Raw genomic sequence first — 56,504 nt, 5'->3', positions numbered from 1 at the left:
CAGCCCGACGTTGGGCTGTTCCAGGGCATCGAGTACTCCCGGTTGATGGAACTTGCGTTGGGCCACGCCCTGGATGGCCTTCTCGATCGGCCGGGTGACGCCCTTGTATTCGACGTTGGCGCCGACATCCACTGCCCAGTTGTTGTCCTGGTGGTGGCTGGTTTCGCTGTTGCGGGCGGCCTTGTTCACCACCTCGCCGGCGTTGACCTGCAGGGTACCGCCAGCCTTGACCTGGGCCCCTTCGGTGGTCAGGCGGTTGCCGGCGTTGATGGTCAGGTTGCCGCTGGCGCCGATGTTGCTGGTTTGCGCGGTGCTCTTGCTGCTGCTGTCCTGGCTGCTGTTGTGCGCCACTTCCACGCCGTTGCCGGCCCGGTCCAGGCCGCCGGTGTAATAGAAGCCGCCGCCGGTGGTGGTGCTGTCGCTGTGCTTCTCGGTTGTGGTGTCTGCGGCCAGCAACTGCACATGCTTGCCGCTCAGGCTGGCATCGCCGGCCGTGGCCGCAAGGTCGCTGCCTTGCACCTTGAGATCTTCGCCGGCAGTGACCGCCAGGGTGCCGCCGGTGAGGCTGGAGGCCTGTTGCCGGGTGCTGTCGCTGCTGTCGTTGCGCTGCTGATCCTGGTAGCGCACCCCGGCCCGATATTGGCCGGTGCCCGGTGCATTTTCCTTGGCGTAGGCGTCGAAGCCGCGCTTCTGGGTGCTGCTGCTGTCGTGCTGGGTGTCTTCGGCGGCCGCGACCTTGATCGTGCCCTTGGCGCTGGCGTCCAGTGCCCCTGCTGCGGCGACCTGGGAGCCGCTGACGGTCAGGTCCTCGGCGCTCTGCAACTTGAGGTTGCTGTCCGAGCGCAACTGGCTGCCGACCGTGGTGCTGCCCTTGTTCTGCTGGCGGCTCTCGTCCTTGGCAATGCCGAAGAACTTGCTGTCCTTGCTGTGGTTATTGCTGTGGGACGTGTCCCGCACGCCGTCGATGGTCAGCGCGCCCTTGTCACTGATGACGCTGGCCTCGGTGCCGCCGCGGGCCTGGCTGCCGCTGATGCGTACGCTGTCGGCGCGCACGATCAGCTTGCCGTCGGCGTTGACCTTGCTGCCCTGGTTCTGGGTCTTGCCCTGGTCGCCGTCGGCGTTCTTGCCGAAGAAGCCACCGCCCACCAGGTCGCCGGAGTAGCGCTGGTTGCTCTGGCTCTGCTGGCGGCTGGCGCTGGTGATGTCGACGTCCTTGGCGCTCAGCAGGATGTCGCCCTGGCTGTGCAACTCGGCGCCCTGCAGTTGCAGTGTCTGCTGGCTGGTCAGTTCCAGCTGCTTGCCGCTCTTGAGCTGGCTGGTGACGGTGCGCTGCTCGCTGCTGGCGTTGTCCCAGTTTTCCTTCCACAGGTGCTTGCGATGCTGGCCCTGGTCACGCTGGGTGTGGGTCTCGGTGGCAGCGGTCAGGCGCAGGTCGCCGCCGCTTTGGGCGCCCAGGCGATTGCCGGCCTCGACGCTGCTGCCCTGGATCTGGGTGCTGGCGCCGGAATTCAGCTCGGCATCCTGCCGGGCGACGACCTTGTTACCGTGCTGGCGGCTGTCGCTGTCGGTGTGGGTACTGTCGTAGGTTTCCCAGGTGATGCCGATGGTGCTGTTTTCCCATTGCTGGCGTTTTTCCTGGAGCTTGCGGCTTTCGATGCTGCTCAGGGTCAGGTTGCGCCCGGCGTCGAGCTTGACGTTGCGGCCACTGACATCGGTGGCGGCCAGGGTCAGGTCCTTGGCTCCGTGCAGCTCGATGTCGCCCTGGCTGCTGACCCCGGCACGGATCGCGTCGAGGCTGTTGTCCACGGCCTGGCCACGGATGTCCAGGTCACCGGCGGAACTCAGCTTGACCCCGTCGTGGCCGTCCACCTGGACGGCGCCGACACGCACTCCGGCACCTTCGGCGGTGCTGACGATATTGATCCGCCCGGCCTGCATGGCACCGAACAGGCTGGCGTCGATGCGCTGCTCCTGGGTGCGGCTTGCCGGGTCGACGTTACGCACCTGGCCGCTGGGGTAGTCCAGCTGGTTGCGACCGACGGTGACATTCAACTGGTCCCGGGCCTTGAGGGCACCCTGGCTGTCGATGCGCGGGGCGATCAGATTGATCGAACCCTCGGCGTTGCGCAGGCCACCGCCCTGGATAGCCAACTGGCCGTGGGCATCCTGGGTGTTGAGCCCTTGCAGCTTGCCGTCCTGGAGTTCCGGGCGGCCCACCACCAGGCTGGCATTGGGGGTGTTGATGAAGCTGCCGCCATTGACCGAGATGCCATTGGGGTTGGCCAGCACGAAGTCGGCGGCGCGGCCGAAGATCTCCTGGGCACCATTGAGTTGCGAGGCATTGCGGCTGATCACCTCGTTGAGGATCACGCTGGCCGCCTGGCCGTGGAACTGCTGGTTGGCCGCCAGTTGCCCGGCCAGTTGCGACTGCCCGGCCTGCAAGGCGTTGTTCAGTACCACGCCCTGTTGCCCGACGTTGTAGTCCAGGAACTGGTTGTGGGACAGGCCGCCGGCATTGGGCGCGACGATGTTGACGATGGGTACGCCACCCTGGTTTTGCAGTTGGGGGATGCCGCCGGGCCCCTCGGCCACGGTGATCCCGCCGGCCAGGGCCAGGGGCAGATGGGAGACCAGCAGCAGGCCGGCGATGGTCCAGCGCAATGTGCCCTGGGGCGAAAGGTGGAACCTGTGAGTGTTGTCAGGCATGAGAACCTCGTTCTGAGTGGGGTGAGCCGGGCGTTGCTTTCTAAGGGGGCAACGGCGCGTGATGCTCAGGTTCGTCGGTTGATTCAGGCTAATCGGCGGTCGGGTCAAATCTGCAGGCTGAACCTGGCCAGCCAGACTTCCGGCTCCGTTCGGAAACCTTCTGGGGTGTTGAGGCTGCGTTGGTAGTCCAGGTCGACCTGGAGTTTTTTCCAGCTCAGGTTGAGCCCCAAGCTGGCACCGCTCAGCTGCCGGCTCCGGGCGCCGTGCTCGGCCTTGATCCAGCCGTTGTCCAGGCCCAGGCGCGGGGTGATCTTGACCGGCAGGTCGTTGTCGAGCGGCAGGCGCAGGGTGTTGCGCCATACCGCGCCAATGGCGCCGGAAGCACTGTTGATGCGATAGCCGCGCACCGCCGAATCGTCGGTGCCCAGCAGTTGTTCGATGGCCGGCAGCGGGTCCGGGCTGTACTGCGCCGAGAGCTGGCTCTGCCACTGCCAGCGCTGGGTGCCCAGCTGGCCGTTGCGCCACTGGCTGAGGCCGGCGCGGTATTTGCGGAACTGCGCCTGGGGCAGTTTGCGCTGTACCTGCTGCGAGTCGCGGTCGGCGCCGAACCAGGTCAGGCCCTGGGCGTAATTGACATCCAGGTTCCACACTGCGCTGTCGAGCCAGAACAGGTTGAGCCCGGCTTCGGCCACGGTCAGGGTCGGGCTCTGGATCTGCAGGTGGGCCTTCTGCAGGTAGCTGTCCACATCCTTGTAGGCCAGTTGCAGGTTGGCGCTGAGCTGGTGGCTCTGGTCGCGCCACAGCACCCGGTCGGCGCGGCCGCTGACCATGTCGGTACGCCCGCTGTTGTACAAGGTGGTGCGGGGCAGCTTGAGCGGCGCGCGGTATTCGGCATGGCTGGCGAACAGGCTGTAGGTCCAGTAGCCGTAGGGCACCGAGTAGAACAGGCTGCTGCTGCGGCTGTAGCGCGGGCCGTGGTTGAGGGTGTCGCTGTAGTTCAGGTTCAGCGCATCGTTGATCTGCAACGGGCTGTCGAGGTTGAGGTTGATCGACTGCCGGTCACGCCCGGTGCCGGCGCTGCCCAGGTTGTCCACCCCCAGGCCCAGGCCCCAGCGTGCGGCGCTGCTGCGCGAGCGCAGGATGATCCGCGAGGCCCCGGGCTGGCTGCCGGGGGCGATGTCGGCGGTCAGGTCCAGGGAGCGCAGGCGGTTCAGTTGATCCAGGCCCTGCTCCAGGTCCCGCAGGTACAGGGGCTTGCCGAGCATGCCCGGGAAAGCGCCGCGCAGGGACACCGGCAGGCTCTGGTCGGCCAGTTCGATGGCTTCGACGTAGCCTTCCTCTACCAGGATATCCAGGCTGTGCCCGGCCGCCGGAGTGCTGGCCAGGTAAGGGCGGCTGGCGATGTAGCCGGCCTCTACATAGAGGCGAGTGATGGCCGCCAGCAGCTGGTTGATCTGGTTGGCCCCCATGCACGGCGCGACATACGGCTTGATGTAGTCATTGAGCCGGGCCTTGTCGAACAGGCTGACGCCGCCGATGCGGGTGCCGCTCAGGGGCCAGCAGCGCTCGTCGCTGGCAGTCTGCGCAGGTTGGCTGGGGGCCGCCGGGGTGCTGCTGAAACTGCCGCGCTGCATCTGCCGCTGGCGCTGTTCCAGTTGCAGTTGTTGCAGGTCCCGTTGCTGTTGTTGCTGCAGGCGCAGGGCTTCCTGGCCCGGTTGCAGGTTATCGGCCAGGGCCGGCGTCAGGTACGTCAGGCCCAGCAGCAGTCCCAGGCACCAAGTGCTGGTGTGGGGGAGAAGGGAGCGGTCAGTGCGTAATGAATAGGGCACTTGGCATCCTTACTGTAATAAGACGAAGTGACAGGCACTCGGAAAGCCGGGTATGAGGCTCAACTAGTGGCGTCGCTTTTAGTTCTGCCCTGTGAACGCTAAATACCTTCGATATCTATATCTGAGGTTCAGTGCTCAAGTGCTCGGAAGTGACAGTTCCTGAGTAAGTGCCGGATGGGTTAGTGCAAATTCAGGTATGACAAAAGGGTTGAGTGAGTTGCAGTGGAAACGTTACAGCGCAGTGCAAAATTAATTTTTCCGGGGGTGGTCAGCGGGGGGGAATAGCCTGTGAAATCGAGACTATCCGAAACCCAAAAGGCTATTTGTACGTAAATTGTAAATACATAGAAGGCTAATGAAATTTGCTTGTCAGCCCTGATTGGCAAGGGGTGTGGCGCTCGGGTGAATTATTCAAAGGTAGGATGTTTGGTTGAATGGCTAACTGGATGTTTAATTCTGTAATCGTCAGTTCGTATATCAACTTGCGAGCGCCAAGTGTTTTCGGCTACTTGCTCTTTCTGTTTGAGTAGTTGCTCTATTGTTGTTCTTGTTTGATCGGGCTGTTGTTGCTAGGGGATCTCCTTAGATGTCTTGGTGGTAAGAATTCTGCACTGCGCCCATAGTTTCTGGTGGTGTCGCCGGTGAAATTATCGACGTATAGAAAACTATATAGCGATACTCTGGCTAGGGGATTCCCTTAGTTGCAGATTGGATGTCGCAGGTCATATCAAGTGCCTGGCACAGTGGCCGGGCACTTGATGAATGACGGTTATTGCGGGCTGGAGCGCCCGGTCATTTCCCGGGCCATCTCACTGGCATAGCTGTCGGTCATGCCGGCGATGAAATCGATCATGCGCAGGAACGAGGTATGCAACGGCCAGTTCGGGTCCGGCGCGTTATTGCCCAGCAGATCGAGGATCCGCCGGTTCTTGAACGAGGGGGTCTTGCCGCCGTGCTGTTCCAGCGCCGCGCCGCAGAAGGAGTTCAGCAGGATCTCCAGGGTGGTGTAGGCGCCGATCTCGTGCAGGGTCTTGCGCTTGTCCTGGAAGATCTTGCGTCGCGCCACATCCTTGGCATTGAGTACGCAACGCTTGGCCGGACCATGCATGTGCTCCACCAGGTCGCCGTGCAGGGTGCCGGCCAGCAGGGCGTCCTGCTGTTCGACAAAGGCCCGGGCGGCGGCGTTGGTCAGGTGCTCGATGGCCTTGCCCCGCAGGATCGCCAGGCGTCGCCGGCGCGAATCGCTGGGGCCCAGCTGGCGATAGGTTTCCGGCAGGTCGTCGCCCACCAGGCCGAGTAGCAGCGCCTCGACTTCGGCGTACTCCAGCAGGTCCATCTCCAGGCCGTCCTCAAGGTCGATCAGGGCATAGCAGATGTCGTCCGCCGCTTCCATCAGGTACACCAGCGGGTGCCGGGCCCAGCGCTGGTCTTCCAGCTGGGGCAGGCCCAGCTTGTGGGCGATCTGTTCCAGCAGCGCCAGCTCGCTCTGGTAGCAGCCGAACTTGTGCTTCTTGTAGCCCAGGGAGTCGGCATGGCGCGCGGTCCAGGGGTACTTGAGGTAGGTGCCGAGGGTGGCGTAGGTGAGCCGGGTGCCGCCATCGAACTGGTGGTATTCGAGCTGGGTGAGCACCCGGAAGCCCTGGGCGTTGCCTTCGAAGTTGAGGAAGTCCTGGCGTTCGGCCTCGCTCATCGCATCCAGCCAGCCCCGCCCGGCGGCTTGCTGGAACCAGTGGCGGATGGCGTCTTCCCCGGAGTGGCCGAAGGGCGGGTTGCCGATGTCGTGGGCCAGGCAGGCCGATTGCACCACCATCCCCAGGTCGCTGGGCTCACACCAATCGGGCAGGGCGCTGCGCAGGGTCTCGCCGACGCGCATGCCCAGGGAACGACCTACACAGCTGACTTCCAGGGAGTGGGTCAGGCGGGTGTGGATATGGTCGTTGCTGGACACCGGGTGCACCTGGGTCTTGCGCCCCAGGCGGCGGAAGGCACCGGAGAAGATGATGCGGTCGTGGTCTTTGTGGAAAGGGCTACGGCCGAGTTCTTCCGGGCTGTGCACTGGCTTTCCGAGGCGTTCGCGGTTGAGCAGGGTCTGCCAATCCAAGGCGGGTCTCTCCGAAAAAAACTGAAGGGCAGAGCTTCCGGTTTCTCGGGCGTGGCCGCAAGAGGCGCATGGTCTGCGCTTGTGTCGACGCTTTCGCTGGCAAGCCAGCTCCTGCACGGAAATGACCTGGCCTGCGGCCCACCTGTAGGAGCCGGCTTACCGGCGAAAGGGCCCGCAGTTCGTGCATCCATCGTGTCGCTGCGTTCGCCGGCAAACGGGACGGGGTTACAGGCCGGCCGCGTCGATGTCGATCAGTAGCAGGCGCTGGCCGTTGTCGAAAAACTGCCCGGCGGTCAGGCAATACTGGTTGCTGGTGGCGTCGCGGTAGGTGTTGGACAGGGTCAGGCGTCGCTCCTCCCAGCCTTCGGCCAGCAGGTGATAGAAGTACGGGCGCCAGGACCAGTTGTGGCCAACGTAGCTGCTGTCGGCCTGCCAGCTGTTGTGGCGCCATTCCAGGTTCGGGGTCAGTTGGGTGCCATGGCGGTCGCACTGATAGAAACGCAGTAGCCAGGGAAAGGCCTCGACCCGGGGCAGTTGGCTGATGGGCGCCTGGGCCTGGGCCCAGGCCTGCAGCAGGTTCATCAGTTCGGCCAGTTGCAGGCGCATGCGCATCAGCCGGTTGCGTTCGGCCAGCTTGTGCCGCACGTAGCGCTCGCGCAGGCGGGCGAAGGGCTGGACGAAGGCATCGCTGGGGTAAAACTGTTGCTCGGCCTGGGCAAACAGGAAGCCCTGTACATAGCGCGAGCCGCACTCCAGGGCGAAATCCAGTTCGGCTTCGGTTTCCACACCTTCGGCGATGATCCAGCAGCCGGTCTTCTCCGCCATCTGCGCCAGGGCCTTGACCACGTCGCTGCTGGGGCCACCCCGGGCCGCGGCCTGGAACAGGCGCATGTCGAGCTTGAGGATGTCCGGTTGCAGGGCCAGCACCCGGTCCAGTTGCGAGTAGCCGGCGCCGAAGTCGTCGATGGCGATCCGTGCCCCGGCCTGGCGGTAGCGCGCCACCACTTCGCTGAGGCGTTGGCTGTTGCCCCCCAGTTCAGTGATCTCGAACACGATGCGCCGCGGGTCTACGCGGTTCTGCTGCAATTGCTTGAGGCTGGGCAAGGGCTGCCCGGGGCGCAGGCGGCTGATCCATCGGGGGGAAATGTTCAGGCTCAGGAACCAGTCCGCGGGTGCCTCGTGCAGGCGCCGCAGGGCGTCGTCGCGGATCAGCCGGTCAAGGCGGCGCAGGGCGCTGGAGGGGGTTCGAGGATCGGCGAACAGCGGCCCCACGGACGCCAGTTGGCCATTGTCCTGGCGCAGGCGGCCCAGGGCTTCGACCCCGGCGATACGCCCGGTGGCGGTGTCGATGAAGGGCTGGAAGCAGGCGAGCGGTTGCCCGTCGATCACAGGGCCTCCTTACAAGAGTCTGGGTGGAGTAGGGCCGTGGCTGACGGGTAGGCGGCCACGAACCGGCCCCTGGGTAAAGGGGCCGATCCGGGTTGCTTAGCAAGAATGCAGCCAGATAGCGCCGCTCAGGATTTGCGCGAGGAGCCTTGCATCACCAGCTTGATCAGCGGCACCAGCGTGGTGCCCAGGCGAACCAGGCGTGTGAGGCCGCCGGCGCCGCCGCTCTTGGCACCCTTGCCGGTGATGAAGCCCAGGAGCGTCACCACTGCCACGCCCCAGAGCGGGGCGTGCTTGATGCCCAAGCCTTCCTGCCAGCTCTGCCCCAGGCCGCGGACCCGTTGCAGGGGTTGCAGCAGTTGCTGGGACTCGTGACGGATTTCCTGGCGGTGCATTTCCATGCGCAGGCGGATCAGTACCTTGCGCATTTCCCGGCGTGAAGTGTTCTGCGGGACTTCAGGCAGTTTCATGGCAGGAGGCGCTCCCGATCATTGGCCAACTCTTCGAGGGTGGCGTGGAAAGGTGAGGATTCATCGAAGATCGCTGCCTTGAGGCGCAATCCGCAGAAGATCGCCGCCAGGGTGTAGAACACGCACAGGCCGATGATTCCAGCCAGGCGATAGCTGTCCCACAACAGGATCAGCACCAGTGCCGACAGCCCCACCAGCAACAGCAGGGCGAACACCAGGGCCAGCCCGGCGAACAGCAGCAGGCTCACGGTGCGTGCTTTCTGCTCCTGCAACTCGATGCCGAACAGCTCGACATGGCTGTGCAGCAGCCCCAGGACTGCCGCCCCCAGGCGCCGCGAAGACGCGCTCGGGCCGCTGCCGGACGAAGTGGATTCGCCGATAGCCATATCAGCGCCGCGTCGCCAGGAGGCCGATCAGGAAGCCCACGCCGGCGGCGATGCCCACCGATTGCCAAGGGTTGCTCTGCACATAGTCCTCGGCGGCGGTGACCGCTGCCTGGCCCCGCTGGCGCAGGGAGTCTTCGGTCAGTTGCAGGGTCTCCCGGGCCTTGAGCAGGCTGTCGTGGATCTGCTCGCGCAACTCGTCGGCCTGGTCGCCGGCCAGGGTCGCGGTGTGTTCCAGCAGACGCTCCGTGTCACTGACCAGTGCCTGAAAATCCGCCATCAGTACTTCTTGAGCCGTCTTTGCCGTTTTGCTGGCCATGGTTCCATCTCCGTTAGTTGCTTGTGTGAGCTATGAGTGTGAGCCCTGGGCGAAGGTTCACTGCAATTGTCTGGTACAGCTTTTGCTTTGTCCTGGTGCGCCAGGCCCCGGGCCTGCGCCGAAAACGAGCGAGGGTCGCGCTGTAGCCCGCGTAAACCCTGGCCAAGAAAACCATAACCTCAGGTCAGTCCTCACCCCGTGGTTTGTCGTGCCGCCCCCGGCGCGCCAAAACGGTTCACCGAATGCGTGCAATGGCGCGCCCGGGAGCCAACTTGGTGCAAGGAGCGGGGCGCCCTGCCAGGGAACGGCTGGCCGATTTCGGATCTGCCTACTCCATGGAAAATCTGCAAAGCGCTGTGGACACCCTGGTCCACGGTTCCAACACCCTGTTCATCCTGATCGGGGCGGTCATGGTCCTGGCCATGCACGCCGGCTTTGCCTTCCTCGAAGTCGGCACCGTCCGGCAGAAGAACCAGGTCAATGCGCTGTCGAAGATCCTCAGCGACTTCGCCGTCTCGACCCTGGCCTATTTCTTTATAGGCTATTGGATCTCCTACGGCGTGAGCTTCCTGCAACCGGCGGCGGTGATCAGTGCCGATCACGGCTACGGCCTGGTGAAGTTCTTCTTCCTGCTGACCTTCGCCGCGGCGATCCCGGCGATTATCTCCGGTGGCATCGCCGAGCGCGCGCGTTTTGTGCCGCAATTGTGCGCCACGGTGCTGATCGTGGCCTTTGTCTACCCGTTTTTCGAAGGGCTGGTGTGGAACGGCAACTTCGGGGTGCAGGCCTGGTTGCAGCAGCGCTTTGGTGCCGGCTTCCATGACTTTGCCGGTTCGGTGGTGGTGCACGCCATGGGAGGCTGGCTGGCCCTGGCCGCGGTGCTGTTGCTGGGGCCGCGCAATGGCCGCTATCGCGACGGCAAGCTGGTGGCGTTCGCGCCGTCGAGCATTCCGTTCCTGGCCCTGGGCTCGTGGATCCTGATTGTCGGCTGGTTCGGCTTCAACGTCATGAGCGCCCAGACCTTGCAGGGCGTCAGCGGGCTGGTGGCGGTGAACTCGCTGATGGCCATGGTGGGCGGCACGGTGGCGGCTCTGATCGTCGGCCGCAACGACCCCGGCTTCCTGCATAACGGCCCGCTGGCCGGGCTGGTGGCGATCTGCGCCGGCTCGGACCTGATGCACCCGGTGGGCGCCTTGATCACCGGTGCCATTGCCGGAGCGCTGTTCGTCTGGTGCTTCATCGCCGCGCAGAGCCAATGGAAGATCGACGACGTGCTCGGGGTCTGGCCGTTGCATGGCCTGTGCGGTGTATGGGGCGGCATTGCCTGCGGGATCTTTGGCCAGAGTGCCCTGGGCGGCCTGGGTGAGGTCAGTCTGGTCAGCCAGTTGATCGGCACCGGCCTCGGGGTGGCGGTGGCGCTGCTGGGCGGCCTGGCCGTGTATGGGGTGATCAAGGCGGTCTGCGGGCTGCGCCTGACCCAGGAACAGGAGTACTACGGCGCCGACCTGTCGCTGCACAAGATCGGCGCGGTGAGCCAGGACTGAGACGACGCCCCTGGTATTGATGACCCTGGGCGCTCGCCGCCCGGGGTTTGGTCTGGGTGGCTTCAACCGGCTTGCAGGCGTGCTTCGCAAGCCTCGATGGCCGCCTGCGGGCCGGACACCAGCACCCGGTCGCCGGCTTGCAGGCGCGGGCTGGGGTTCAGCGGCAGGTCGTTGCCATCGCGTTGCACCCCGCGTATATCCACGCCCAGTGCCTCCAGGCCCAACTCCTGCAATGGCCGGTTGCAGGCGTAGGCATCGGCGTCGAGGCTGACCGCGTGCATCTGCACCGCCGGCGGTTCGCGGTTGTCCTGGGCGCTGTTCTGGGTGCCGTGATAGAAGCCGTGCAACAGTTGGTAGCGGCTGTGGCGCACTTCATCCACGGTGCGCTGCACTCGCTGCTCCGGCAGGCCGAGCATGATCAGGGCATGGGAGGCGAGCATCAGGCTCGACTCCAGCAGTTCGGGCACCACTTCGTTGGCGCCGGCGGCCTTGAGTTCCGCCAACTGGCTGTCATCGCGGGTGCGCACCAGGATCGGCACCGTGCGGTCCAGGCGGCGCGCCGCCTTGAGCACCGTCAGCGCGATATCGCTCTTGTCCACTGCGATCACCAGCAGCCGCGCCCGTTCCAGGCCGACTGCGGCCAGGAGGTCGCCGCGCCGGCAGTCGCCGTAGTGCACGCAGCTTTCTCCCGCAGACGCTTCCTGGACCCGCACCGGATCATCGTCCAGGGCGATGTAGCGCAGTTGCTCGTGGCGCAGGAAGCGGCCAATGGATTGGCCGACCCGGCCATACCCGCAAATCAGTACATGGCCTTGCAGCTCGGCGTTCTGCGCGCTGATTTCCTCCAGTTGCGCGGCCTGGTTGGGCTTGCGGTGCAGGCGGGCGGTGATGACCGGCGCCGCTCGCAGCAACAGCGGGGTTACCAGCATCGAGCAGAAGGTGGCGGCCAGCAGCAGGCTGCTGATGTCGGGCGGGATCATCTGGCTGAGCTGCATCTGCGCCATCAGGGCGAAGCAGAATTCACCGCCCTGGGCCAGGGCCAGGCCGCTGCGCCAGGCGGTTTCGCCATCGCTGCCGCGCAGTTTGAGCAGGGTCGCCACCACCGAACCCTTGATCAGCAGCAGGGCCAGGGTCAGGCCGGTGATCAGCAGGGCATGGTCGATGAACAGTTGCAGGTCGATGAGCATGCCGATGCTGACGAAGAACAGCCCCAGCAGAATGTCGCGGAACGGGCGGATGTCGGCCTCGATCTGATGCCGGTAATGGCTTTCCCCCAGCAGCATGCCGGCGAGGAAGGCCCCCAGGGCCGGTGACAGGCCCAGCAGGTGGGTGAGCCAGGCGGTGAGCAGGACGATCACCAGGGCCAGCAGCACAAAGAGTTCGGCGGAGTGCGAAGCGGCCACTTCATGGAACAGCCGCGGCAACAGCCAGCGGCTGGCCAGCAGCAGGCCGACGAACAGCACCACGGTCTTGCCCAGGGTCGCCGGCAGGGCCCAGTACCAGGCGTGCTCGCTGCTGCCGGCGAAGACCGGCACCAGGGTCAGCAACAGCACCGCCACCACGTCCTGGAACAGCAGCACGCCAATGGCGTTCTGCCCGTGGCTGCTGAAGATCTCGCCAAGGCTGGTCAGTTCCTTGCTGACGATGGCGGTGGAGGACAGGGCCAGCCCGGTACCGAGCATCAGCGCTGCGGTCAGGGGCATGCCGAACAGGGCCAGGAGGACCCCGAGGATCAAGCCGGTGCACAGCACTTGCAGGCTGCCCAGGCCAAACACCACGTGGCGCAGGGCAAGCATCTTCGACAAGGAGAACTCCAGGCCCAGGGAGAACAGCAGGAATACCACCCCCAGTTCCGCCAGGTCGGGCAGGTCCTCACTGTCGTTGACCCAGTCCAGCGCAGTGGGGCCGACCATCAGGCCCACCGACAGATAGCCCAGCACCGGGGGCAGGCTCAGGCGCCGGAACAACGCAATCACCACCAGCGAGGAGGCAAGAATGATCAGCAGATTGGCAAACAACGGGCATCTCCGGACAGGGGGCGGGCAAGGCAAAGCCTAGAGGCAAAAAAAGGCGCGAGGATCACCCGGGCCGCAGAGAGTGACGCTGATTCAGGTCATTGTTTGTCGAGAATGTCTCATATTCATGAGCCTTCGCTATGCTCAGAAATTGTCGATAAAGGCGGTGCCCGGGTGACGGGGTTATCCACAGGACCCTGCCAGTGAGGTGTCGGAGAGGTGTATGGAGCGTCTGTATTCACTGCAAGGGTTGCGGGGCGCCGCGGTGTTGGGCGTGGTGCTGTTCCACATGATGTCGGTGGAAATCAAGTATTCGGGCGGTGACATCCTGCTGCCGGTCATGCTGAATTTCTTCCAGCTCGGGGTCGACCTGTTCTTTGTCATCAGCGGCTTCGTGATGGTCATCGTCAGTCGTGGGCGCTTTCAGAAAACCGTCGAGACCCAGCGCTTCCTGTTCAACCGCCTGTCCCGGATTTACCCCACCTACTGGCTGTATTTCTTCATCACCCTGGGGGTGTATCTGTGGCAGCCGGCGCTGGTGAACAGCTCCCACGGCGGCTCCAACCTGTGGATGTCCTTCCTGCTGCTGCCCAATGACCGGGTGCTGCTGGTGATGGTGGCCTGGTCGCTGCTGTTCGAGCTGTGGTTCTACCTGATGTTCACCCTGTTCCTGTTCTTCAAGGAAAAGCGCCTGCCGCTGATCCTGCTGCTGTGGGCGGTGGCGCTGGTGGTGTTCAACCTGCTGCAGAACTGGCAGGACTATTCCCCGGCGCTGAAGATCATCCTCCATCCCTACGCCCTGGAGTTCATTGCCGGCAGTGCCCTGGCGCTGTTCTTCTACGGACCCCATAGCGCCAGGGTGCCGACGGCGCTGGTCTGGGTCGCGCTGGCGGCGGCTCTGCTGGTGGGGTTTCCGCTGATCTACGCCTACCAGCTGTTCTTCACCGAGGGCTTGCCGAGGATGCTCGCGGTGGGCCTGACCTTCGGTACCCTGACCCTGTCCCTGGCCTTGCTGGAGCGGCGGCAACTGATCCGTATGCCAGGGTTTCTTACAGCCACCGGTGATATGTCCTACACCATCTATCTATCCCACTTACTGGTGCTGGGGGTCGTCGGCCGGGCCTGGCAGGTGATCGGCGCCTGGCCCGAGAGCTATGTGGATAACCTGGCCTTCATCGTGCTGATGATGACGGCGGTGGTCTGCTATGGCTGGGTTGGCTATCACTTTTATGAAAAGCCGATCCTCGATCGTGCCACGGCCTACTGCAAGCGCCGGTTCAGTACCGCCCCCCGGCGCAAACACTACGATCCGGTGTAGTCGTCCGGTCCTTCCTGCTTACTCGGGTAGCCATCGATGCCGAAAGTGCTCAACGCAAACCTCGACGCGCTGAAAGTCCTGCTGGCGGTGATGGTGGTGGCGCTGCACTGCAAGCTGCTGGGGGGCAATTACACCTGGGTCGGCTACTTGCTGTGCAACGGCCTGTTCCGGGTGGCGGTGCCGACGTTCTTCATCATCAACGGCTACTACCTCTTCCAGACCCTGGAGAGCGGCCACTCCTTCGCCCAGTGGTTCAAGCGCGGCCTTCTGCTCTACCTGTTCTGGATGCTGGTCTACAGCCCGCAGTACATCGACCCGAGCACGATCGCCAGCCTGGGCGGGGTGCTGGGGGTCGTGAAGAAGCTGCTGATCGGCTATTTCCACCTCTGGTACCTGGTGGGCATGCTCGGCGGCGCAGCGATGCTGCTGGTGCTGCGTCGCTGGCGTTCAAGTGCGCTGATCGGCCTGGCCCTGACGGCGTTCCTCATCGGTCTGGGCCTGCAGTACGCGCGGGTCTACTACGAACTGCCCAACGGCTTTCTCCAGCACTTCAATCAGAACGACTACACCGCGCGCAATTTCCTGTTCATGGGCTTCCCGTTCATGGCCATCGGCTTTCTTTGTGCCCGGCATCGCTTGGCAGAGCGGCTCAGCCGGCGCGGGGTGTGCTGCTGGCTAGTGCTGGGGTTGGGGCTGATCCTGGCCGAGGCGGCGCTGAACTTCGCCCTGCGCGCCGATGTAGAGCAGAATTTCGACTTCCTCGCCTCGTTGCTGGTTATTGCCCCGGCCCTGTTCCTGTTGCCCCAGGTGTACTTCCGGGCCTCCCGGAGCAACTTCGCGGCCAAGCTGTCTTCGGCGGTGTATTACGTGCATCCCTGGTTCATCTTCGGCGCCTTGTCCCTGGGCATGGCCTATGGCAACGGCATGGCCGGGCTGGTCCTGCTGCTGGCCTTTGGCGTTGCGCCGCTGTTGATCATGGCCAGTCGCCGGGTCCGTTTCATTCTCTGAGGGCGCCTGGTCGACGGCTTTTTCTCTCGGGCCTAGAATAGGCACCTGTTCTTTTTTGGTTGCCCAGTCATGCCCCCTGAATGCCAATTGTTCGGCACCCTTGGATGCCACCTGTGCGAACTGGCCGAGGCCGAGCTGATGCCCCTGGTGGAACACGGCCTGATGGTCGAACTGGTGGATATCGCCGACAGCCAGCAACTGTTCGACAGCTACGGCCTGCGCATCCCGGTACTGCGCCGGGTGGATACCGGCGCCGAGCTGGGCTGGCCCTTCGACGCCGAGCAAGTGGTGGCCTTCCTGCGCTGATGCACCAGGGGGGCGGGCAGGGTTTCCGCCCGTCGCTCATCGTGCGAATTCATTGGCGAGAGCTCTCGATTGGTTTACTGTATGCATATACAGCTATCGAGGAGTCTCGCCATGTCTCTCACTTTCCTGACCGGTACCGAACGCTCGCAACCGATGCCAGCCCGCTTTGCGCCGCTGGGTGACAGCGAGCCTGCCGCGTTGGCCGATGGCCCCAGCGGCAGCGGTTTTTCCCTCGACCGGACCCTGGGCCTGGGCGCGCCGCAGATCCATGGCCTGCTGGTGGACGATGACAACCTGCTGGGGTTCGGCATCTACCCCGGTGACCGGTTGATCGTCGACCGCTCGGCCACTCCGGCGGTCGACCAGTACCTGGTGGTTCGGGCCCAGGGCGCCAGCGAATACTCGCTGCGCCTGCTGGCGCCCGATCCTCGTGGCGGCTTGCTGCTCAAGGCGGCGCGCCCTTCAATCCCCTCCATCGTTCTGGATGACCTGGGCTCGATCGAGATCTGGGGCGTGGTGTTGTGGGTGGTCAGTTATGTGGGGTGCAAGCAGCCCTGATGAGTGTGGTGGACGCTTCAAACCGTTAAAGGAATAGATGATGGTCAATGTCGAACAACTGAAAAACAGCGTGAACAGCATGCCCACCGATGTGGTGCGTGAAGCGGTGCTTGAGCTGCGCCTGGACGGGTTGGTCACCGAAGGCAAGACGCCCTTCAACAAGCTGCACTTCAACACCTGCTTTGCCGAGATCGAAGCCTTGTTCCAGCGTGCGGGCTACCACCGGCAACTGGACGTGGTGGGTTACCAGGGGCTGTTGTACGCCCTCTACGATCCGGGCCGCTGGGAGGCGGTGGATGTATTGCGCTGGCTCAAGGAGTTCACCGAGGCCGCGGCCCAGGCCAAGCAGTCCTGCGCCTGAAACCTCGGAAACTGTTCCTAGGTTCCTTGTGGCGGCTGTTGGATAATGCCGCCCTGCATTGATCCTTCGAGCTTTTTGTATGTCATCCGCACCTTTTTCCGCTGCACAGCATCAGGCCAGTACCCTGTACCTGCCCCCGGGCTCCTGGGCGACGGTGCTGGATTGCCTGTGTGATCACTTCAAGGCCATCAGCCGCGAGCAGTGGCTGGACCGTATCGCCCGTGGCCGGGTGCTGGACGGGCAGGGCCAGCCTATCAGTCTGGAGCTGGCCTATCGCGAAGGCTTGAGGATTCACTACTTTCGCGAGGTGCCGGATGAAAAGGTGATTCCGGTCGAGGAAACCATCCTCTACGCCGATGAGCATCTGGTGGTGGCGGACAAGCCGCACTTTTTGCCGGTGACCCCGGCAGGAGAGTACGTCGAGCAGACGTTGTTGCGGCGCTTGATCCGGCGCCTGGGCAACCCGCACCTGGTGCCCCTGCATCGTATCGACCGGCATACGGCTGGGCTGGTGCTGTTCTCCGCGAACCCAGACAGTCGCTCGGCCTATCAGTCGCTGTTTCCCACCCGCAAGATAGAAAAACGCTACGAGGCGATTGCCGCTGCCTTGCCGCAGTTGAACTTTCCGCTGCTGCACAAGAGCCGGCTGGTGGACGGTGAGCCCTTCTTCCGCATGCAAGAAGCGCAGGGGCCAAGCAATACCGAAACAGCCATCGAGGTCAGGGAGAAACACGGCGAGCTGTGGCGTTACGCCCTGTACCCGGTCACGGGCAAGAAGCACCAACTGCGGGTGCATATGAATGCCCTGGGAGCGGCGATCTGCAACGATCCCTTTTATCCCGAGGTGCTCAAGGACATCGAGGACGACTATGCCCGGCCGCTGAAGCTGCTGGCCCAAGGGCTGCGTTTCATCGACCCGTTGAGCGGGCAGGAACGCGAGTTCGAGAGCCGCATCAGCCTGCAGTGGTGAATACCCCAGGCGCAGAAACAATAAAACCCGCACCAGGCGGGTTTTATTGTTTTCAGGTCGACAACCGTCAGGCTTACAGCTCTTTGACGGTACGGACCTGATCCTTGTTGATGCGAGTCTGCTTGCCGTCCAGCTGTTCAAACTCGTAGAAACCGGAATCCTTGTCGTATTTAGGGGTATCGACGGCCTGGATTTCGCGACCGTCATTCAAGGTGATCACTGTCGGCGAGGCGCAACCGGCGAGAGTGGCCAGGCCCAGTGCGAGCATGAGAGTGGCGAGGGTCCGTTGAGTCATTGTGTGTCTCCGAAATGAGTACTTTTGAGTGCTGGTCTTCAGACGTATACAACGTCTGCAAGTTCCTTGGCCAGGGACATTCTGCCACGTTGCCGGGCAGATCGCAGGCGTTCGCCGCGGCAGATTAGCCGAGTTCGCAACAGCGTCTACCCACTGGGGGCTATTGCCGAGGCCACAGCGGCGGCAGGCCGGAGCGCTGTGATATAACAACGGGCTGTTTCTCCTACCTTTGGATCGAGCCTATGAAAGCCAAGGCTGATGTACCTTTTGCGCCGCTGAACATTGCGGTACTGACTGTCAGTGATACCCGCACCCTGGAAACCGACACCTCCGGGCAGGTCTTTGTCGAGCGCCTGGGCGCCGCCGGCCATCGTCTGGCGGCACGGGTGCTGCTCAAGGACGATCTGTACAAGATCCGCGCCCAGGTCGCGACCTGGATTGCCGACGACGTGGTGCAGGTGGTGCTGATCACCGGCGGTACCGGCTTCACTGGCCGTGACAGCACCCCGGAAGCCGTGGCCTGCCTGCTGGACAAGCAGGTCGACGGCTTTGGCGAACTGTTCCGGCAGATATCGGTCGCCGATATCGGCACCTCCACTGTGCAATCCCGGGCACTGGCAGGGCTGGCCAATGGCACCCTGGTGTGCTGCCTGCCGGGTTCCACCAATGCGGTGCGCACCGGCTGGGACGGCATCCTCGCCGAACAGCTGGATTCGCGGCACCGGCCGTGCAATTTCGTTCCTCACCTGAAACAGGCGGCACCCTGTGAATCCCGCGGGTAAGCCGGGCAAGCAGGGCGCCCTGATGCCGGTGGAAGAGGCATTGGAGCGCCTGTTGGCGATGGCCGGTTCGGCCCCCATCCTCGAGCGTGAGCGCTTGCCGTTGGCGGCGGCTCAGGGCCGGGTGCTGGCCGAGGCGCTGATCTCCAGCCTGGACCTGCCGCCCTGGCCCAACAGCGCCATGGACGGTTACGCCCTGCGCCTGGAGGACTGGCGGGGGGAACCCCTGCCGGTCAGTCAGCGGATCTTTGCCGGTCAGGCGCCTGAGCCACTGCAGCCCGGGACCTGCGCGCGGATTTTCACCGGTGCGCCGGTGCCGGCCGGGGCGGACTGCGTCGAGATGCAGGAAAACGCCCAGGTCCAGGACGATCAGCGCGTGCTGTTTAGCGAACCTCTGCAACTGGGTCAGAACATTCGCCCTCAGGGCCAGGAAACTACGGTGGGCGAGGAGGTGCTCGCGGCTGGCACTCGCCTGGGACCGATCGAGCAAGGCCTGGCTGCCTCCCTGGGCTGCGCCGAGCTTGAAGTGGTGCGCCGGGTCCGGGTGGCGGTGCTGTCCACCGGTGACGAACTGGTGGAACCTGGCCAGCCCCTGGGGCCGGGCCAGATCTACAACAGTAACCGGGTGGTGCTGTGCAGTTGGTTGCAGCGCCTGGGCTGTGAGGTGCTGGATGCGGGAATCCTCCCTGACGATCTGGCCGCGACCCGCCAGCGCCTGGCGGAACTGGGGGAGGTCGACCTGATCCTGTCCACCGGTGGTGTCTCGGTGGGAGAGGCGGACTTCCTGGGCATCGCCCTGCGCGAAGAGGGCGAGTTGGCCCTGTGGAAGCTGGCGATAAAGCCCGGCAAGCCGTTGACCTTCGGCCATTTTCGCGGCGTGCCGGTGATCGGCCTGCCCGGCAATCCGGCATCGACCCTGGTGACCTTCGCCCTGCTGGCGCGCCCCTACCTGTTGCGTCGCCAGGGCGTACAGCAGGTGCAGCCCCTGAGCTTCCAGGTGCCGGCGGGTTTTGCCTGGCCCCAGCCCGGCAATCGCCGCGAATACCTGCGGGGGCGCCTGGAGAACGGGCAGGCGACTATCTACCGCAACCAGAGCTCGGGCGTGTTGCGCAGTGCGGCCTGGGCCGAAGGGCTGGTGGAGGTGCTTGAAGGGCGGACCCTGGTGCAGGGCGATCGGGTCAACTTCATTCCCCTGAGTGAAGTGCTGGATTGACCCCGGCAGCGCGGGCCCGGCTGCCACCGGCCCGCGCCGAGCGGTTTAGCGCAGCAGCAACAGCAGCAACAGGCCGAAGCGGCTGTGCAAACCCCAGGTCACCAGGCCCGCCAGCAGTGCAGCGGCCAGTACCGCCCTGGCCAGGCGCTTGAGCCACGACAGGTGCCGACAATGACGCGGCAGCGGCTGCGAGGAGAGAGGCAGGTCGAGCTCCCGGGGGGAGCGGGCGGTCACCCAGGGCTGGCCCTGCAGATGCTTGAGCGGTGATCGCGCTTGCGGATAAAACTCCTTGTCTTTCATGACGGTGCACTTCCTTGTATGAGGCGTCAGTGCCTGACATGCACAGTCACTGATTGGCCCCGCAGGGTCAATTCAGGTGATTCTCTTTCTTCGGTCAGAAAATTCACTTTAGGCCTGGGGGCTCGGTTCAGGCATAGGGGCTGTCCCAATAGCGCTTGTACATGCCGAGTTTTCTTTTCAGGCCCAGGGGCAGGTAGCGCTCCTGCTGGCTGAGTTTGTAGGCGAAGAGCTTCACCGCGTTGCGCAGCAGCGACCCGGGCCACTGCCCCAGGCGCCCGGGGCCGAGGAAGCGCAGTTCGGACCGGACGTAGCGCAGGCCTTCGCCACCGGCGCCACCGAAGGCCTGGCGGATCCAGGGTTCCCGGGCATGGAATACGCCAATGTCGAAGTAGCGGCGGAACTCTTCCTTGAGGCTGTAGTTATGGGAGTGGCGGCAGCAGGCGCTGCCTTCATAGGCAACCTTCCAGCCGGCCAGCAGCATCTTCGCGCCCACATACATGTCTTCGGACAGGATCACATGGTTGGGAAAGCCGCCGACCTGCATCAGCGCCTCGCGCCGGTAGGCGGAAAACGAGTTGGACATGAAGGCGGTCTTGATCCCCAGTGCCGGCACATCGGCCAGGCTTTTCACCTGGGAAGTCGGCGGGTAGTTGAACAACCGCGCATGGCTGGCCAGGGGGCTGGCATCGAGGTGCGGCAACTGGCGACCGCACACGGCTCCCACTTGCGGGTCGGCGAAGGGCGCGACGATGCGGGCGAGACCTTCGGCATCCTCCAGGTAGGCATCCTGGGTCATGAACACATAGAGGTCGTAATCGGCGTTGCGCTCCACCATCAGTTGCCGGGTGCCGCCGTGGTTGAAGTCGCGGCTGTCGATGCGCAGCACATTGGCGCAGCGTGCCAGCGCCAGCTCGTAGGTACCGTCGCTGGAGCTGGAGTCGACGATCAGGGTATCGAAGGGCGCGCTCTGGATTTCCAGGGAATCCAGCAGCCGCGCCAGGTCCTGGCAACCGTTGTAGGTGGGAATCACACAGGCCACGCGCAGTGTCGACATTGTCCAAGCCTCCGGTTCAGGTCAGGTTCTGGCGCCAGGGCCGCAGCCAGGCCGCGAGGATCAGCAACAGCAGCAGGCCGCAGGCGCTGCTCAGGCCCAGTTGCCACCAGATCGAGGTCAGCGGATGCAGGAAGAGCGCCGCCAGGGCCATGCCACCCAGGCCGATCAGCCAATGACTGCGCCAAGGCACCAGCCCCAGCAACTGCTGGCGGCGCATCAGCAGCAGGTCGGTGAGGATCACCCCGCAGATCGCCGCCAGGGCGATGCCGATCAAACCGAGGAAATACGGCAGCGCCGCCAGCAGCAGGGCATTGAGCAGGCTGCCGGCCAGTTCGCAATTGAGCGGCATGCGGGTGTCGCCGGCGGCATAGGCGTAGCGCGCCAGCAGGGCGTTCCAGGCGCCGAACATCAGCGGTACCGAGAACCAGGCCAAGAGCTCCGGCAAGGGGCTGTCCGCCGCTTGATTGGGCAGCAGCAGGTGCACCAGCGCGGCGGCGGCGCCAATCAGCCCGACCACTGCAGGAATGGTCAGCAGGGTGGCGCTGCTCAGGCCTTTGCGCAGCAGGTCCAGGCGCTGTTCGCCGGAGCTGCCGCTCATCAGCCCGAGCAGCACCTGGTTGAGGCTCATCAGGGCGATCAGCGGCAGGTTGATCAGCTTGCGTGCCAGGTTGATCCAGGTGACCGCCCCTTCACCCAGCAATGAGGCCGCCATGCGCTCCAGCAGGGCCAGGCCCTGGCTGGCGAGGTTGCTGCTCAGCAGCGGGCCGATGCGTTGCAGCAACTCGCGCCCGGCCCCGGGCGCGGCCTGCATGCGCCAGGGCCGCCAGCCATCGCGCAGCAGGCTCGGCAACAGCACCGTTGGCATCAGCAGGCTGCCGAGCACACAGGCCGCGGCCAGCCCGGTGGGGGTGGCGGCATGGTGCAGGCTCGCCAGGTAGATCACTGGCGGCAGGTTGAACAGCAGCGAGCCCAGGCCCGCCAGGACAAAGCGGGCGCGAGCCTGCAGAGGGACGCAGAACAGGCCGTGAAGAATGAACCCCGGTGCGCACCAGGCCAGCCAGTGCAGGCCGCCGCTGGCCAGGGCATAACCGTCGCTGCCCAGGCCGGGGCCGATCAGGCGTACCCATAGCGGCGCGCCGAGGCTCAGCAGCAGCGCCAGCAGCAGCCCACACAGCAACAGGCGGGGGGCCAGGGCACTGAGCCAGGCCTGTTGCTCCCCGGCCGAGCGCTGCTGGTACAGCGGCAGCGCGGCGGCGCTCAGCAGGCCCGCAGCCAGGGCCATGCGCAGGGCCTCGGGCAGGAACATCGCCACCAGGAAACCATCGCTCTGGCCACCGGCGCCCCAGGCCGCCACCAGCAGCCATTCCCGGGCAAAGCCGGCGGCCAGCCCGGTCAGGGTGGCCAGGGTCAACCACAGCGTCGCGCCGAACATGGGCCGGGCTTAGTGGAACAAAGTGAACAGGCCTTTGCCGCCCACTTTGTAGTTGAGGTTGCGGCAGCGCTCGCCCTTGATCGCCGCGTCCGGCCCGCTGACGATGGCGTAGGGTGGTACCGGCTTGGACACCACGGTCTGCCCGCCGACCACCGCGCCTTCGCCGATCTCGGCGCCAAACGACAGCAGGGCGCGGCTGGCGATCCAGGCGTAGTCATGGATGTAGATCGGCCCGCCGATGGCCCAGAATTCCGGCTCCTTGAGGTCGTGGCCACCGGCGATGATCAGCACATGGGAGGCGATGGTCACATGGTCGCCAATGATCAGCCCGCCCCGGGCGTCCAACTGGCAGTGCCAGGCCACGGTACTGTCCTGGCCGATGCGCAGGCTGTCGACACCCAGCACCTCGGTATTGCGCCACACCGTGGAGCCCTTGCCGATCTTCGCGCCGCCAAGGCGCAGCCAGAACAGGCGCAGGGTGTGGCTGGGGATCTTGCAGATGAGGATGTTGTAGATCTGCTCCCAGACCCGCAGCATGCGGTCGCGCAGGGTCGGCCAGTTGATTCCGTACATGGGAATCAGCGCCCCCTTGAGTTCGCGGCCCAGCAGTTTGTAGAAGCGCCGGGGCAGGGGCGGCTCGATCTTCGATTCGATGTTCAGGTAGCTGATGTAGGTCAGCACGTTGCCCTTGAGCGGTTGCTCGAACACGACATCGTTCTCCAGCATCCACTGATAGGCCGCCTCCAGTTCTGCAAGGCTCACCCCCATTTTCTGCGCATAGTCAGGCAAGGCCTGTTTCAGGTTCTGCGAGTGGAAGAGGCGATGTTTCATGGCTGGATTCCTGAGGGTGGGGAGTCTGGAGTAACCCTGGGCGCCGCAGCGCCGGCCTTGAGTCGCAGGCGTCTGGCTTCATGCAGGTTCAGGCCCAGCAGCAGCCAGAACAGGGCGATCAACACCTGGGTGAAGCTGAAGTAATGGTCGAACAGGCCGCTGATCAGTGCGGCGCTGAGGCCGGCCCCGCTGCCCAGCCAGAGGGCGTTGTCCCGATTCAACTGGATGGCCACCCCGGGAACCCGGGTTTCCCGCCACCAGCTCCAGATCACCGCGACGAACAGCAGCATGCCGGGCACGCCGATCTTGTAGATGTAGTTCAGCCACAGGTTGGAAATCCCCCACAGGCCGGTGCCGGGCACGGGTGGGTCGACCTTGAAGCCGATGCCGAAGGGGAACATCGCCATGGCGGCGGGGAAGTGCGAGTACTCGTCGACCCGCACGCTGGTGCTGGCATCGTTGGAGGTGAACAGGGTCAGCAGGCGGTCCTGCAAGGGCGGATAGGACATCAGCAGCAAGGCCCCGAGAACGAAGCCACCCATCAGCATGCGCCCGGTGTAGGGCACCCGCTGGCGGGCCATCCAGATCAGCACGATCAGCAGGCTGAGCAAGGCTCCGCGAGAACCGGAGAGCAGCAGCCCGGCGGCCCCCAGCAAGGCCACCGCCAGGCCGAGTTTACGCTGCCAGCCGCTGCGGGTCAGGCCGAAACAGAAGGCCAGGGGCAGCAGCAGGGCCATGGCGCCGCCAGTGACGTTGGGGTGCATCCACGGCGAGCCCATGCGATTGGCCAGGGCGCTGAGGCTGTCGCCCAGTACCGCGATGCCGCCGTAGCCGAGCTTTTCGAGGATCGGGGTCATGGCCGTGGCGCTGCCGTTCTTCAGAAACACCGGGATCGACAGCAGCAGGAGCAGCAGGGTCCCCAGCAACAGGCCACAGACCAGTTGCTCCCGGGCCTTGGCTTGCTGCAACAGGCGTCGCACCAGAAACAGCGCCGAGAGGTTGAGCAACCAGCGGACCCAGTTCACCGGGCCATTGCCATCGGCGTTCACCGTCACCTGGCCGATGATGAAGGGCAGGGCACTGAAGGCCATCAGGGCCAGCAGCAGCTTCTCGGTACGCAGCAGCCTGGGCGGCCGGGGCAGATTGGAGAACAGCCCCTGGGCCAGGATGCTGGCCCAGACCAACAGCAGCAGGGCTTCGGAGACGGTGGTGCGCAGGCCGATCTGCACCGTCGAATAGGGCAGGAAGGTCGCCAGTACCGCGAACAGCAGCAGCCCGCGCATGGGCTGGCGGACCACGGTCACCGCCGCTGCGATGCCGACCATCAGCACCAGCACCTTGAGCGCTGGCAGCAACCAGATCAGCACGCCGAAAACCAGGCCGAAGATCAGCGCCAGCGGCAGGGCGATGGGCATTACTTGAGCTCCTCGAGCAATTCATTGAAGCGCTTGCGATAGGCATCCTCGGCGTAGCCGGCCGCCCAGGCCTTGAGGGGGGCGGGGTCTTCCGGCGGGGCGCTGGCCAGTTGCACCATCAACTGGCTCAGCGCGGCGCTGTCGGTGGGCGAGAAGCGCGGGCTGCCCGCCGGGGTGATCTCGTCCAGGGCCGAGCCGCTGGCCACCGCCACCGGAGTGCCGACACTCAGGGCCTCTATCACCGGCAGGCCGAAGCCCTCGGCGTAGGAGGGCTGCCACAGGCGCTGGGCCTGGCGGTACACCCCATGCAACTGGCTGTCGCTGAGGTCGTTGAGAAAGTGCAGGCCATGCACGGCGCGCAGCTCGCTGGGCAGGTGTTCCGGTGCGCCGATCAGCACCAGTTCCGGTACGTCCGGGGATTGCTGGCGCGCGGCCTGCCAGGCGGCGACGAACCAGGGAATGTTCTTGCGCGGCTCGCGGGTGCCCACCGCCAGCCAGTAGCGCTCGGGCAGTTGCAGGTCGCGGATGTCGGCGGGTTCGCCCTGGAAACCGGTAACCAGGTTGGGCAGCACCCGGACCTTGTCCCGGGCCTGGGGAAAGAGCTTCACCAGTTCGTCGGCGGTGTACTGCGAAGGTGTCCAGATGCGGTCCGCCTGCTTTACCGAATGGCCGATGGAGAGCTTGTCGGTGAGGCCATAGACCCGCTCCTTGAGCCGCGATCCGTGGCTGTTGGTCAGGGTCAGTTGGAACAGGTCATGCAGTTGCAATACATAGCGCAGGTTCTTAGGTTTCCTGCCCAGGGGCAGGCCCATGTTGAAGTTGCAGATGTACAGCTCCACCTCGGCCTCACGCAGGGCCTCGGGCAGAAAACCGCCCTCGAAGCGCAGCCGGTTCGGCAGGCGATGCACCCCCTGCAGTGGTGCGCCCCACCTGGGGCAATGCACCCGGCGGCGCAGCGGATGGTCTTCCGGGGCGACGCCGAACAATTGCAGGCTGACCTGCGGATTGGCGCGCAGGGCGTCTTCCAGTGCCAGGTTCTGCCGGCCGATACCACTGTTGCTGTAGCCCGCGGCGGGGCGGTAATCCAGACCTATGCGCATACGGACACTTCTTCTTTGTCAGAGGGGAGTTGGTGATAGACCGCTTCCAGCTGGGCCGCCGCGGCGCTCCAGTCATGGTGGGCCAGCACGTAGTCGCGCCCGGCGGCGCCGATGCGTTGCAGGCGCTCGGGATCGGCCAGGGCCTGGGCGAGAATCTGCGCCAGGGCCCCGGGGTCTTCGCTGCCCAGGTAATGCTGGCCGTTCTCCACCTGCAGCCCGGAGCTGCCCTGGGCCGTGGTGACTACCGGCAGGCCGGCGGCCATGGCCTCCAGGACCTTGAGCTTGGAGCCGCCGCCCTGGCGCAGCGGGGCGAAGAACAGCGCCGAGCGCCGTTGCAGGTCCCGCAGGTCGGGGACAAAACCCTGCCACTCGATGCGCGGGTCGGTCCAGCGCTGGCGGAAACTGTCCGGCAGGGCGTAGCCGCAGATAGCGAAGTGCACCTCGGGGTTGATGGCCCACAGGCGCGGCAGTATCTCTTCCAGGGCCCATTGCACCGCATCCAGGTTGGGGCTGTATTCGTAGTTGCCGATAAACAGCAGGCGCTGGCTGCCAAGGTCCGGTTGCACCGCGGCGTAGTGCCCGCAGTCCACGCCGTTGACCACCACCGCGGCCGGTTTGCCACTCAGCCGGGCCAGGGTCAGGGCGTCCTGTTCGGTCACCGCGATGACCCGGGCCGCCTGCTGGAACACCCGGCGTTCCCAGCGCCGGTAGCGCCATTGGTCGTAACGGGTAAAGGGTTTCGACCAGGCCGGCAGGCGGTCGTAGCTGGCGGCACCGAGGGCCGACTCGACGTTGTGTTCGGTGAGGATGAACGGGCGCTGCAATTGCTTGAGCGGCTGTTCGAAGGGCTGGAAGCTGTAGCTGTGCTCGATCTGGATCACGTCCCAGGGTTCCTCCAACAGCTCGCGAAAACGCTGTTGCAGCGGCACGGCCAAGCCGTTGACGTCGGCCAGCATGGGGTAGGGCGCGAACAGCACCGAGAACAGGGTCTTGAGGCTGCGCAACGGCCGCCGCGGCAGCACGATCAGGCGTTCCAGCCAGGGCTCCAGGGCCGCGCGGGTGGCGTCGTCCAACGGGGTTTTCGATTGCACCAGCAAGGTGATGCGGTGCCCGCGGGCGGCCAGGGCCCGCAGCAGGTGGTATTGCCGGGTCTTGCCGCCGCTGGTGGCGGGCCAGGGCAGGTAGGGCAGGGTCCAGAGGATTTTCATGCTCACCACACCAACAGTTGCAGGCTGGTTTTCAACGGCACGCTCAGGCCCGCTTGCCCGCTCAGCTCGGTGCGGGTGCCGGTCAGCGGATCATGCAGCGTGGCCGCGTTGAGCCCGGGAACCTGCAGGCTGGCGCCGCTGGCGCTCCAGAACATCCAGACGTGGGAGCCGTCGGGCCGGGTCCAGGCGATGCTGTACAAGTCGCTCGGGGCGTTGCTCAGGCCGGGGGGATCAGCCGGGGCCAGGCTCGGCCCGGTGGTGTCGAGAAAATATTTGAGGGCGTTGTAGACCGGCTTGGGTTCGCCGGCCAGGTCCACCAGCCCGTAGGACTGGTCGCGGTTGCTGGCGCGGGCATCCAGGTCGCTGAGGTTGAACAGGAAGATCCGCTGGTAGTCCATGGCCGCCATCAGGGCCAGGCGGCGCAGGGTGTAGTCGGCCTGGCCGTTGACGCCGATCATCGCCTGCATTTCCCGGGCTCCGCTGGTGTAGCTCGACCAGCCCCACTCGGTGGCCCAGACCTGTTGCACGCCCTGGCTGTGCAGCGCGTTGTTGAGGAAGTTGCCGCGTACGAGGAAATCCTGGGCCGCGGCATCGTCGCCTTCCGGGAGCTCGGAATAGGGGTGGTAGGCGGCAATCAGGTTTTCCGTGCCCAGGCCCTGTTGCAGCAGGTCTTCGAGCATCAGCCCCGGGGTGCTGCGCATCTGGCTGTAGTAGGCCATGCCCGCGGTCGCTACAGGCTTGTCGGGAATCGCCGCGCGAATGGCGCTGGTGGTGGTCGTGAGCAACTGGTCGTAGGCGTCGGGGTCTTCCTTGGGCAGCCAGACGATGTTGGGTTCGTTCCACACCTGCCAGGTGTTCACCTGGGGATAACGCTGGGCGAGCATTTTCATGCGCTGGGCGAAGACGTTGAAGTCCTTGGGCGGGTACTGGTCGGAAGGGGGCGAGCCGCTGGGCACGTTGGCGGCGAAGGGCGCCGAACCCACCATGTAGGCCAGGACCCGGTACTGGCGGCCCTGCATGGCGTTCATCGCGGCGTCCAGGGTGTCCAGCTGCAGGTCATTCTCGCTGGGTTCGATCATGGCCCAGTGAATGGCCAGGCGGACCCAGCTCAGGCCCAGGGCATCGAGCCGGTCCATTTGCTTCTGGTAGACGCCGGGGGTGAAGTACTGGAACTGCGCGTTGACCCCGAGAAAATCCTTCCACACCACCGCTCGCGGCGCGCGCAGGGTGGTATCCGCCAGGGCGTTCCAGGACAGGCAGGCGAGCACCAGCAGGGCAATCGCCGAGCTACGTCGCATAGGCATGGGCCGGGCCTCCACAGGCATCGCTGAACACCCGGGCAAAGCGCTCGGCGGTATGGCTCCAGACCCGCCGGGAGCCGATCACCGCGGCGTGCTCGGCCCAGCGCTCCACCCGTTCCGGGCTGGCGCACAAGTGGCTGAGTTCGGCGGCCAGGGCGGCGACGTTGCCCTGGGGAAAGATCACGCCGTTGTCCTGGGCCACCTCTTCGGCGAAGGAGCGGGCGTCGGAGGTGATGGCGCCGCGACCGCAGGCCACCGCCCAGGACAGGGCGCCACTGGTCCCCCGCAGCGTGCCCAGGAGCTTGAGCTTGCTCGACTCGCGGTAGGGCAGGACCATCACGTGGTGGGCCTGGATCACCTTGGGAATGTCCGTGGCCGGCAGGTCCAGTTGCCAGTCGATGCTGTCCTGCAGGTTCAGGCGCTGGATGTGCTGGCGCAACTGGTCGAGGTAGCTGCCGGCGCTGCCGAAGGCCATTTCCGGTTCACTGCCCCCGGCCAGGGTCAGGCGCATGCGCTCGCGCATTGCCGGTTGCTGGGCGAAGGCCATGGCCAGTGCATCCAGCAGATCCTCGATGCCCTTGCCGCGGTAGATGAAGCCGAAATACAGCAGCCTCAACGGGCTCAGCGGCGGCAGTGGCCGGGCGGGAATGGCCAGGTTGCCGTGGGGGATCACCACCATCTGCTCCGCACGCAACCCCATGCGCTGGCGCAGGCAGGCGCCGCCGGCGTGGGTCAGGGTGATCAGCCGGGTGAGGCTGCGGGCCAGCTGCTTTTCTTCGTGCAGGCACAAGGGGTCGGTCAGTACCGTGGCGATCTGTGGCAGCGGTGAGGGCAGCCGCGTGGCCAGGGACAGCGGCCAGGGCAGGCAGGCCCGGCGCCAGACCAGGCGTTCGGGGTCGTGCACCGTGGCGCTCAGCGGCAGGCTGGGGAAACGCTCGCGCAACGCCTTGAGAGCATGAAACTCCGCCAGCCGGCCACCGCCCAGCTCGGCGTGCACCAGGTCGATCCCCTGCCAGTCACTGTGCGCCACCCGCTCGATGGCGCGTTGCGGGTCGTTGCCCAGCCCGGCCAGGGGCGTGCTGACTTTCAGCCCCAGGCCTTCCAGCGCGGCGCGCAGGTGCGCGGCGTAGTCGGCAATGCCGTTCTGCTCGGGAGGCATGGGTGCCAGCAGGGCAATGTGCATCAGTGGGGGCTCCTGATCCGCGCCAGGAAGTTCAGCACGTTCTCCGGGATGCCGAAGCGCCGGCGGTTGATGATGATTCCGTCGACCCGCTTGAAGGCGGTGGTGAGAATCGACAGGGCGTTTTGCAGCACGGGCACCGTGGTGGTTTCGGCTTCGACGATCAGGGCGATCAGGTCGGCCTCGCGCAGGCTGACGAAGGCTTCCTGGTTGGAGAAGAAGCCCGAGGCTTCCAGCAGGACGATTTCGCCGGGCACCGCGTTGGGTGCGCCATTGACCCGCACCACGTGCCCGCGCTCCTGGAGCAGGTCGCGCAGGTGCGCGGTGACGAAGCTCACGCCTTCGCCTCGGCGTGCCGAGGTCAGGCCGATCACCAGCCCCTGCAGTGCCACCTGCTTGAGGGGCAGGATGCCGTACAGGCGGTAGAGGCTGGCGGTGAAGGCGCTGTTGCGTTGCGGCAGGTGGCTGTCGAGGTCCTGCAGGCTGGTCCAGACCTTGACCCCGAAGCGCTCCTCGATCTGGTCGCCGTCATGGATGCGCTGGTCCAGCAGATAGAAGAAGTACAGCGCCAGCAGGCCCACTGCCAGGCTCAGGGGGATGGCGGCGAGCAGCATGCTCAGGCTCTTGGGAAAGACCCGGCTGGGTTTGAAGGTGGCTTCTTCGATCACCGCGATGTTGCTGATCTGGCTCTGGTCCAGCTCGCGGTCGATGCGGGCTTTCTCGGTGCTGTCGCTGTACAGCGCGAAGCTTTTTTCCGCCGCGCTCAGTTCCCGTTGCAGGCGTGCCAGTTCAGGTTCCACGGCCAGCGCCTGGCGCCGTTCCTGTTCGAGCTTGAGCAACTGGGTTTCCTGCTGGGCGGCCTGGGTCTGCAGGCGGCTGAGGCTGGCCTGCTGGTCGGCGAAGCTGTTCTGCAGGCGGGTATAGACCGGGTTCGGGGCCAGGTTTTCGCTGCGTTGCACAGTGCCGCTTTCCGATTTCAGCAAGGCTTGCAGGTTGGCGATTGCCGCATCCATGGCGCGGACCGGAGGGGCGCCTTCCTTGAAGGTGCGGAGCATTTCCTGACGCTCGATCTGCTTGGCGTTGATTCGCTGCTGCAGGTCCTGGCGGTCCGGGTTGAGGCTCATCTGGCGGCCGATGCTGATTTCTTTCTTCATGCTGTTGAGCTGCTTCTGGATGGTCTCCAGGCCGCTGCGAGTGGACGCCACTGCTCGGGTGGTATTGAGGTGTTCGCCCTTGAGGTTGTTGAGGTTGCGCGAGATATCGTTCAGGCGCTCCTCGATGCTCACCGCCCCCAGTTGGTTCAGGTAGTCGGCGATCTGCTTCTTGTAGCCGAGGATGCGCTGGTTGGTGGCGCCACTTTCGGTTTCATAGAAGGCGTACAGGCTTTTGCGCCCGAGGGTTTGCGCGCGTTCCTGCTGGTACTGCTCGATCCAGCTCTTGACCACTGTCTGGGCCACTTTGGGGTCGTTCCAGGTAAAGCTCACTTCCATCACCGAGGAGCCTGCGGCGTGGGTCACGCTGAAGCTTTTCAACATGCGTTCGGTCAGGCGTTCCACCGGGGTCTGCTTCTCCACCAGGCCCACCAGTTGCAGGGCCCCGCGCAGCAGGTCGACGATGCCTTCCACCGCGCCTTTCACTGCGTTCTTGAGGGTGGCCAGGGCACCACTTGGCTGGGGCTGGCGGGACAGGTCGTCGAGGTACTTTTCCGCCACTTTGCGGGCGATGGGCTCGCCGCCGAGGATGCGCTCCTCATCGATGATCGGATCACGCTGGGCGCTGGGAATCACCACAGCCTGGCGATCGGCGATCTCGATCGGCAGGGTGCTGGTGTCGCGCCCCGGCTTGACCAGCAGCAGGGCGGTGGACTCGAAGCGATTGGGCAGCAGGAAGGCGCCCAGCAGGATGATGACGAAGGTCACCAGGACGGTGATCTTGACCTCGCGCTTGAAGATGAAGAACAACCGCAGCAGATCGCGAAAGGAACGGATATTGATCATGAGTGCTGTCCTTGGCGATCAATTGGTGGATTGACGGTTGATTTCGTAACTCGCCCCGATGCCGATCGACTTGGTGAACGGAATCAACTGGTTGAGGTACACATCCACCCATTCAATGCCGTTGCCGACGCTGGACTTGGGCACGAACACCACGTCGCCGCGTTGCAGCAGCACCGGGGCGGCGCCGGCGTTGCCGGCGATCATGAATTTGCGGTAGTCGAAGAAATAGGTCTTGTAGCGGCCGTCCTCGCCCTCGCGCAGCAGGGCGATATTGCGGCTGTCGCCCACGTTCAAGAGGCCCCCGGCGCCGACTATGGCCTGCTCCAGCGTGGTGGTCACGGTCACCGGCAGGGACGCCGGGTTGCGTACCGAGCCGCCGACGAACACGGTGTTGCCCGGTGCCTGGTTGATGTTCACGGTCAGTGCCGAGTCCTGGTAGATGTTCTTCAGCTTGTTTTCCAGGACCTGGGTCAGTTGCTGCGGAGTCAGCCCCGCGGCCTTGACCTGCCCGGCATAGGGGTAGGCGAAGGTGCCATCGTTGAGCACGGTGAACAGCGTCAGTTCGTAGATCGAGTTGGCGGTGAATGCCGAGATCGATGGCGCCTCACCAGTGTTGCGGACGATGCGCAGGGTGTCCCCCGGGCGAATCCGCTGGGGCGGCAACGGTTGGCCGGCCAGGGCATCACCGGCCCGATGGGCGGCCTCCAGGTCCTGGCTGGGCGGCAGCTCCACCTTTGCCGGAATGGAGCAGGCGCAGAGCATGAGAACACTGGAAATCAGCAGGAGTCTTTTCATCGAGCGGTCTTCCTGGCGTGCATAGTCACAACTCCCTGTCGGGCCAGATTGCTGCTTGGAGCGTCAGTTCAGGTCTTGGCGGCTTCGGCGGGAGCCCGCCCGTAAATGTCGTTGAAGCGCACAATGTCGTCTTCGCCGAGGTACTCCCCGCTCTGCACTTCGATCATCACCAGGTCGATCACCCCGGGATTGACCAGGCGGTGAGTGCGGCCGGGCTTGATGAAGGTGGACTCATTGGTATTGAGCAGGAACTCGTCCTCGCCATTGGTGACCAGGGCCATGCCGCTGACCACGATCCAGTGTTCGCTGCGGTGGTGGTGCATCTGCAGCGACAGCGAGGCATTGGGCTTGACCATGATGCGTTTGATCTTGAAGCGCGGCCCTTCCTCGAGCACGGTGTAGGTGCCCCAGGGACGGGTCACGGTGCGGTGCAGCTTGTAGGCGTCGTGGCCCAGGCGCTTGAGTTCCTGGGCGATCAGCTTGACGTCCTGGCTGCGGTTGCCGTCGGCTACCAGCAGGGCGTCCGGAGTGTCGATGATGATCAGGTTGTTCAGCCCGACCCCGCCCACCAGGCGCTTGCGCGAGTCGATATAGCAGTTGCTGACATCGTGCAGCACGGTCTCGCCGTTGCACTGGTTGCCATGTTCGTCCGCCGGGGTCAGCTCGCGCACTGCCTGCCAGGAGCCGATGTCGCTCCAGCCCAGCTGGCAGGGCACCACGGCGACTTTCTTCGAGCGCTCCATCACCGCGTAGTCGATGGAGATGTCCGGGGCCTGGGCAAAGCTGTCGCCATCCAGCTCCACTTGCAGTTCGTGCTTGCCCTCCTTGCGGTGGCTCTGCTCCAGGCAGTGTTCGACGGCGCTGACCACCTCGGGCACGAACTCGCGCAGTTCCTGCAGGATCACGTCGGCACGCATGCAGAACATCCCGCCGTTCCACAGATGCAGGCCGCCATCGACATAACGCTGGGCGGTGGCGGCGTCGGGTTTCTCGACGAAGCGGCTGACCTGGAAGCTGTCCTTGTTCAGGCCCTGGCCTTTCTCGATATAGCCAAAGCCGGTCTCGGCATGGGTGGGCACCAGGCCGAAGGTCACCAGCCAGCCTTGCTCGGCCAATTGCCGGGCGCTGTCCACGGCGTTGGCGAAAGCCTGCACATCCTTGATCAGGTGGTCGGCGGGCAGCACCAGCAGCTGTGCATCATCGCCATACAGGCGGCTCACGTGCAGGGCGGCGGCAGCGATGGCCGGTGCGGTGTTGCGCCCGAACGGCTCAAGGATGAAGTCCAGCTCCACCCTGGCCTTGTTCAGCAGGCGATAGTCGTCGAGGGTGCGAAAGAACACTTCGCGGTTGGTCACCGTCAACAGGCGGCCGACGTCCTTGAGCGCGGTGGCGCGCACGAAGGTTTTCTGCAGCAGGCTTTCGCCGTCTGGCAGGCGCATGAAGGGCTTGGGCATCGCCTCGCGGGATACCGGCCACAGGCGGGTGCCGGCGCCGCCAGCAATGATGCAGGGAATGAGTGTGCTCATTCAGAAGGCCTCGCGGGTCATGATCACGGATGGAACAGTGCGGAAGAGGATGTACAGGTCGAACCAGACCGACCAGTTTTCAATGTATTCCAGGTCGAACTCGACACGTTTCTCGATTTTTTCCAGGGTATCGGTTTCGCCCCGATAGCCGTTGATCTGCGCCAGGCCGGTGATCCCCGGCTTGACCCGGTGGCGCGAGGTGTACTCCTTGACCGCCTCTTCGAAGAGAATGCCGGCGGCCTTGGTCGCGGTGGCATGGGGGCGCGGCCCGACCATGGACATGCTGCCGCCGAACACATTGAACAGCTGGGGTAGTTCATCGAGGCTGGTCTTGCGAATGAAGCGCCCGACCCGGGTGATGCGCGGGTCGCCCCGGGTGGTCTGCTTTTCGGCATGGGCGTCGGCCATGTGCTGGTGCATCGAGCGGAACTTGTAGACCTCGATCAGCCGGTTGTTGTAGCCGTAGCGCTTCTGCTTGAACAGCACCGGGCCGCTGGAGTCCAGCTTGATCGCCAGTGCCACCAGCAGCATCACCGGCGACAGCAGCACCAGGGCGATGCTCGACAGCACCATGTCTTCCAGGCGCTTGAAGAACGGCGACCAGCCCCGCAACGGCACTTCGGAGGCGTTGAACATCGGCAGGTTGGCGACTTCGGTGATGCGGTTGTGGGCGTGCCGGAAGGCCACCATGTCGGGCACCAGCAGCACATTCACCGGCAGCCTTCGCAGCTCGCGGATGACATAGGCCATGCGGTTTTCCGCCGACCAGGGCAGCGCCACCAGGACCTGGGTAACCTTTTCCTCGCGGATCAGCCGTTCCAGGTCGCTGGAGTTGCCCAGCAGCGGCAGGTTGCACAGGGTCTTGGGCAGGCGGCCGATGCGGTCGTCGATGAAACCGGTCACTCCTGAGCGGATGTCCTGATGCTGGGCCAGGTATTCGGCCAGGCGCTGGCCGTTTTCCGTGGCGCCGAGAATCACCGCGTTCTGCAGGAACACGCCGCGCTGCATCAACTGCTGGAACAGGGTCAGCAGCACCAGGCGCTCGATGCCGAACAGCACGAAGCTGCCGGCAAACCAGCCGAACAGCTCGGGGTTGCCGATGGTGTTGAACATCTGCATCGAGTGATGCATGAACAGCAGCACGCAAAAGGACGAGGCCCAGGCGAAGAGGGTCAGCTGGAAGCGCAGCTGGTTGCTGAAGATGGATTCGGCGTACACCCCCAGGGCCTGGAAGATCAGCACGCTGATGAGGGCGAAGAACACCAGCAGGGTCAGTTCGCTTTTCAAGGCTTCCTGGCTGTTGTTGGACAGCAGGATCAGCAGCAGCCCGGGAAGGATTGCAGTCAGCCCATGAACCACACGGATGCCGAACAGGAAGTACTCGACCATGCTGGGGCGAGTCAGTAACAGGCTGTCTACAGGTTGCAACCGCATAAGATCAATTCCCTCGACCTAAGGCACACCGGTTGACTGGAGAGATCGCGAGGAAGTTCGCAATGTTTGCGACTTCCCGTCGTCTGGTCCCGGCACCGAAAAAAGCCACGTCCCTTCATCCCCAGGCGTGGTCGGCATTCAAGTGGGAAAACCGGGCCCTCTGCGTATTCAGGTGGGGCCCCCGGCGCCGGTCAAGGTGATGACCTGCACTTCCTCATCTAAACGACAGGGGTCAGTAAAGCTCATGAAACAGCGACCCGCTAATTGAAAGCCGAACCTTGCCGGACGAATCCTTGCCTCCCTGCGGCTAAGCTGCCGGATTGCCGGGGGACCATGGCCAGACTGCTTCCGGCAAAAAAATAAATTCCGACGACAGACTTTTTCTGCGGGCGGCAGGGTCAACATCCTTCATGGAATCCATAACCGGAGTCAGGGCTGATGAGTGAGCGCAAGGCATTGTTGATACTGCACGGCAAACAGGCCCTCAACGAGGAGGTGCGCGCGGCCGTCGAGGCCCGGCGCGCCGCCGGCTGGGACTTGCAGGTGCGCCTGACCTGGGAGGCGGGGGATGCCCAGCGCCTGGTGCAGGAGGCGTTGGCTGCCGGCCATACCCGGCTGATTGCCGGCGGTGGCGACGGTACCCTGCGGGACATCGCCGAAGCCCTGGCCAATGCCGACGCCCCGGCCAGCCTGGTGCTGTTGCCGCTGGGCACGGCCAACGACTTTGCCCGGGCTGCCGGCGTGCCGCTGACCCCGGCGGCGGCCCTGGACCTGCTGGATGTGCCGGCGCGGGCGATCGACCTGGGGGAGGTCGGCGGGCAGATGTTCCTCAACATGGCCACGGGCGGCTTTGGCAGCCAGGTCACCGCCAACACCTCAGAGGATTTGAAGAAGGTCCTGGGGGGCGCGGCCTACCTGTTCACCGGTCTGTCACGTTTTGCCGAGCTGAGCGCGGCCTATGGCGAGTTGCAGGGGCCGGGTTTCCACTGGCATGGCGAACTTCTGGCCCTGGGCATCGGCAACGGCCGTCAAGCGGGCGGCGGGCATGAGTTGTGCCCGGGGGCCCTGGCCGATGACGGCTTGCTGGATATCAGCATCCTGCCGGCGCCCCAGGAACTGGTGGGCACGCTGAAGAACCTGCTGGCGGGCGGGTTGGGGATCGACAATCTGTTTGTCCGGGCACGCCTGCCCTGGGTCGAGATCAAGGCGTCCCGAGGCCTGGACATCAACCTCGACGGCGAGCCGCTGCAGGGCGATACCTTGCGTTTCACCGCCCGTCCTGGCGCGTTGCGGGTGCATCTGCCCGAGGATTCGCCGCTGCTGGGAGGCGCCCGCTGAGTCAGTCGTCGAGGCTGATGATGCGTTCGCGTACGGCGAACAGCACCAGCCCGGCAACGTCGAAGATCTGCAGGCGCTTCATGATCTGCGAGCGGTGGGTTTCCACGGTCTTGATGCTCAGGCCCAGGCCCAGAGCGATCTCCCGGGTGGATTTGCCGCGCACGATCAGCCGCAGGATCTCCAGCTGGCGGGCCGTCAGGTTGTGGTTCTGCTCCGGTGGCGGAGGTTGCTTCTGAGCCCGGGTCAGGGCCTGGTTGATCACCGTGTGGGCGATGGCCGGGCTCAGGTAGCGTTCATTGTTGCGCAGGGCCTGGAGGGCGTGCTCGAGTTCTGTGGCGGTGGTGTCCTTGAGCAGGTAGCCGTGGGCGCCGCATTCCAGGGCCTGCATGATCAGGGCCGGGTCGGTGTGCATCGACAGGATCAGCACCTTGCTTTGCGGGTGGAGCGCCTTGAGCCGGCGCAGGGCGTCGAGACCGCCGGTGTGTTTCATCGACAGGTCCAGCAGGATGATGTCCGGATGCAGCCTTTCGACCATTTCCAGCAGGAACGAACCGTCATCCGCTTCACCGATCACCGCGTATCCGGGAATGTCCATGACCAGGGCACGCACGCCAGCCCTGATGAGCGAGTGGTCATCCACCAAGAGTAAATTACAGGTCAATGTAAAACCTTATTCGTGCTGGCCCGCTCCAGAGTGCGAGGGGCCCAGGGAAAGAGTGCTTCGATCTGTGTGCCTTGGTCGGCCTCGCTGGTGACCTTCAACAGGCCGCCCAACTGACTGATTCGTTCCTGCATTCCGGCCATGCCGCGCTGACCCTGGGCGCCCGGGTCGCTGGCCGGGGCGAAACCCTGGCCATCATCGCTGATGAACAGCGACAGGCCTTCGGGCAGTCGTTGCAGGCGTACCAGCAGGTTTTTCGCCTGGGCGTGGCGCAGGATGTTGGTCACTGCTTCCTGGGTGATGCGAAACGCTGCGACGGCCATTTCCTCGGGAATGCCCGCCAGGCGCTGGTGGCACTCCAGGCTCCAGTGTACCGAGGTGTTTTCCAGGGTCTTGAGCAGGTGGGCGCGCAGGCTGGCTTCCAGCCCGAGGCTGGCCAGTTGCCGCGGGTTGAGGATGGCGGAGACGTCCCGCACCTTGGCCAGGGTCTCTTCCAGGGTGGTGCCCAGCACCGCGCAATGTTCTTGCAGCTCGTCCGGCAGGCGGCGCTTGAGCCAGTCGGTCTGCAGCTTGGCGGCGGTCAGCAGTTGGCCGATGTCGTCATGCAGTTCACGGCTCAGACGGTGCCGTTCGTTTTCCTTGACCTCCAGCAGGCGCTCGGCGAGTTCCTGGGGCTGGAAGCGGATGGATTTGCGCGAATAACCGTATTGCATCCAGATGCAGGCCAGCGCCGCCACGTTGATGGCCAGCAACCCCAGAGGCAGAGGCCGGCCCAGCCAGTAGACCAGCACACTGGCCAGGGTCGAGCAGGAGCACAGCAACAGGCTGAGCCAGCGCAGGTGATCACGGGAGGGGGGCCAAGAGAAGAATGACTTGAGGCTGGCGTACATAGCGGATGGAGCCAATGGATGTTCGCTGCGAAGAGCCCGGTCAAGTATGGATGACGAGGCTTGTTTGGGAAACGGTGCTCTTTGAATACCCGGTTTCAATCAACGCTGTCTGTTCGTGTTGTACAGGCTGAGTAGTAACTGCCGCCATTGGAATCAATGTGCCATTAACTGTGTCCGTTTATGCGCCGCATAATACCACCGAAGATACCGTCGGTCGCGTTTATACGCTCAGTCATATAGGACTTCAGAGTCAGGAACTGGAGGGTAGCGGTACGTCGGTACCATTGGCGCCACGTGCGCCCGAACATCGCGCAAAGTGTGCTGGGGAGCAGGTTTGCCCGCATGCACAGCGCGTTGAACAGCAAGTCCCGGTGACCTTGCTAGTTGGCTTTATGGAGTGATTGATGTCGCTCTTGGGTATGAATTAATCAATAACGACCGGGTGCTTGGCAGTTGGCCCGATATTTTGTCGATGTTGTGCAGTAGGGCGGTGATTGGCGAGAGTTTTATCCGCTGCCCCGCCGGATAAATACAACTTCAGTGGCTGCAAGATGGATATGTGCAGTTACAGTTTTGTCCCACTTGCTCTGTCAGTTCTTCGATCAGCATGACTTGTTCGCTGTCGTCCAGATTGAGCTGGCCGTTGCGCGGGTCGATCAGTTCCAGTTGCCAGGCCATCAGCGTCAGGCAGCTCTTCAAGGCGTCGAGGATCGGATCGTTGAGGTCCAGGGGATGGGGGGTGCGCTTGAGCACGCCATGAATATGCAGGGAGAATTCGGCCAGCGGGCTGACTGCGTGGCGGGCCGCGGCCTGGGCCAGGCTCAGCAGGCTGGCGAGCAGGCAGTTGATGGCTTCTTCATCGTTTCTGATCAGGTGCAGGTGGCTCAGGCAGTCTTCCGATCTGGCCAGCAGGGCCTGGGCTTCAAGCAGGAACTCGGGCAGCGGTGTGGCGCACTCGTGGCCGTCCTTTAGCATGCTTATCTCCATGACTGCGTGTCCGATGGCTTGATAGGGCGTTGGCTGAACGGTTTGCAAGTTGGACGCGATAGGTGCAGCTGGATTGACGTTATAGCTGAATGCTTGCCTGCGGTCGCAGCCTGCCGAGCGAGTCGAGTGGCCTCGAACCCGGTCCGTGCGCGCATGCCGGCCACAGCAAGGCGGCGCAAGCGCGCTGGGGCAGGATGAGCGAGGGTAGTGGGGCTTGAAAGGGGGCCAAGCCACCTTTCTGCGATCAAAAACAAAAGCCTGACTCCGTTCATGCAATGAGAATGGCGTCACATTAATGGCTATTGGATATCGCGAATATCAGGCTGGTCCTGATTGTTGATAGGGGATTCCCCTAGGCACGGGAACCTTGCACCGAAATAGAGGTCTGGCCGGCGCAGAGGGTGGTGCTGAATTGACCGCGTCAGTAAAGCATGATGTTAATGTGACATCAATGGCTTTGTGTGGCAATTTGCATGCGGGTCAAGATACGGCAGACCCGGCCGATATCTGTCTTTAGTGAATTCATCAGAACAAGCCCAGGAGTCATTAATGGCCGGCATTCTCGACACGGTAGATCAACGCACGCAACTGGTGGGTGAGAATCGCCTGGAAATCCTCATGTTCCGCCTGGCCGGCCGGCAACTGTTCGCGATCAACGTGTTCAAGGTCCAGGAAGTGCTGCAACTGCCGAAGCTGACGCTGATGCCTCAGCGCCATCCCTTTGTCTGTGGGGTGGTCAATCTGCGCGGGCAGACCCTGCCGGTCATCGATCTGTCCCAGGCCATCGGCATGCGCCCGCTGGTCCCGGGGCCCAACAGCACCATCATCGTTACCGAGTACAACCGCTCGGTGCAGGCGTTCCTGGTCGGTGGCGTGGACCGCATCGTCAACATGAACTGGGAAGCCATCATGCCGCCGCCCACCAGCGCCGGGCGCCAGCATTACCTGACCGCCATCAGCAAGGTCGATGACCAGTTGGTGGAAATCATCGACGTGGAAAAGGTCCTGGCGGAAATCGTGCCCTACAACGCCAAGGTTTCCCGGGACAAGCTGGAAGATCCGGTGCTGGAGCGTGCCCGTGGCCGCGAAGTGCTGCTGGTGGACGACTCCAACGTGGCCCTCTCGCAATTGCGCGACACCCTCGGCCAGCTCGGGGTCAAGATGCACATCGCCAGTGATGGCCTCAAGGCCCTGAACATGCTCAAGGCCTGGGCCGACACCGACGTGGTGATGACCGACAAGCTGCTGATGGTGTTCACCGATGCGGAAATGCCGGAAATGGACGGCTACCGCCTGACCACCGAGATCCGCAACGATCCGCGTTTGCGCGGGCTTTATGTGGTGCTGCACACGTCCTTGTCCGGCAGCTTCAACGAATCGATGGTGAAGAAGGTCGGTTGCGACAACTTCCTGTCCAAGTTCCAGCCGGACAAGCTGGTGGACGTGGTCCGCCAACGGCTGATGCTGGACGAAGCCGACGCCTGACACGGGCCTTGCGCCGGCGCTCCTTTGTTTCGGCTAAATGCTGGTATAGGGTGAGCGCTTTTGCCCATACAGGGAGCTGGACATGCGTCTTAGCGCGCTTTACCGATACCCGTTGAAATCCGCCAGGGGCGAAACCCTGCAACAGATCGGCCTGGACAAGCTCGGGCTGCAAGGGGATCGCCGCTGGATGCTGGTGGATGAGGCCAGCGGGCGTTTCCTGACCCAGCGCGCCGTAGCGCGGATGAGTCAGCTGTCGGCCTTGTGGAATGACCAGGGCGGCCTGACCCTGAGCGCCCCAGGCCACTCCACCCTTGAAGTAGCGCTGCCGGGTGCGGATGCACCGTTGCGCGGCGTGACCATCTGGCAGGACACCTTGCGGGTTCCCGATGCGGGGGACGAAGCCGCGGCCTGGGTCAGCGAATTCATCGGCAAGCCCAGCCGCCTGGTGCAGGTTCCTGCGCAGCGGGCACGGAGCACCGCCGCCGGTTATGGCAGGGACGATGATCAGGTGGCCTTCGCCGATGGTTTTCCCCTGCTGCTGATTGGCCAGGCCTCCCTGGATGATCTGGTCGCTCGCGTGGGCCGGCCCCTGGAGATGCTGCGGTTCCGACCGAACCTGGTGGTCGAGGGCAGTGCGGCCTTTGCCGAGGACGACTGGAAGCGCGTGCGTATCGGCGATGTCGAGTTCCGTGTGGTCAAGCCATGCTCGCGCTGCATTCTCACCACCATCGATCCGCAGACCGGCGAGCGCAGTGCCGACCGCGAACCGCTGGCCACCTTGCAGAAGTACCGGGCCCAGGCCGATGGGGCGATGTTCGGCCAGAACCTGGTCAATGATGGCAACGGTCGCTTGCAGGTAGGGATGGCGGTGACGGTCATCGAATAACCGGTGCCACCTCGAAAAATGCCCGTCTCCTGGGAGACGGGCATTTTTTATTCCTGGGTAACGCCGCGATGCTCGATCAGCCGCGGTATTCGCACAGGTAGGCGGTGTCCACCGCGACTTTGAGCTGGAACTTGCTGTTGGCCGGAACGTTGAACTGGCTACCGGCCGGGAAGGTTTCCCAGTCTGCGCTGTCTGGCAGGCGCACGGTCAGGGCGCCGGAGACCACGTGCATGATTTCCCGTTGTGCGGTGCCGAACTCGTATTCGCCCGGGGCCATGACGCCAATGGTGGCTGGGCCTTCGGCCGTGCCGAAGGCAATCGACTTGACGGTGCCGTCGAAGTACTCGTTGACTTTAAACATGGGCGATTCCTCAAGAAAGGGTCAAAAAGGGCGGCCAGTATGCACAAGGCCTTCAGGGCCGTCACCTGCCGCCATCAAGGAAGAATCAGCGGTAATAAGCGTGCTGTATTGCGCGCATCTTCCAGGGCCCGATGCTGCTGGCCGGTGAACTGCATGCCGGCCAGTTGCAGGGCTGCATTGAGCCCCAGGGGCCGCTCCAGGCGCCGGGCCTTGGCGAAGCGCTGCTTGAGGTTCATGTGCGGCACCTCATTGAGCAGGCTGTGCAGCTGTTGGTTGTGCCATTCCAGCTGCAACTGCTTGCGGTCGTAGTCGCCCCAGCTGGCCCAGCCTTCCAGGCGCGGCTGATGCTGGCCGAGCCAGCGCTCGAACAGGCCCCAGACCTCGCTCAGGGGGGCGGCGCTGTCGATATTGGCCTGGGTGATGTGGGTCAGTTCGCGGCAGAACGGCGTCAGCATGGGGCGCCGCAAGGGGCGGACGAAACGCTGGAAGTGGTCCTGTTCCCGGCCCTGACGGTTGACCAGGGTGGCGCCGATCTCAATGATTTCCATCTCGCTCACCGGCCAGCCCCCTTCATCCGTCGTGGCTTCCAGATCTATTACCAGCCAGTGGGGCATCACGAATTCCAGCCTTGAAACATCCTGAAGAGGCTTGAGCGTAGCCAAAGCCGAGGCATCCGCCTAGGGGGACGGCTGCTTGAGCGCATCGAGGGGGCATCGTCCCGACCGATGCCCCGTCTGCCTGGATCTGCTGGAAGGTGCCCGGGCTACTCCACCTCCACCAGTACCTGGCGGTTTTTCACCTGGTCCCCGAGGTTGACCTGGACCCGGGTGATCACCCCGTCGATCCCGGCCTTGAGCGGGTGCTCCATCTTCATCGCCTCCAGCACCAGCAGCAATTGGCCCTTGCTTACGTGCATGCCCTCACTGACCAGTACATCGACGATCGCCCCGTCCATGGGCGCCTTGAGCGTACCGCTGGAGGCAGTGTTCTGGCCCTGGGCCGGGGCATGGGTACGATCCACCAGGTGCAGGCTGCCCTTGGCGTTGCTCAGCCACAGCTCCCCGTCCTCCAGCCGATAGGCGCACGGGCGGCGAATGCCGTTGATCTCCAGGCTGGCCCGCCGGCCATCGGCGCTGCGCACCTTGAGCTCCAGCAGCCCATCGCCCTGGCGCACCTGCACAGCGCCCGAGGGCAGTGCGTTCAGGTGTAGCGACCATTGTCGGTCCTGCACCCCGAGCCGGTAGTCCAGGGGCACCCCGGCGTTGTTGCTCCAGGCATTGAGCGCCGGGCCATGGGCGCTGGCGCTGTGGTGGTGGAAGAGCGCAGCGGCGATGGCCAGTTCCTCGGCAGTGGGCTCCTGGGGTTGCAGGCTCGGGTCCTGGGCAAAATGCTCGGCAATGAAGGCGGTGCTGAAGTGGCCGCTGGCGAACACCGGGTGGCGCAGCAGGTTGGCCAGCAGCCGGCGGTTGCTTTCCAGCCCCAGCAGCACGCAATCCTCGACGCCACGCAGCAGCTTGCGCCGCGCCTCTTCGCGGGTAGCGCCGTGGGCGATCAGCTTGCCCAGCATTGGGTCGTAGAACGGGCTGATCCATTGGCCTTCCTGCAAGCCATGGTCGGTGCGGATCCCTGGTGCCGGCTCCCAGCGCAGGATCTGGCCGGTCTGCGGCAGGAAGTTCTGTGCCGGGTCCTCGGCATACAGCCGCACTTCAATGGCGTGGCCGTCGAGGCGCACCTGCTCCTGGCCCAGGGGCAGTGGCTCGCCGGCCGCCACTTGCAGTTGCAGGGCCACCAGGTCCAGGCCCGTTACCAGTTCGGTGACCGGATGCTCCACCTGCAGCCGGGTATTCATTTCCAGGAAATAGAACTGCCCGCTCGCATCCAGGAGGAACTCCACGGTACCGGCGCCCACATAGTTCACCGCCCGCCCGGCCTTGAGCGCTGCCTCGCCCATGGCCTGGCGCAGCTCCGGGGTCATGACCGGGCAGGGTGCCTCTTCGATGACCTTCTGATGGCGGCGCTGGATCGAGCAATCCCGCTCACCCAGGTAGATCAACTGGCCATGCTGGTCGCCGAACAGCTGCACCTCCACGTGCCGCGGCTCGATCAGCGCCTGCTCCAGGATCAGTTCGTCGCTGCCGAAGGCGTGCAGGGCTTCGGAGCGGGCCGTGCGGATCTGTTCCAGCAACTGGCCGGCCTGGTGTACCAGGCGCATGCCACGCCCGCCACCGCCGGCGCTGGCCTTGATCATCAGCGGATAGCCGATGCGCTGGGCTTCGCGCTGCAAGGTGGCGTCGTCCTGTTCCGCCCCCTGATAGCCCTGGATGCACGGCACGCCGGCTTCGAGCATGGCGATCTTCGAGCGACGCTTGCTGCCCATCAGCTCGATGGCGGCAGCGCTGGGGCCGATGAACACCAGGCCGGCGCTTTCACAGGCGGCGGCGAACTCGGCATTTTCCGAAAGAAAGCCGTAGCCCGGGTGAATGGCGTCGGCACCGGTGCGCCGTGCCGCTTCCAGCAGTGCGGCGCCGTCGAGGTAGGACTGCTGTACCGCGGACGGGCCGATGTGCACCGCTTCGTCAGCCAGTTGCACATGCAGGGCCTCGGCATCGGCATCGCTGAACACGGCCACGGTGCGATAGCCCAGAGCCTGGGCGGTACGCTGGATGCGGCAGGCGATTTCGCCACGGTTGGCGATCAGGATCTTGTTGAAATTGGGCATACAGGCTCCCGGGAATCGGTGGGGGGCGTTCGCCGGCAAGCCGGCTCCTACAAGGGCTCAGTTGGCCCAGGCCGGTTTGCGTTTCTGCACGAAGGCCAGGGTGCCCTCGACCCCTTCCTCACCCAGGACTGCATTGGCGAAGTCGTTGGCGGCCTGGTCCAGCAATGGCCCCTGCGGTTGGTCGACACTCGCCAGGAGCAAGGCCTTGGTCGCCGCGTTGGCCCCCGGGGCGCAGCGCAGCACCAGGGAAAGCTGCTGCTCCAGGCGTTCCTGCAGGGCCTTGGCATCGTTCTCGACAAAGTGCACCAGGCCCAGGCCCAGGGCTTGGGCGCCATCGAAACGGGCGGCGGTCAGGGCCAGGCGCCGGGCCTGGGCCAGGCCGATGCGCTGCACCACGAACGGGGCAATTTGCGCGGGCAGCAGGCCCAGGCTGGTTTCCGGCATGCCGAACTGGGCCGAGTGCTCGGCGATGGCGATGTCGCTGACACAGGCCAGGCCGAAACCGCCCCCCAGCACCGCGCCCTGCAGCACACACACCAGCACCTGGGGCAGGTGCTGCGCTTCTTCCAGCAGGGCGCCGAAGGCCCGGTTCAGTTCACGGTAGGCGGCGCTGCCATGGGCACGGGCGCCGGCCATGTCCTTGAGGTCGCCACCGGCACAGAAGTGCTCGCCGGTGCCGCGCAGCACCAGGGCACGGATGCTGCGCCGGTCACGGACCGCGGCCATCACCGTGCGCAGTTCGGCGACCATCTGCAGGCTCATGGCATTGCGGTTTTGCGGGCGATTGAGGCTGATGAACAGTACGCCGTTGCGCGGCTCCAGCAGCAGGGTCTGGCAGGTAGGGAGCGGGTTCATTTCTTTTTCCCCGGCAGGATGCCCATGAGCTTGCAGATGATCCCCAGCATGATCTCGTCGGCACCGCCGCCGATGGACACCAGGCGCACATCGCGATAGGCCCGGGCCACCGGGTTGTCCCACATGAAGCCCATGCCGCCCCAGTATTGCAGGCAACTGTCGCTGACCTCGCGGCCCAGGCGCCCGGCCTTGAGCTTGGCCATGGAAGCCAGCCGGGTCACGTCCTGGCCGCGTACATACTGTTCGGTGGCCTGGTAGACCAGGGCCCGCAGGCATTCGATCTCGGTGGACAGCTCGGCCAGGCGGAAGTGGATCACCTGGTTGTCGATCAGCGGGCTGCCGAAGGTCTTGCGCTCCTTGCAGTACTCGATGGTGCTGTCCACGCAGTACTCCAGGCCCTTGATCATGTTCGCCGCGCCGAACAGCCGTTCTTCCTGGAACTGCAGCATCTGCATCATGAAACCGGCGCCTTCGTGGCCGATGCGGTTGCGTTGAGGCACTCGCACATTGTCGAAGAACACCTGGGCGGTTTCCGAGCTGCGCATGCCGAGCTTGTCCAGATGCGAGCTGAGGCTGATGCCCGGGGTGTTCATCGGCACCATGATCAGCGACTTGTTGACGTGGGGCTTGTCGTCCGAAGTGTTGGCCAGCAGGCAGATGAAGTCGGCGCTGGGGGAGTTGGTAATCCACATCTTGCTGCCGTTGATCACGTAGTCGTCGCCGTCCTTGCGGGCGTGGGTCTTGAGCCCGGCCACATCGGAACCGGCGCCGACTTCGGAGACGCCGATGCAGCCGACCTGCTCGCCCGTGATGGCCGGCCGCAGAAACTCGTCGCGCAGTTCATCGGAGCCGAAGCGCGCCAGGGCCGGGGTGCACATGTCGGTCTGCACGCCGATGGACATGGGAATGCCACCGCAATGGATGGTGCCGAACTCCTCGGCGGCGACGATGGAGTAGCTGTAGTCCAGGCCCATGCCGCCGAATTTTTCCGGCTTGGAGATGCCCAGCAGCCCCAGTTCACCGGCCTTGCGGAAAATCTCGTGGATGGGAAAGCGCCCGGCCTTTTCCCATTCCTCGACGTGGGGGTTGATCTCGCGGTCTACAAATTGGCGCACCGTGCGCCGCAGTTCTTCGTGTTCCTGGGTGAAGATCATTGTTGTTCTCCTCAAGTGGGGTCAGACCGCGAAATGTCCTATCAAAACCGCGCCACGCCAAAGCTGTTGGGCGCCAGCTCGCGCACCTGCGCCTCATGGCAGATGTCCAGCAGGTAGCCCAGCAGAGTGCGGGTATCGCGGGGGTCGATCAGCCCGTCGTCCCACAGGTTGGCGCTGCCGTAGAGCGCCGTGGACTGGCTGTCGAGCTTCTGCGCGGTGACCTGTTCCAGCATGTCGAGCATCTTCGGGTCGGCTTCCTGGCCGTTCTTCGCATGCTTGGCCTCGGTGACGATGCGCAGCACCTTGCCGGCCTGGGCGCCGCCCATCACCGCGGTGCGGCTGTTGGGCCAGGCGAAGATGAAGCGTGGGTCCAGGCCACGGCCGCACATCGCATAGTTGCCGGCGCCGTAGGAGCCACCGACCACGATGGTCAGCTTCGGCACTCGGGCATTGGCCACTGCCTGGATCATCTTCGCCCCGTGCTTGATCACCCCCTGCTGCTCGGATTCGGTGCCCACCATGAAGCCGGTGGTGTTGTGGAAGAACAGCAGCGGGGTCTGGCTCTGGTCACAGAGCTGGATGAATTGCGCGGCCTTGCTCGCGCCCTGGGGCGTGATCGGGCCGTTGTTGCCGATAAAGCCGCAGGGCCGGCCCTGGATCTGCAAGTGGCCGCAGAGGGTCTGGGCATCGAACTCGCCCTTGAACTCCAGGAACTGCGAACCGTCTGCCAGGCGGGCAATGATTTCCCGGGCGTCGTAGGGCTTCTTCGGATCGTCGGGAATCAGCCCGAGCAACTCGTCGATGGGATACAGCGGCTCGTTCCAGGTCCTGGCGGGCTGCACTGGCAGTCGGGCGTTCCACGGCAACAGGCTGACGATCTCGCGGACGATGCGGATGCCGTCGGCGTCGTTTTCCGCCAGGTATTCGGCGGTGCCGGCCACCTGGGCGTGCATCTCGGCGCCCCCCAGTTCTTCATCGGTGGCCACTTCACCGGTGGCGGCCTTGAGCAGCGGCGGGCCGGCGAGAAACAGCTTGGCCTCGCCACGCACCACCACCACGTAGTCCGAGAGCCCGGGCTGGTAGGCGCCGCCGGCGGTGGCCGAGCCGTGGACCACGGTGATCTGCGGCAGGCCCATGGCCGACATCCGCGCCTGATTGGCGAAGCTGCGTGCACCTTCGACGAAGATTTCCGCAGCGTAGTTGAGGTTGGCGCCACCGCTTTGCGCCAGGGTCACCACTGGCAGTTTGTTCTCCATGGCGATCTGTTGCAGGCGCAGGGATTTCTTCAGGCCGCTGGGGGAGATGGTTCCGCCCTTGATCGCGCAGTTGTTGGCCACCACCAGCATGCGCACGCCGCACACATAGCCGATGCCGGCAATCAGGCCGCCGCCGGCCTGGGTACCGTCCTTGTCGTCGTGCAGCTTGTAGCCGGCCAGGCTGGCCAGCTCGAGAAACGGCGCGCCCGGGTCCAGCAGCAGGTTGAGGCGTTCGCGGGGCAGCAGTTGGCCGCGCCGGTCGAACTTGGCCCTGGCTTCGGCGGCCTTGGCCAGCAGGTTCTGCTGCAGTTCCTGCAACTGTTGCAGGCCCGCCAGCATGGCTGCGCGGTTTTGTGCGAACTGCGGGCCGTGGGGGTCGAGTTGGGACTGGATCACCGGCATGGCTTATTCCTCGCCCTTGAGTACGTCGGGCAGGTAGGCGCGATGGAAGCCGTTGTAGGACTCGCTGTTGCGTGCCTTGCCCAGGGGCCAGGCACGGCTGCCCAGGCTGGCGGCGCCGTCGATGCGCAGGGTGCTGCCGCTGATGAAGGCCGCGCCGGGGCTGAGCAAGAAAACGATGGCGGCGCTGACTTCCGATTCGCTGCCGATGCGCTTGAGCGGCACGTGTTCACGCAGGGTGGGGATCACTGCCTTGAACGCGCCTTCATAGGTGTCCATGCCGCTGGAGGCGATCCAGCCCGGCGCCACCGCGTTGACCCGCACCCCGGCGTGCCCCCATTCGTAGGCGGCGGTCTTGGTGAAGTTGTCCATTCCCGAGCGCGCCGCACCGGAGTGGCCCATGCCGGGCATGCCGCCCCACATGTCGGCGAGCATGTTGACGATGCTGCCGCCGTGGCGGCTCATGGACTGGTTGAACACTTCCCGGGCCATGAGGAAGCCGCCCACCAGATTGGTGCGCAGCACGGTTTCGAAACCCTTCTGGTTGATCGAGGCCAGGGGCGCCGGGTACTGGCCGCCGGCATTGTTCACCAGGCCATGGATCGGACCAAAGCGCTCCATCAGCCGGGCCACCAGGGCCTTGACCGCTTCCTCGTCGCGGATGTCGCAGGCCTGCCAGTCGGCCTTGCCGCCGTCCTCGGCAATTTCGCCGGCGACCTTCTGCAGTTTTTCCGCCTTGCGCCCCACCAGCAGCACCTGGGCCCCCAGGGCCGCCAGTTCGTGGGCAGTGCAGCGGCCGATACCGCTGCCGCCGCCGGTGACGATGATGGTCTGGCCGGCGAACAATTGCGCTTTGAAAATCGAGTCGTACACCACGGCAGCTCCTTTAATTGACGGCGTCGGCGATGCTCTGCGGCACCGGGATCTGGATTTCCAGCAACTGCTGGGCAAAGGCCTTGCCTTGCGGGTCGATGCGCAGGCTGGCGACGCCGCCGCCGCCCAGGGCGTTCTCCAGCAGGAAGTTGAGGCTATGGGTGCCCGGCAGGTACCAGCGCTGGACCCGGCCATGCACCGGGTCCAGCACATGGCCCATCCAGTCCACCAGCACCTCGGGAGTCAGGGCTTCGGCGATCCACGGCAGGTAGTCGGGGTGGCGCGCCATGACCCCGATATTGCTGTGGTTGCCCTTGTCGCCGGAGCGTGCCACCGCCAGCTTCACCAGCGCCACGCTGGCATCGGCGCGGCCGCGGGGGGCGGGCAGGGAATGGGGGGCGGGCAGGGCTGCCGGGTCCAGGCGGTCGGTGTGCGGCAGGGCGCAAGGGTGACGCTGGCCGGCAAGGTCGATCTCCAGCCGGCAGGCGTCCTTGTCCAGCAGGAAGGAGAACAGGCGGATCACCGGGTACACCGTCGGCCGGCCACCGACGATGCCGGTGAGCCCCGGGGCCATGCCGGTGGCGGCCTGGGCGATTTCCCGGGAGAACAGCACCAGCGCCGTCTTGTTCGGGTGGCGCACTGCCAGCTTGATCACCACCTCGCGGCTGTCCTGGCGCTGGCCATGGGGGCCGTAGGTGGCCTCGCTGCCCAGCAGTTCGATGTTCACTTCGCTGTAGGGCCCCCAGCCGCGCTGGGCGAACATCTCGCTGGTCTTGTCGATGATCGCCTGGCTGACCCGGTGCGCCTTGGCGACCGCGTCGATCCCGGCCATCAGGCAACTGGCGGTGCAGCGGAAGCCGTCCGGGTAGGTGGCGCTGACCTTGTACTGGTGGCTGGGGGGCAGGCCCCTGGCACCCTGTACATGAACCCTTTCCGGGCCCTGTTGCCGCAGTTCCACCTGAGAGAAATCGCACACCACATCCGGAAGCAGATAAGCCCTGGGGTTGCCAATTTCGTACAGCAGTTGTTCGCCCACCGTCAGCGGGCTCACCAGCCCTCCGGTACCGGGTGCCTTGCCGACCACAAACTGGCCGTCAGCGCCGACCTCGACGATGGGGAAGCCGATATGTTCGTAGTCCGGCACCTGGCGCCAGTCGGTGAAATTGCCGCCGGTGCACTGCGCGCCACATTCGATGATGTGCCCGGCCAGGGCGGCCTGGGCCAGGCGGTCGTAATCCTGCCAGGACCAGTTGAACTCGTGGACCAGGGCGGCGCTGACCACCGCGCTGTCGACGCCGCGGCCGGTGATCACGATATCCGCCCCCAGGCGCAGCGCTTCGACGATGCCGGGGGCACCGAGGTAGGCATTGGTGGAGACGCACATTGGCGGCAGGGGCGCGCCACTGAACATCTCCACAATGGCGGCGTCGCTCAACTGCTTGAACTGCGGTTGCAGGTCGTCCCCCAGCAGCACGGCGATCTTCAGCGCCACCCCGGCCTGTTCGCAGGCGGCCTGCAAGGCACTGGCACAGGCCTGCGGGTTGACCCCGCCGGCGTTGCTGATGACCCGGATGCCCTGTTCGCGGATCGAGCCCAGCAAGGGTTTGAGCACCTCGACGAAATCCGTGGCGTAGCCCGCCGTCGGGTCCTTCATGCGCGCCCCGGCCATGATCGACAGGGTGATCTCTGCCAGATAGTCGAACACCAGGTAGTCCAGGCGGCCGCCTTGCACCAACTGCGCTGCGGCGCTGCTGGTGTCGCCCCAGAAGGCACTGGCGCAGCCGATTCTTACGGTCTTGGTCATGACAGGGCTCTCGAATGAAGAACTGCGAGGAGGCTACCAAGCAAGCGCTTGGTTTGTAAATACGTTGGCCTATTCTTCTGGCCAAGCGCTTGCTTGGTAACCGGCAGAGGCTTAAATTGCGCGCGCCGCGCCCGGATTTGCCGGGTTACGCTGAGCTATTGATGACGTGAAGGTAGGAGAACACCGGTGGACGAGCAAAAAGCCCTGCAGGTAGTACGCGAGCTGATCGCCAGTGGCCAGGTGACCGACCCCGAGAGCGCCCGGGGCAAGCTGCTGCAAACCGCAGCGCACCTGTTTCGCAACAAGGGTTACGAGCGCACCACCGTGCGTGACCTGGCCAGCGCGGTGGGCATCCAGTCGGGCAGCATCTTTCATCACTTCAAGAGCAAGGACGACATCCTGCGGGCGGTGATGCAGGAAACCATCCACTACAACACCGCCTTGATGCGCGCTGAACTGGCCGAGGCCGGCAGCGTGCGCGAACGGGTGCTGGCGCTGATCCGCTGTGAACTGCAGTCGATCATGGGCGGCAGCGGTGAAGCCATGGCGGTGCTGGTGTACGAGTGGCGCTCACTGTCCCCGGAAGGCCAGGCAGCCGTCCTGGCGCTGCGCGATATCTACGAACAGATCTGGCTGCAGGTGCTGGGGGAGGCCAAGGAGGCGGGGTTCATCAAGGGCGATGTGTTTATTACCCGGCGCTTTCTCACCGGCGCCCTGTCCTGGACCACCACCTGGTTTCGTGCCGAGGGCAGCATGACTCTGGAACAGCTGGCCCAGGAGGCCCTGCTGCTGGTGCTCAAGGATCATTGAGCGGCTGGCTAATTGTGCGTGGCAACGTTGTCGAAGTGGCTGAAAACGCCTAGCTTTAGCTCATTCATTTTCATTTCCTTGAGGTGTGTTGCCTTGATGTCCTTGCCGCTGCGGTCAGCCTTGCGAATGCTCTTGCTGGCGCTGGCAACACTTTGGGTCTGTCCGGCCTCCTCGGCGCAGCTGGTGCGGGTCGCGGCGGCGCATTTCCCGCCTTATACCGTCCGTCCAGAAACCGGTGCCGACACCGGTTTGCTGCCGCAACTGGTGGAAGCCCTCAACCAGTCCCAGAGCGACTATCAGTTCGTCCTGGTGCCCACCTCGATTCCCCGGCGTTTCCGCGATTTCGAGCAGGGCCGGGTGGACCTGGCGATCTTCGAGAACCCGGCCTGGGGCTGGCAGAACATTGCCCACACCAGTGTCGACATGGGCCTGGAAGACGCGGAAATTTTCGTCGCCCAGCGTCAGGGCGGGCGCCAGCAGGACTATTTCGCCAACCTGAAGGGCAAGCGCCTGGCCCTGTTCAGCGGTTATCACTACGCCTTCGCCCAGTTCAACGCCGACCCCAAGTTCCTGGCCGACACCTACAACGCCACCCTGACCTATTCCCACGACAGCAACCTGCTGATGGTCCTGCGGGGCAGGGCGGACATCGCCCTGGTGACCCGCTCCTACCTCAGCGACTTCCTGGCGCGCAATGCCGAAAGCACGGAGCAGTTGCTGGTTTCCGAACGCATCGATCAGGTCTACCACCATTACGCCCTGATCCGGCCCAAGGCGCCGATCACGGCCGAAGACTTTTCCGGGCTCCTGCAAAAACTGCGGGACAACGGCCAGATGCACAAGATCTTCGATCCCTATCGCATTGTGGTGATGAGCGTGCCCCACGCCTGACATCACGCAGCGACCGGCCCGGCCCGCGACGGGCTAAATTTCCGGCGGCGGCCCACGTCACTTGGTTGAATGCCCAACCGACGGTGAGCGCTGCCATGTCCCCTGTTGATCCGCTGAATGTTGCAGCCCTGCCCACTAGCCAGCTCACGGGAATCGATGAGGTCATCGCCCGCCAAAGGCTGTTCGAGTCTCTGCGGGGCCGGGGGCAGGCGCCCGTGCCGGTGGATGCCCAGGCAGCCGAGGCGGCGCGCCAGGATCGGCTGGCTTTCTGGCTGTCGGCCCAGGTACATGCCCTGTATCTGGACCCGCCAGGTGCGCAGCGGCCGGCGCCAGGCGCCCACGCGCCGCCCTGTGCTGCGCATGACCGTTGTCGGTTCTGCCAGCAGGAGTTCGATCTGTTGCATAAACGTGCAGCGTTACTGGTGCTTGGCCGCAGTGGCCTGCTTGAGGTGTAGGCACCCTTCAAGCCGGGTCATGCAGGGCGCCAGTCAGCGACGGGCGAAGGTATCGGGGCGGTTGCCCGAGACTTTGCGGCAATGCACCAGGGCATCGCGAATCATGAAGTTGACCAGGGTCGGCGATACCCCCAGCTCCTTGGCGATGTCCTTTTGCGGGACGCCATGCAGGCGGTACATCTCGAAGGCGTAGCGCGTGCGGCTGGGCAGCTCGGTCAGGGCTTCGGCGATGTTTTCCAGGGTGGAAAAGTTCATGTGGGAGGTTTCAGGTGAAGCGCCATGAATAACCACATTCAAGCCTTCCTCTTCAGTACCCGAGTACTTCTGCTCCAGCGCCTGCTTGCGGTAGTGGTCGATGGCCAGGTTGCGCACGATCTGGAACAGGTAACTGAGCTGGGCCTTGAACGAGGAGGTGATCTGCGGCGCCGACTGCAGGCGGAAAAACGCATCTTGAACCACGTCTTCAGCCCGGGATCGGCAGCCGGTAATGCGGGCTGCAATCTTCACCAGGATCAGACGGTTGTCGACAAAAGCCTGGAGTAACGGTGAATCGCACCTGCTTGTGGATACTTGTTCCGTCATGGAAATCACCTTGTTGCAAAGAGGTTAGTGGGACGTCAGAAAAATCTGACCCGTCCTACACATCGAGCGACAAATTAGGCTGAATGATAATGATTGTCAATTGAGAAAAAGAACTAATGCTCTCTGTCAGTGCAGATTGCGAACGGCTGCTCGTCAGTGGGCTGGATCAGGCCTTGAAGGGCAGGATGCGGACTAATTATTTCAAGACGTCATCCGTTCTCATTGGAGAAAGATTCCGGGTAGCAGACCCGGCCACGGTGCCCTCCGGATGCCCACGACTTTCTTATAACTATTTGATTTATAGATAGTTATTAAAGTTATGGGAGAGCAGGGCCCGCTCTCCATTGCAAGCACAATCCTGGCAGGAAACCCCATGACGGACGCGTTCGAACTCCCCAGCACCCTGGCCCAAGCCCTTCAACGCCGGGCAGTCCTGGCACCTGATCAAGTGGCGTTGCGCTTTCTCGCCGAAGAGCAGGATCAGAGCGTGGTCCTCAGTTACCGGGACCTGGACCTTCGTGCGCGCACCATTGCTGCGGCTCTGCAAGCCAACGCCGAATTCGGCGATCGCGCGGTATTGCTGTTTCCCAGCGGCCCGGACTACGTCGCGGCGTTCTTCGGTTGCCTGTACGCCGGGGTGATCGCGGTGCCGGCCTATCCGCCGGAGTCCACCCGTCGTCATCACCAGGAGCGCCTGATTTCCATCATGGCCGACGCCGAGCCACGGTTGCTGCTGACCAGCGCCGGGCTGCAGGATTCACTGTTGCAGATGGACGAACTCAAGGCCGCGGGCGCGCCGCAACTGCTGTGTGTGGACACCCTGCAAGCCGGGCTGGCCGAAGACTGGCAGGCCGTGGCGCTGCAGGGCGACGACATCGCCTTCCTGCAATACACCTCGGGCTCCACCGCGCTGCCCAAGGGCGTGCAGGTCAGCCATGGCAACCTGGTGGCCAACGAACTGCTGATCCGTCGCGGCTTCGGTATCGACCTCAACCCGGACGACGTGATCGTCAGCTGGCTGCCGCTGTACCACGACATGGGCTTGATTGGCGGCCTGCTGCAACCGATTTTCAGCGGCGTGCCCTGTGTGCTGATGTCACCGGCCTACTTCCTGGCGCGGCCCGTACGCTGGCTGGAAGCGATCAGCGAATACGGCGGCACCATCAGCGGCGGCCCGGATTTCGCCTACCGCCTGTGCAGCGAACGGGTCAGTGAGTCGGCCCTGGAGCGCCTCGACCTCAGCGGCTGGCGCGTGGCCTATTCGGGGTCCGAGCCGATCCGCCTGGACACCCTGGAGCGTTTCGCCGAGAAGTTCAGCGCCTGCGGTTTCAGCCATGAAAACTTCCTCGCCTCCTACGGCCTGGCCGAAGCCACCCTGTTCGTGGCCGGTGGCGTGCGCGGCCAGGGCATCCCGGCCCTGCACCTGGACGACCAGGCCCTGGCGCAGAACCGCGCCGAGCCGGGGCAGGGCAGCGCAATGATGAGCTGCGGCTTCAGCCAGCCGGAACACGCCGTGCTGGTGATGGATCCGCAGCAACTGGGCGAATTGCCTGACAACCGTATTGGCGAAGTCTGGGCCGCCGGGCCGAGCATTGCCCATGGCTACTGGCGCAATCCTGAAGCCACCGCCAAGACCTTCGTCCAGCATGCCGGTCGTACCTGGTTGCGCACCGGTGACCTGGGCTTTATCCGCGATGGCGAGCTGTTCATCACCGGGCGCCTGAAGGACCTGCTGATCGTGCGCGGGCACAACCTCTACCCCCAGGACATCGAAAAGACCATCGAGCGCGAGGTGGAAGTGGTGCGCAAGGGCCGGGTGGCGGCGTTTGCGGTCACCGAGCAGGGCCAGGAAGGCATCGGCATCGCCGCGGAAATCAGCCGCAGCGTGCAGAAGATCCTGCCCCCCGAGGCGCTGATCAAGGCCATCCGCCAGGCGGTGGCCGAAGCCTGCCAGGAAGCGCCGAGCGTGGTGGTGCTGCTCAACCCCGGGGCCCTGCCGAAAACCTCCAGCGGCAAGTTGCAGCGTTCCGCCTGCCGCACGCGGTTGGCCGATGGCAGCCTGGATTACTACGCGCTGTTCCCGCAGGCCGGCAGCGCAACGGCTGACGCCGCAGAAAGCGCCGGTGACGCGCTGCAAGCCCTGATCGGGCGCATCTGGCAGGAGCAACTGCAATGCGCTTCAGTGGCGGCCGACGATCACTTTTTCCTCCTGGGGGGCAACTCGATTGCCGCTACCCAGGTGATCGCCCGCCTGCGTGAAGAGCTGGGGCTGGAACTGGGCTTGCGCCTGCTGTTCGAGGCTCCGACCCTGGGTGCCTTCAGCGCTGCCGTGGCGCGCCAGCAGCAGGACGGCGGCGTGGCCCAGGGCAGTATCAATGCCCTGTCGCGCCAGCAGCCGCTGCCGCAATCCCTGGCGCAGAACCGCCTGTGGATCACCTGGCAACTGGACCCGCAGAGCAGCGCCTACAACATTCCCGGCGGCCTGCGCTTGCGCGGCGAGCTGGACGAAGAGGCCCTGCGCGCCAGCTTCCAGCAACTGATCCAGCGCCACGAAGCGCTGCGCACGCGCTTCTTCGAGCGTGACGGCCAGGCCCTGCAACAGGTGGATGCCGCCGGCGAATTCAACCTGCAGGTGATCGATATCAGCGACCTGCCACCGGCCGAGCGTGAAGCCCGGGCGCGGCAGATCCGCGAAGACGAGGCCCGGACCCAGTTCGATCTGGAGAAGGGGCCGCTGTACTGGGCGACCCTGGTGCGCCTGGATGACGAAGAACACCAACTGCTGCTGACCCTGCACCACATCATCGCCGACGGCTGGTCGCTGAATGTGCTGATCGACGAGTTCTCGCGGCTCTATGCCGCCGCGGCCCAGGGCCAGAGCCTGGAGCTGGCGCCCCTGGCCCTGCAATACGCCGACTACGGCAGCTGGCAGCGCCAGTGGCTGGCCCAGGGCGAAGGCCAGCG

The 56,504-nt window shown here is 64.5% G+C and carries 50 protein-coding genes (2 of these 50 cut by a window edge); 16 read left to right on the top strand and 34 right to left on the bottom strand.

Translation table 11 applies throughout. The annotated features are described in order from the left end of the window. The 7 genes from AC1RCO_RS27350 to AC1RCO_RS27320 form a co-directional block, all read right to left on the bottom strand. On the bottom strand, positions 1-2,706 hold the 5' portion of the coding sequence (locus AC1RCO_RS27350; protein ID WP_492618233.1) for a hemagglutinin repeat-containing protein. Its footprint begins 2,253 nt before the window's first position; only the first 2,706 of its 4,959 coding nucleotides appear in the window; its start codon is at positions 2,704-2,706; its stop codon lies off the left edge, out of view. A gap of 104 nt (positions 2,707-2,810) precedes the next feature. Continuing rightward, positions 2,811-4,535 (bottom strand): ShlB/FhaC/HecB family hemolysin secretion/activation protein, encoded by a 1,725-nt coding sequence (locus AC1RCO_RS27345; protein WP_492618232.1) that lies wholly within the window; start codon positions 4,533-4,535, stop codon positions 2,811-2,813. Positions 4,536-5,304: 769 nt separating this feature from the next. Beyond that, positions 5,305-6,636 carry a deoxyguanosinetriphosphate triphosphohydrolase gene (locus AC1RCO_RS27340; RefSeq protein ID WP_047288195.1) on the bottom strand — a complete coding sequence of 444 codons (1,332 nt, stop codon included), beginning with the start codon at positions 6,634-6,636 and terminating at the stop codon, positions 5,305-5,307. Positions 6,637-6,861: 225 nt separating this feature from the next. Then, positions 6,862-8,025, bottom strand: a complete 1,164-nt coding sequence (locus AC1RCO_RS27335; protein WP_053153063.1) for an EAL domain-containing protein — start codon at positions 8,023-8,025, stop codon at positions 6,862-6,864. 125 nt (positions 8,026-8,150) lie between these two features. Beyond that, positions 8,151-8,492: a hypothetical protein gene (locus AC1RCO_RS27330; RefSeq protein ID WP_011062508.1), complete on the bottom strand. Its 342-nt coding sequence runs from the start codon at positions 8,490-8,492 to the stop codon at positions 8,151-8,153. Continuing rightward, on the bottom strand, positions 8,489-8,878 hold the full coding sequence (locus AC1RCO_RS27325; protein ID WP_011062507.1) for a phage holin family protein: 390 nt from the start codon (positions 8,876-8,878) through the stop codon (positions 8,489-8,491). The genes AC1RCO_RS27330 and AC1RCO_RS27325 overlap by 4 nt, the downstream gene beginning before the upstream one ends. 1 nt (position 8,879) lies before the next feature. Continuing rightward, positions 8,880-9,194, bottom strand: a complete 315-nt coding sequence (locus AC1RCO_RS27320) for an ElaB/YgaM/YqjD family protein (protein ID WP_011062506.1) — start codon at positions 9,192-9,194, stop codon at positions 8,880-8,882. 335 nt (positions 9,195-9,529) lie between these two features. Between AC1RCO_RS27320 and AC1RCO_RS27315 the strand changes: the two genes are divergently transcribed. Continuing rightward, a complete protein-coding gene (locus tag AC1RCO_RS27315; RefSeq protein ID WP_492618231.1) occupies positions 9,530-10,738 on the top strand; it encodes an ammonium transporter in 1,209 nt (402 codons plus the stop codon). Positions 10,739-10,800: 62 nt separating this feature from the next. Here AC1RCO_RS27315 and AC1RCO_RS27310 read toward each other — a convergent pair whose 3' ends face one another. Further along, complete coding sequence (locus tag AC1RCO_RS27310; RefSeq protein ID WP_258717916.1) at positions 10,801-12,756, bottom strand: monovalent cation:proton antiporter family protein; 1,956 nt, start codon at positions 12,754-12,756, stop codon at positions 10,801-10,803. Positions 12,757-12,976: 220 nt separating this feature from the next. Between AC1RCO_RS27310 and AC1RCO_RS27305 the strand changes: the two genes are divergently transcribed. The 6 genes from AC1RCO_RS27305 to AC1RCO_RS27280 all read left to right on the top strand — a co-directional run bounded on the left by AC1RCO_RS27305 (position 12,977) and on the right by AC1RCO_RS27280 (position 17,274). After that, entirely contained in the window at positions 12,977-14,071 is a 1,095-nt protein-coding gene (locus AC1RCO_RS27305; RefSeq protein WP_041119367.1) for an acyltransferase family protein, read from the top strand. Between the two features lie 36 nt (positions 14,072-14,107). Then, positions 14,108-15,079, top strand: a complete 972-nt coding sequence (locus tag AC1RCO_RS27300) for an acyltransferase family protein (protein ID WP_053153057.1) — start codon at positions 14,108-14,110, stop codon at positions 15,077-15,079. Positions 15,080-15,148: 69 nt separating this feature from the next. After that, positions 15,149-15,385, top strand: coding sequence for a glutaredoxin family protein (locus AC1RCO_RS27295; protein ID WP_011062501.1), 237 nt, complete (start codon positions 15,149-15,151; stop codon positions 15,383-15,385). Positions 15,386-15,496: 111 nt separating this feature from the next. Beyond that, on the top strand, positions 15,497-15,943 hold the full coding sequence (locus tag AC1RCO_RS27290; RefSeq protein ID WP_492618230.1) for a S24 family peptidase: 447 nt from the start codon (positions 15,497-15,499) through the stop codon (positions 15,941-15,943). Positions 15,944-15,983: 40 nt separating this feature from the next. Continuing rightward, positions 15,984-16,304, top strand: a complete 321-nt coding sequence (locus tag AC1RCO_RS27285; RefSeq protein ID WP_011062499.1) for a hypothetical protein — start codon at positions 15,984-15,986, stop codon at positions 16,302-16,304. Between the two features lie 79 nt (positions 16,305-16,383). Beyond that, positions 16,384-17,274, top strand: a complete 891-nt coding sequence (locus AC1RCO_RS27280; protein WP_019095066.1) for a pseudouridine synthase — start codon at positions 16,384-16,386, stop codon at positions 17,272-17,274. A 73-nt stretch (positions 17,275-17,347) separates the two neighbouring features. On the opposite strand, the gene AC1RCO_RS27275 is transcribed toward AC1RCO_RS27280, so the two are convergent. Continuing rightward, a complete protein-coding gene (locus AC1RCO_RS27275; protein WP_015636515.1) occupies positions 17,348-17,569 on the bottom strand; it encodes a YgdI/YgdR family lipoprotein in 222 nt (73 codons plus the stop codon). 242 nt (positions 17,570-17,811) lie between these two features. Here AC1RCO_RS27275 and moaB point away from each other — a divergent pair, with 242 nt between their 5' ends. Together moaB and AC1RCO_RS27265 are read left to right on the top strand one after the other, a co-directional pair. Then, positions 17,812-18,351 carry a molybdenum cofactor biosynthesis protein B gene (moaB, locus tag AC1RCO_RS27270; RefSeq protein ID WP_015636514.1) on the top strand — a complete coding sequence of 180 codons (540 nt, stop codon included), beginning with the start codon at positions 17,812-17,814 and terminating at the stop codon, positions 18,349-18,351. Positions 18,352-18,373: 22 nt separating this feature from the next. Further along, a complete protein-coding gene (locus tag AC1RCO_RS27265; protein ID WP_207239792.1) occupies positions 18,374-19,561 on the top strand; it encodes a molybdopterin molybdotransferase MoeA in 1,188 nt (395 codons plus the stop codon). Positions 19,562-19,606: 45 nt separating this feature from the next. Here AC1RCO_RS27265 and AC1RCO_RS27260 read toward each other — a convergent pair whose 3' ends face one another. The 13 genes from AC1RCO_RS27260 to AC1RCO_RS27200 all read right to left on the bottom strand — a co-directional run bounded on the left by AC1RCO_RS27260 (position 19,607) and on the right by AC1RCO_RS27200 (position 35,134). Beyond that, entirely contained in the window at positions 19,607-19,861 is a 255-nt protein-coding gene (locus AC1RCO_RS27260) for a hypothetical protein (protein WP_041119363.1), read from the bottom strand. 127 nt (positions 19,862-19,988) lie between these two features. After that, complete coding sequence (locus tag AC1RCO_RS27255; RefSeq protein ID WP_041119361.1) at positions 19,989-20,915, bottom strand: glycosyltransferase family 2 protein; 927 nt, start codon at positions 20,913-20,915, stop codon at positions 19,989-19,991. Positions 20,916-20,931: 16 nt separating this feature from the next. Then, on the bottom strand, positions 20,932-22,347 hold the full coding sequence (locus AC1RCO_RS27250) for a lipid II flippase MurJ (protein ID WP_492618229.1): 1,416 nt from the start codon (positions 22,345-22,347) through the stop codon (positions 20,932-20,934). 9 nt (positions 22,348-22,356) lie between these two features. Then, positions 22,357-23,178, bottom strand: a complete 822-nt coding sequence (locus AC1RCO_RS27245; RefSeq protein ID WP_011062492.1) for an acyltransferase — start codon at positions 23,176-23,178, stop codon at positions 22,357-22,359. Continuing rightward, positions 23,175-24,593 (bottom strand): O-antigen ligase family protein, encoded by a 1,419-nt coding sequence (locus AC1RCO_RS27240; RefSeq protein WP_011062491.1) that lies wholly within the window; start codon positions 24,591-24,593, stop codon positions 23,175-23,177. Before AC1RCO_RS27240 ends, AC1RCO_RS27245 begins: the two co-directional genes overlap by 4 nt. After that, complete coding sequence (locus tag AC1RCO_RS27235) at positions 24,593-25,693, bottom strand: glycosyltransferase family 4 protein (RefSeq protein WP_492618228.1); 1,101 nt, start codon at positions 25,691-25,693, stop codon at positions 24,593-24,595. The genes AC1RCO_RS27240 and AC1RCO_RS27235 overlap by 1 nt, the downstream gene beginning before the upstream one ends. Further along, positions 25,684-26,901 (bottom strand): glycosyltransferase family 4 protein, encoded by a 1,218-nt coding sequence (locus AC1RCO_RS27230; RefSeq protein ID WP_103408132.1) that lies wholly within the window; start codon positions 26,899-26,901, stop codon positions 25,684-25,686. The genes AC1RCO_RS27235 and AC1RCO_RS27230 overlap by 10 nt, the downstream gene beginning before the upstream one ends. Before the next feature lie 2 nt (positions 26,902-26,903). After that, entirely contained in the window at positions 26,904-28,199 is a 1,296-nt protein-coding gene (locus AC1RCO_RS27225; protein WP_065365491.1) for a cellulase family glycosylhydrolase, read from the bottom strand. Then, positions 28,189-29,385, bottom strand: coding sequence for a glycosyltransferase (locus tag AC1RCO_RS27220; RefSeq protein ID WP_492618227.1), 1,197 nt, complete (start codon positions 29,383-29,385; stop codon positions 28,189-28,191). The genes AC1RCO_RS27225 and AC1RCO_RS27220 overlap by 11 nt, the downstream gene beginning before the upstream one ends. Continuing rightward, positions 29,385-31,379 carry a lipopolysaccharide biosynthesis protein gene (locus AC1RCO_RS27215; protein ID WP_072442890.1) on the bottom strand — a complete coding sequence of 665 codons (1,995 nt, stop codon included), beginning with the start codon at positions 31,377-31,379 and terminating at the stop codon, positions 29,385-29,387. The genes AC1RCO_RS27220 and AC1RCO_RS27215 overlap by 1 nt, the downstream gene beginning before the upstream one ends. An 18-nt stretch (positions 31,380-31,397) precedes the next feature. Next, positions 31,398-32,174, bottom strand: a complete 777-nt coding sequence (locus tag AC1RCO_RS27210; RefSeq protein ID WP_072450601.1) for a polysaccharide biosynthesis/export family protein — start codon at positions 32,172-32,174, stop codon at positions 31,398-31,400. Positions 32,175-32,242: 68 nt separating this feature from the next. Then, positions 32,243-33,700: a mannose-1-phosphate guanylyltransferase/mannose-6-phosphate isomerase gene (locus tag AC1RCO_RS27205; protein ID WP_011062484.1), complete on the bottom strand. Its 1,458-nt coding sequence runs from the start codon at positions 33,698-33,700 to the stop codon at positions 32,243-32,245. Continuing rightward, entirely contained in the window at positions 33,701-35,134 is a 1,434-nt protein-coding gene (locus tag AC1RCO_RS27200) for an undecaprenyl-phosphate glucose phosphotransferase (protein ID WP_492618226.1), read from the bottom strand. It abuts the gene before it with no gap. Positions 35,135-35,572: 438 nt separating this feature from the next. Here AC1RCO_RS27200 and yegS point away from each other — a divergent pair, with 438 nt between their 5' ends. Further along, entirely contained in the window at positions 35,573-36,472 is a 900-nt protein-coding gene (yegS, locus tag AC1RCO_RS27195; protein WP_011062482.1) for a lipid kinase YegS, read from the top strand. A 1-nt stretch (position 36,473) separates the two neighbouring features. Here yegS and AC1RCO_RS27190 read toward each other — a convergent pair whose 3' ends face one another. From AC1RCO_RS27190 to AC1RCO_RS27180, 3 genes are all read right to left on the bottom strand, one after another. Beyond that, complete coding sequence (locus tag AC1RCO_RS27190; protein WP_011062481.1) at positions 36,474-37,133, bottom strand: response regulator; 660 nt, start codon at positions 37,131-37,133, stop codon at positions 36,474-36,476. Next, positions 37,130-38,023: a sensor histidine kinase gene (locus tag AC1RCO_RS27185; protein ID WP_065365493.1), complete on the bottom strand. Its 894-nt coding sequence runs from the start codon at positions 38,021-38,023 to the stop codon at positions 37,130-37,132. Before AC1RCO_RS27185 ends, AC1RCO_RS27190 begins: the two co-directional genes overlap by 4 nt. Positions 38,024-38,560: 537 nt before the next feature. Continuing rightward, positions 38,561-38,998 (bottom strand): hypothetical protein, encoded by a 438-nt coding sequence (locus AC1RCO_RS27180; protein WP_015636500.1) that lies wholly within the window; start codon positions 38,996-38,998, stop codon positions 38,561-38,563. A 561-nt stretch (positions 38,999-39,559) separates the two neighbouring features. On the opposite strand from AC1RCO_RS27180, the gene AC1RCO_RS27175 reads away from it, so the two are divergent. Together AC1RCO_RS27175 and AC1RCO_RS27170 are read left to right on the top strand one after the other, a co-directional pair. Continuing rightward, positions 39,560-40,495: a chemotaxis protein CheV gene (locus AC1RCO_RS27175; RefSeq protein WP_011062478.1), complete on the top strand. Its 936-nt coding sequence runs from the start codon at positions 39,560-39,562 to the stop codon at positions 40,493-40,495. Between the two features lie 82 nt (positions 40,496-40,577). Beyond that, on the top strand, positions 40,578-41,381 hold the full coding sequence (locus AC1RCO_RS27170) for an MOSC domain-containing protein (RefSeq protein WP_011062477.1): 804 nt from the start codon (positions 40,578-40,580) through the stop codon (positions 41,379-41,381). A 76-nt stretch (positions 41,382-41,457) separates the two neighbouring features. On the opposite strand, the gene ppnP is transcribed toward AC1RCO_RS27170, so the two are convergent. The 8 genes from ppnP to AC1RCO_RS27130 all read right to left on the bottom strand — a co-directional run bounded on the left by ppnP (position 41,458) and on the right by AC1RCO_RS27130 (position 50,802). After that, complete coding sequence (gene ppnP, locus AC1RCO_RS27165; protein ID WP_011062476.1) at positions 41,458-41,742, bottom strand: pyrimidine/purine nucleoside phosphorylase; 285 nt, start codon at positions 41,740-41,742, stop codon at positions 41,458-41,460. 74 nt (positions 41,743-41,816) lie between these two features. Continuing rightward, entirely contained in the window at positions 41,817-42,356 is a 540-nt protein-coding gene (locus tag AC1RCO_RS27160; RefSeq protein WP_011062475.1) for a 3'-5' exonuclease, read from the bottom strand. Between the two features lie 149 nt (positions 42,357-42,505). Beyond that, positions 42,506-44,461, bottom strand: coding sequence for an acetyl/propionyl/methylcrotonyl-CoA carboxylase subunit alpha (locus AC1RCO_RS27155; protein WP_492618225.1), 1,956 nt, complete (start codon positions 44,459-44,461; stop codon positions 42,506-42,508). Positions 44,462-44,518: 57 nt separating this feature from the next. Next, positions 44,519-45,316 carry an enoyl-CoA hydratase/isomerase family protein gene (locus AC1RCO_RS27150; protein ID WP_041119338.1) on the bottom strand — a complete coding sequence of 266 codons (798 nt, stop codon included), beginning with the start codon at positions 45,314-45,316 and terminating at the stop codon, positions 44,519-44,521. Next, positions 45,313-46,470, bottom strand: a complete 1,158-nt coding sequence (atuD, locus tag AC1RCO_RS27145; protein ID WP_011062472.1) for a citronellyl-CoA dehydrogenase — start codon at positions 46,468-46,470, stop codon at positions 45,313-45,315. Before atuD ends, AC1RCO_RS27150 begins: the two co-directional genes overlap by 4 nt. Before the next feature lie 41 nt (positions 46,471-46,511). Beyond that, positions 46,512-48,128 (bottom strand): geranyl-CoA carboxylase subunit beta, encoded by a 1,617-nt coding sequence (atuC, locus tag AC1RCO_RS27140; protein ID WP_194238008.1) that lies wholly within the window; start codon positions 48,126-48,128, stop codon positions 46,512-46,514. Positions 48,129-48,131: 3 nt separating this feature from the next. Then, positions 48,132-49,001 (bottom strand): SDR family oxidoreductase, encoded by an 870-nt coding sequence (locus AC1RCO_RS27135; protein WP_019095082.1) that lies wholly within the window; start codon positions 48,999-49,001, stop codon positions 48,132-48,134. A 10-nt stretch (positions 49,002-49,011) separates the two neighbouring features. Beyond that, the gene (locus AC1RCO_RS27130) at positions 49,012-50,802 is read right to left on the bottom strand and encodes an acyclic terpene utilization AtuA family protein (RefSeq protein ID WP_492618224.1); all 1,791 of its coding nucleotides are present in this window, start codon (positions 50,800-50,802) and stop codon (positions 49,012-49,014) included. Positions 50,803-50,988: 186 nt separating this feature from the next. Here AC1RCO_RS27130 and AC1RCO_RS27125 point away from each other — a divergent pair, with 186 nt between their 5' ends. The 3 genes from AC1RCO_RS27125 to AC1RCO_RS27115 all read left to right on the top strand — a co-directional run bounded on the left by AC1RCO_RS27125 (position 50,989) and on the right by AC1RCO_RS27115 (position 52,958). Beyond that, on the top strand, positions 50,989-51,612 hold the full coding sequence (locus AC1RCO_RS27125) for a TetR/AcrR family transcriptional regulator (RefSeq protein WP_015636493.1): 624 nt from the start codon (positions 50,989-50,991) through the stop codon (positions 51,610-51,612). A 96-nt stretch (positions 51,613-51,708) separates the two neighbouring features. Further along, positions 51,709-52,503: a substrate-binding periplasmic protein gene (locus tag AC1RCO_RS27120; RefSeq protein ID WP_019095084.1), complete on the top strand. Its 795-nt coding sequence runs from the start codon at positions 51,709-51,711 to the stop codon at positions 52,501-52,503. 95 nt (positions 52,504-52,598) lie between these two features. Next, entirely contained in the window at positions 52,599-52,958 is a 360-nt protein-coding gene (locus tag AC1RCO_RS27115) for a hypothetical protein (protein WP_041774396.1), read from the top strand. 33 nt (positions 52,959-52,991) lie between these two features. Here AC1RCO_RS27115 and AC1RCO_RS27110 read toward each other — a convergent pair whose 3' ends face one another. Beyond that, complete coding sequence (locus AC1RCO_RS27110; protein ID WP_011062465.1) at positions 52,992-53,540, bottom strand: RNA polymerase factor sigma-70; 549 nt, start codon at positions 53,538-53,540, stop codon at positions 52,992-52,994. 373 nt (positions 53,541-53,913) lie between these two features. Here AC1RCO_RS27110 and AC1RCO_RS27105 point away from each other — a divergent pair, with 373 nt between their 5' ends. Further along, positions 53,914-56,504 carry the beginning of a non-ribosomal peptide synthetase gene (locus tag AC1RCO_RS27105; RefSeq protein WP_492618223.1) on the top strand. The gene runs 10,426 nt beyond the window's last position, so 2,591 of the gene's 13,017 nt are visible here — the first part of the coding sequence; its start codon is at positions 53,914-53,916; its stop codon lies off the right edge, out of view.

Source organism: Pseudomonas sp. GW823-FHT03E05, from assembly GCF_058796855.1.
Note: the sequence above shows the minus strand (reverse complement) of the source record. Positions and strands in the feature narration are given on the sequence as shown.

Bases quoted from the DNA above. Each gene is read 5' to 3' on its own strand.
- AC1RCO_RS27215 (WP_072442890.1), bottom strand. From the start codon at position 31,379: ATGATCAATATCCGTTCCTTTCGCGATCTGCTGCGGTTGTTCTTCATC.
- AC1RCO_RS27205 (WP_011062484.1), bottom strand. From the start codon at position 33,700: ATGAGCACACTCATTCCCTGCATCATTGCTGGCGGCGCCGGCACCCGC.
- atuD (WP_011062472.1), bottom strand. From the start codon at position 46,470: ATGATCTTCACCCAGGAACACGAAGAACTGCGGCGCACGGTGCGCCAA.
- yegS (WP_011062482.1), top strand. From the start codon at position 35,573: ATGAGTGAGCGCAAGGCATTGTTGATACTGCACGGCAAACAGGCCCTC.
- AC1RCO_RS27320 (WP_011062506.1), bottom strand. From the start codon at position 9,194: ATGGCCAGCAAAACGGCAAAGACGGCTCAAGAAGTACTGATGGCGGAT.
- AC1RCO_RS27170 (WP_011062477.1), top strand. From the start codon at position 40,578: ATGCGTCTTAGCGCGCTTTACCGATACCCGTTGAAATCCGCCAGGGGC.
- AC1RCO_RS27315 (WP_492618231.1), top strand. From the start codon at position 9,530: ATGGAAAATCTGCAAAGCGCTGTGGACACCCTGGTCCACGGTTCCAAC.
- AC1RCO_RS27230 (WP_103408132.1), bottom strand. From the start codon at position 26,901: ATGAAAATCCTCTGGACCCTGCCCTACCTGCCCTGGCCCGCCACCAGC.
- AC1RCO_RS27235 (WP_492618228.1), bottom strand. From the start codon at position 25,693: ATGCGCATAGGTCTGGATTACCGCCCCGCCGCGGGCTACAGCAACAGT.
- AC1RCO_RS27275 (WP_015636515.1), bottom strand. From the start codon at position 17,569: ATGACTCAACGGACCCTCGCCACTCTCATGCTCGCACTGGGCCTGGCC.
- AC1RCO_RS27245 (WP_011062492.1), bottom strand. From the start codon at position 23,178: ATGAAACATCGCCTCTTCCACTCGCAGAACCTGAAACAGGCCTTGCCT.
- AC1RCO_RS27130 (WP_492618224.1), bottom strand. From the start codon at position 50,802: ATGACCAAGACCGTAAGAATCGGCTGCGCCAGTGCCTTCTGGGGCGAC.
- AC1RCO_RS27175 (WP_011062478.1), top strand. From the start codon at position 39,560: ATGGCCGGCATTCTCGACACGGTAGATCAACGCACGCAACTGGTGGGT.
- AC1RCO_RS27260 (WP_041119363.1), bottom strand. From the start codon at position 19,861: ATGAAAGACAAGGAGTTTTATCCGCAAGCGCGATCACCGCTCAAGCAT.
- AC1RCO_RS27285 (WP_011062499.1), top strand. From the start codon at position 15,984: ATGGTCAATGTCGAACAACTGAAAAACAGCGTGAACAGCATGCCCACC.
- AC1RCO_RS27115 (WP_041774396.1), top strand. From the start codon at position 52,599: ATGTCCCCTGTTGATCCGCTGAATGTTGCAGCCCTGCCCACTAGCCAG.
- AC1RCO_RS27280 (WP_019095066.1), top strand. From the start codon at position 16,384: ATGTCATCCGCACCTTTTTCCGCTGCACAGCATCAGGCCAGTACCCTG.
- AC1RCO_RS27325 (WP_011062507.1), bottom strand. From the start codon at position 8,878: ATGGCTATCGGCGAATCCACTTCGTCCGGCAGCGGCCCGAGCGCGTCT.
- atuC (WP_194238008.1), bottom strand. From the start codon at position 48,128: ATGCCGGTGATCCAGTCCCAACTCGACCCCCACGGCCCGCAGTTCGCA.
- AC1RCO_RS27155 (WP_492618225.1), bottom strand. From the start codon at position 44,461: ATGCCCAATTTCAACAAGATCCTGATCGCCAACCGTGGCGAAATCGCC.
- AC1RCO_RS27295 (WP_011062501.1), top strand. From the start codon at position 15,149: ATGCCCCCTGAATGCCAATTGTTCGGCACCCTTGGATGCCACCTGTGC.
- AC1RCO_RS27150 (WP_041119338.1), bottom strand. From the start codon at position 45,316: ATGAACCCGCTCCCTACCTGCCAGACCCTGCTGCTGGAGCCGCGCAAC.
- AC1RCO_RS27265 (WP_207239792.1), top strand. From the start codon at position 18,374: ATGCCGGTGGAAGAGGCATTGGAGCGCCTGTTGGCGATGGCCGGTTCG.
- AC1RCO_RS27210 (WP_072450601.1), bottom strand. From the start codon at position 32,174: ATGAAAAGACTCCTGCTGATTTCCAGTGTTCTCATGCTCTGCGCCTGC.
- AC1RCO_RS27120 (WP_019095084.1), top strand. From the start codon at position 51,709: ATGTCCTTGCCGCTGCGGTCAGCCTTGCGAATGCTCTTGCTGGCGCTG.
- AC1RCO_RS27330 (WP_011062508.1), bottom strand. From the start codon at position 8,492: ATGAAACTGCCTGAAGTCCCGCAGAACACTTCACGCCGGGAAATGCGC.
- AC1RCO_RS27305 (WP_041119367.1), top strand. From the start codon at position 12,977: ATGGAGCGTCTGTATTCACTGCAAGGGTTGCGGGGCGCCGCGGTGTTG.
- ppnP (WP_011062476.1), bottom strand. From the start codon at position 41,742: ATGTTTAAAGTCAACGAGTACTTCGACGGCACCGTCAAGTCGATTGCC.
- AC1RCO_RS27110 (WP_011062465.1), bottom strand. From the start codon at position 53,540: ATGACGGAACAAGTATCCACAAGCAGGTGCGATTCACCGTTACTCCAG.
- AC1RCO_RS27185 (WP_065365493.1), bottom strand. From the start codon at position 38,023: ATGTACGCCAGCCTCAAGTCATTCTTCTCTTGGCCCCCCTCCCGTGAT.
- AC1RCO_RS27220 (WP_492618227.1), bottom strand. From the start codon at position 29,385: ATGCACATTGCCCTGCTGGCACCCATGCCTCCCGAGCAGAACGGCATT.
- AC1RCO_RS27160 (WP_011062475.1), bottom strand. From the start codon at position 42,356: ATGCCCCACTGGCTGGTAATAGATCTGGAAGCCACGACGGATGAAGGG.
- AC1RCO_RS27255 (WP_041119361.1), bottom strand. From the start codon at position 20,915: ATGTCGACACTGCGCGTGGCCTGTGTGATTCCCACCTACAACGGTTGC.
- moaB (WP_015636514.1), top strand. From the start codon at position 17,812: ATGAAAGCCAAGGCTGATGTACCTTTTGCGCCGCTGAACATTGCGGTA.
- AC1RCO_RS27290 (WP_492618230.1), top strand. From the start codon at position 15,497: ATGTCTCTCACTTTCCTGACCGGTACCGAACGCTCGCAACCGATGCCA.
- AC1RCO_RS27250 (WP_492618229.1), bottom strand. From the start codon at position 22,347: ATGTTCGGCGCGACGCTGTGGTTGACCCTGGCCACCCTGACCGGGCTG.
- AC1RCO_RS27240 (WP_011062491.1), bottom strand. From the start codon at position 24,593: ATGCCCATCGCCCTGCCGCTGGCGCTGATCTTCGGCCTGGTTTTCGGC.
- AC1RCO_RS27200 (WP_492618226.1), bottom strand. From the start codon at position 35,134: ATGCGGTTGCAACCTGTAGACAGCCTGTTACTGACTCGCCCCAGCATG.
- AC1RCO_RS27225 (WP_065365491.1), bottom strand. From the start codon at position 28,199: ATGCGACGTAGCTCGGCGATTGCCCTGCTGGTGCTCGCCTGCCTGTCC.
- AC1RCO_RS27180 (WP_015636500.1), bottom strand. From the start codon at position 38,998: ATGCTAAAGGACGGCCACGAGTGCGCCACACCGCTGCCCGAGTTCCTG.
- AC1RCO_RS27300 (WP_053153057.1), top strand. From the start codon at position 14,108: ATGCCGAAAGTGCTCAACGCAAACCTCGACGCGCTGAAAGTCCTGCTG.